The organism is Pantoea sp. Tr-811, from assembly GCF_011752535.1.
Lineage (GTDB): Bacteria > Pseudomonadota > Gammaproteobacteria > Pseudomonadales > Pseudomonadaceae > Aquipseudomonas.
Genome location: NZ_VWXJ01000020.1, coordinates 1 through 57449, shown reverse-complemented (window position 1 = coordinate 57449; position 57449 = coordinate 1). Strand labels below are relative to the sequence as shown.

The 57449-nt window shown below is 62.7% G+C and carries 49 protein-coding genes (1 of these 49 running past the window's edge); 35 read left to right on the top strand and 14 right to left on the bottom strand.

Going from position 1 to position 57449, the window contains the following annotated elements:
- Positions 1-161, bottom strand: the 5' portion of a protein-coding gene (locus tag F3J44_RS24405; protein WP_205300164.1) for a hypothetical protein. Its footprint begins 1393 nt before the window's first position; the window shows 161 of its 1554 coding nt (coding positions 1-161); it begins with the start codon at positions 159-161; the stop codon falls past the left edge of the window.
- A 209-nt stretch (positions 162-370) separates the two neighbouring features.
- Here F3J44_RS24405 and F3J44_RS24400 point away from each other — a divergent pair, with 209 nt between their 5' ends.
- The 3 genes from F3J44_RS24400 (at position 371) to F3J44_RS24390 (ending at position 3421) form a co-directional block, all read left to right on the top strand.
- Complete coding sequence (locus F3J44_RS24400) at positions 371-1231, top strand: glycine betaine ABC transporter substrate-binding protein (RefSeq protein WP_167276836.1); 861 nt, start codon at positions 371-373, stop codon at positions 1229-1231.
- A gap of 217 nt (positions 1232-1448) precedes the next feature.
- On the top strand, positions 1449-1760 hold the full coding sequence (locus tag F3J44_RS24395) for a DUF485 domain-containing protein (protein ID WP_167067923.1): 312 nt from the start codon (positions 1449-1451) through the stop codon (positions 1758-1760).
- Positions 1757-3421, top strand: a complete 1665-nt coding sequence (locus F3J44_RS24390) for a cation acetate symporter (RefSeq protein WP_167276832.1) — start codon at positions 1757-1759, stop codon at positions 3419-3421. The genes F3J44_RS24395 and F3J44_RS24390 overlap by 4 nt, the downstream gene beginning before the upstream one ends.
- Before the next feature lie 54 nt (positions 3422-3475).
- Here the strand turns inward: F3J44_RS24390 and F3J44_RS24385 are convergent, their stop codons facing one another.
- Positions 3476-3628 (bottom strand): DUF3309 family protein, encoded by a 153-nt coding sequence (locus F3J44_RS24385; RefSeq protein ID WP_012271016.1) that lies wholly within the window; start codon positions 3626-3628, stop codon positions 3476-3478.
- A gap of 212 nt (positions 3629-3840) precedes the next feature.
- Here F3J44_RS24385 and F3J44_RS24380 point away from each other — a divergent pair, with 212 nt between their 5' ends.
- Both F3J44_RS24380 and csrA read left to right on the top strand, forming a co-directional pair.
- Complete coding sequence (locus F3J44_RS24380) at positions 3841-4650, top strand: SDR family oxidoreductase (RefSeq protein ID WP_167276829.1); 810 nt, start codon at positions 3841-3843, stop codon at positions 4648-4650.
- Positions 4651-4777: 127 nt separating this feature from the next.
- Positions 4778-4966: a carbon storage regulator CsrA gene (gene csrA / locus F3J44_RS24375; protein WP_167067913.1), complete on the top strand. Its 189-nt coding sequence runs from the start codon at positions 4778-4780 to the stop codon at positions 4964-4966.
- Positions 4967-4979: 13 nt separating this feature from the next.
- On the opposite strand, the gene F3J44_RS24370 is transcribed toward csrA, so the two are convergent.
- The 5 genes from F3J44_RS24370 to mnmC all read right to left on the bottom strand — a co-directional run bounded on the left by F3J44_RS24370 (position 4980) and on the right by mnmC (position 12343).
- Positions 4980-5207, bottom strand: coding sequence for a YheU family protein (locus F3J44_RS24370; protein WP_167067910.1), 228 nt, complete (start codon positions 5205-5207; stop codon positions 4980-4982).
- Between the two features lie 55 nt (positions 5208-5262).
- The gene (locus F3J44_RS24365) at positions 5263-6447 is read right to left on the bottom strand and encodes an osmoprotectant NAGGN system M42 family peptidase (protein ID WP_167067907.1); all 1185 of its coding nucleotides are present in this window, start codon (positions 6445-6447) and stop codon (positions 5263-5265) included.
- A gap of 110 nt (positions 6448-6557) precedes the next feature.
- Positions 6558-8303, bottom strand: coding sequence for an N-acetylglutaminylglutamine synthetase (gene ngg, locus F3J44_RS24360; RefSeq protein ID WP_167276825.1), 1746 nt, complete (start codon positions 8301-8303; stop codon positions 6558-6560).
- A gap of 3 nt (positions 8304-8306) precedes the next feature.
- Positions 8307-10094 carry an N-acetylglutaminylglutamine amidotransferase gene (locus F3J44_RS24355; RefSeq protein WP_167276822.1) on the bottom strand — a complete coding sequence of 596 codons (1788 nt, stop codon included), beginning with the start codon at positions 10092-10094 and terminating at the stop codon, positions 8307-8309.
- A gap of 281 nt (positions 10095-10375) precedes the next feature.
- A complete protein-coding gene (mnmC, locus tag F3J44_RS24350) occupies positions 10376-12343 on the bottom strand; it encodes a bifunctional tRNA (5-methylaminomethyl-2-thiouridine)(34)-methyltransferase MnmD/FAD-dependent 5-carboxymethylaminomethyl-2-thiouridine(34) oxidoreductase MnmC (RefSeq protein WP_167276819.1) in 1968 nt (655 codons plus the stop codon).
- Positions 12344-12508: 165 nt separating this feature from the next.
- On the opposite strand from mnmC, the gene pap reads away from it, so the two are divergent.
- Positions 12509-14002, top strand: coding sequence for a polyphosphate:AMP phosphotransferase (gene pap / locus F3J44_RS24345; protein WP_167067894.1), 1494 nt, complete (start codon positions 12509-12511; stop codon positions 14000-14002).
- 151 nt (positions 14003-14153) lie between these two features.
- On the opposite strand, the gene F3J44_RS24340 is transcribed toward pap, so the two are convergent.
- Entirely contained in the window at positions 14154-15548 is a 1395-nt protein-coding gene (locus tag F3J44_RS24340; RefSeq protein WP_167067891.1) for a class II fumarate hydratase, read from the bottom strand.
- Positions 15549-15703: 155 nt separating this feature from the next.
- Here F3J44_RS24340 and F3J44_RS24335 point away from each other — a divergent pair, with 155 nt between their 5' ends.
- The 7 genes from F3J44_RS24335 (at position 15704) to F3J44_RS24305 (ending at position 23608) form a co-directional block, all read left to right on the top strand.
- The gene (locus F3J44_RS24335; protein ID WP_167067888.1) at positions 15704-16228 is read left to right on the top strand and encodes a DUF2059 domain-containing protein; all 525 of its coding nucleotides are present in this window, start codon (positions 15704-15706) and stop codon (positions 16226-16228) included.
- A gap of 10 nt (positions 16229-16238) precedes the next feature.
- Entirely contained in the window at positions 16239-16535 is a 297-nt protein-coding gene (locus F3J44_RS24330) for a BolA family transcriptional regulator (RefSeq protein ID WP_167276816.1), read from the top strand.
- A gap of 220 nt (positions 16536-16755) precedes the next feature.
- Complete coding sequence (locus tag F3J44_RS24325; RefSeq protein ID WP_167067882.1) at positions 16756-17688, top strand: rhodanese-related sulfurtransferase; 933 nt, start codon at positions 16756-16758, stop codon at positions 17686-17688.
- A gap of 3 nt (positions 17689-17691) precedes the next feature.
- Positions 17692-18324 (top strand): DsbA family protein, encoded by a 633-nt coding sequence (locus tag F3J44_RS24320; RefSeq protein ID WP_167067879.1) that lies wholly within the window; start codon positions 17692-17694, stop codon positions 18322-18324.
- Positions 18317-20149, top strand: coding sequence for an ABC transporter ATP-binding protein (locus F3J44_RS24315; protein WP_167067876.1), 1833 nt, complete (start codon positions 18317-18319; stop codon positions 20147-20149). The genes F3J44_RS24320 and F3J44_RS24315 overlap by 8 nt, the downstream gene beginning before the upstream one ends.
- 178 nt (positions 20150-20327) lie before the next feature.
- Positions 20328-22784 (top strand): EAL domain-containing protein, encoded by a 2457-nt coding sequence (locus tag F3J44_RS24310; RefSeq protein WP_167276813.1) that lies wholly within the window; start codon positions 20328-20330, stop codon positions 22782-22784.
- Between the two features lie 38 nt (positions 22785-22822).
- Positions 22823-23608 (top strand): iron-containing redox enzyme family protein, encoded by a 786-nt coding sequence (locus tag F3J44_RS24305; protein ID WP_167276810.1) that lies wholly within the window; start codon positions 22823-22825, stop codon positions 23606-23608.
- A gap of 115 nt (positions 23609-23723) precedes the next feature.
- Here the strand turns inward: F3J44_RS24305 and F3J44_RS24300 are convergent, their stop codons facing one another.
- The 3 genes from F3J44_RS24300 to ubiG all read right to left on the bottom strand — a co-directional run bounded on the left by F3J44_RS24300 (position 23724) and on the right by ubiG (position 25980).
- Positions 23724-24464, bottom strand: a complete 741-nt coding sequence (locus F3J44_RS24300; RefSeq protein ID WP_167058671.1) for a YciK family oxidoreductase — start codon at positions 24462-24464, stop codon at positions 23724-23726.
- A gap of 143 nt (positions 24465-24607) precedes the next feature.
- Positions 24608-25279 (bottom strand): N-acetylmuramic acid 6-phosphate phosphatase MupP, encoded by a 672-nt coding sequence (gene mupP / locus F3J44_RS24295; RefSeq protein WP_167058668.1) that lies wholly within the window; start codon positions 25277-25279, stop codon positions 24608-24610.
- A gap of 2 nt (positions 25280-25281) precedes the next feature.
- Positions 25282-25980 carry a bifunctional 2-polyprenyl-6-hydroxyphenol methylase/3-demethylubiquinol 3-O-methyltransferase UbiG gene (gene ubiG / locus F3J44_RS24290; RefSeq protein ID WP_167058665.1) on the bottom strand — a complete coding sequence of 233 codons (699 nt, stop codon included), beginning with the start codon at positions 25978-25980 and terminating at the stop codon, positions 25282-25284.
- A gap of 112 nt (positions 25981-26092) precedes the next feature.
- Here ubiG and mtnA point away from each other — a divergent pair, with 112 nt between their 5' ends.
- From mtnA to rpsA, 7 genes are all read left to right on the top strand, one after another.
- Positions 26093-27169, top strand: coding sequence for an S-methyl-5-thioribose-1-phosphate isomerase (gene mtnA / locus F3J44_RS24285; RefSeq protein ID WP_167276807.1), 1077 nt, complete (start codon positions 26093-26095; stop codon positions 27167-27169).
- A gap of 311 nt (positions 27170-27480) precedes the next feature.
- Positions 27481-30243 carry a DNA gyrase subunit A gene (gene gyrA / locus F3J44_RS24280; RefSeq protein WP_167276804.1) on the top strand — a complete coding sequence of 921 codons (2763 nt, stop codon included), beginning with the start codon at positions 27481-27483 and terminating at the stop codon, positions 30241-30243.
- A gap of 223 nt (positions 30244-30466) precedes the next feature.
- Positions 30467-31552 (top strand): 3-phosphoserine/phosphohydroxythreonine transaminase, encoded by a 1086-nt coding sequence (gene serC / locus F3J44_RS24275; RefSeq protein ID WP_167276801.1) that lies wholly within the window; start codon positions 30467-30469, stop codon positions 31550-31552.
- Entirely contained in the window at positions 31552-32646 is a 1095-nt protein-coding gene (gene pheA / locus F3J44_RS24270; RefSeq protein ID WP_167058653.1) for a prephenate dehydratase, read from the top strand. Before serC ends, pheA begins: the two co-directional genes overlap by 1 nt.
- Positions 32647-32755: 109 nt before the next feature.
- Entirely contained in the window at positions 32756-34996 is a 2241-nt protein-coding gene (locus F3J44_RS24265; protein WP_167276798.1) for a bifunctional prephenate dehydrogenase/3-phosphoshikimate 1-carboxyvinyltransferase, read from the top strand.
- Positions 34993-35679, top strand: a complete 687-nt coding sequence (gene cmk, locus F3J44_RS24260; RefSeq protein ID WP_167058647.1) for a (d)CMP kinase — start codon at positions 34993-34995, stop codon at positions 35677-35679. Before F3J44_RS24265 ends, cmk begins: the two co-directional genes overlap by 4 nt.
- Positions 35680-35803: 124 nt before the next feature.
- Positions 35804-37480 carry a 30S ribosomal protein S1 gene (gene rpsA, locus F3J44_RS24255; RefSeq protein WP_167058644.1) on the top strand — a complete coding sequence of 559 codons (1677 nt, stop codon included), beginning with the start codon at positions 35804-35806 and terminating at the stop codon, positions 37478-37480.
- A gap of 113 nt (positions 37481-37593) precedes the next feature.
- On the opposite strand, the gene F3J44_RS24250 is transcribed toward rpsA, so the two are convergent.
- Complete coding sequence (locus tag F3J44_RS24250; protein ID WP_167276795.1) at positions 37594-38049, bottom strand: transposase; 456 nt, start codon at positions 38047-38049, stop codon at positions 37594-37596.
- Between the two features lie 370 nt (positions 38050-38419).
- On the opposite strand from F3J44_RS24250, the gene ihfB reads away from it, so the two are divergent.
- From ihfB to F3J44_RS24175, 15 genes are all read left to right on the top strand, one after another.
- Complete coding sequence (ihfB, locus tag F3J44_RS24245) at positions 38420-38716, top strand: integration host factor subunit beta (protein ID WP_167058638.1); 297 nt, start codon at positions 38420-38422, stop codon at positions 38714-38716.
- 19 nt (positions 38717-38735) lie between these two features.
- Positions 38736-38999 (top strand): lipopolysaccharide assembly protein LapA domain-containing protein, encoded by a 264-nt coding sequence (locus tag F3J44_RS24240; protein WP_167276792.1) that lies wholly within the window; start codon positions 38736-38738, stop codon positions 38997-38999.
- Between the two features lie 101 nt (positions 39000-39100).
- Positions 39101-40549, top strand: coding sequence for an MBL fold metallo-hydrolase RNA specificity domain-containing protein (locus tag F3J44_RS24235; RefSeq protein WP_167276789.1), 1449 nt, complete (start codon positions 39101-39103; stop codon positions 40547-40549).
- A gap of 325 nt (positions 40550-40874) precedes the next feature.
- Positions 40875-42317: a mannose-1-phosphate guanylyltransferase/mannose-6-phosphate isomerase gene (locus tag F3J44_RS24230; RefSeq protein WP_167058631.1), complete on the top strand. Its 1443-nt coding sequence runs from the start codon at positions 40875-40877 to the stop codon at positions 42315-42317.
- Positions 42318-42447: 130 nt separating this feature from the next.
- On the top strand, positions 42448-43809 hold the full coding sequence (locus tag F3J44_RS24225; RefSeq protein ID WP_167276786.1) for a phosphomannomutase: 1362 nt from the start codon (positions 42448-42450) through the stop codon (positions 43807-43809).
- Between the two features lie 2 nt (positions 43810-43811).
- Positions 43812-44606 carry an ABC transporter permease gene (locus tag F3J44_RS24220; RefSeq protein ID WP_167058625.1) on the top strand — a complete coding sequence of 265 codons (795 nt, stop codon included), beginning with the start codon at positions 43812-43814 and terminating at the stop codon, positions 44604-44606.
- A complete protein-coding gene (locus tag F3J44_RS24215) occupies positions 44603-45817 on the top strand; it encodes an ABC transporter ATP-binding protein (protein ID WP_167276783.1) in 1215 nt (404 codons plus the stop codon). The genes F3J44_RS24220 and F3J44_RS24215 overlap by 4 nt, the downstream gene beginning before the upstream one ends.
- Positions 45817-47172 carry a bifunctional 2-polyprenyl-6-hydroxyphenol methylase/3-demethylubiquinol 3-O-methyltransferase UbiG gene (locus F3J44_RS24210; RefSeq protein ID WP_167276781.1) on the top strand — a complete coding sequence of 452 codons (1356 nt, stop codon included), beginning with the start codon at positions 45817-45819 and terminating at the stop codon, positions 47170-47172. Before F3J44_RS24215 ends, F3J44_RS24210 begins: the two co-directional genes overlap by 1 nt.
- On the top strand, positions 47172-49697 hold the full coding sequence (locus F3J44_RS24205; protein ID WP_167276778.1) for a glycosyltransferase family 1 protein: 2526 nt from the start codon (positions 47172-47174) through the stop codon (positions 49695-49697). The genes F3J44_RS24210 and F3J44_RS24205 overlap by 1 nt, the downstream gene beginning before the upstream one ends.
- An 82-nt stretch (positions 49698-49779) precedes the next feature.
- Positions 49780-51372: a DUF6311 domain-containing protein gene (locus tag F3J44_RS24200; RefSeq protein ID WP_205300159.1), complete on the top strand. Its 1593-nt coding sequence runs from the start codon at positions 49780-49782 to the stop codon at positions 51370-51372.
- The gene (locus tag F3J44_RS24195) at positions 51369-52319 is read left to right on the top strand and encodes a glycosyltransferase family 2 protein (protein ID WP_167276771.1); all 951 of its coding nucleotides are present in this window, start codon (positions 51369-51371) and stop codon (positions 52317-52319) included. Before F3J44_RS24200 ends, F3J44_RS24195 begins: the two co-directional genes overlap by 4 nt.
- Positions 52316-52705: a GtrA family protein gene (locus tag F3J44_RS24190; RefSeq protein ID WP_167276768.1), complete on the top strand. Its 390-nt coding sequence runs from the start codon at positions 52316-52318 to the stop codon at positions 52703-52705. Before F3J44_RS24195 ends, F3J44_RS24190 begins: the two co-directional genes overlap by 4 nt.
- A 79-nt stretch (positions 52706-52784) precedes the next feature.
- On the top strand, positions 52785-53828 hold the full coding sequence (locus F3J44_RS24185) for a glycosyltransferase (protein ID WP_167276765.1): 1044 nt from the start codon (positions 52785-52787) through the stop codon (positions 53826-53828).
- Positions 53825-54163 carry an EamA family transporter gene (locus tag F3J44_RS24180; protein ID WP_167276763.1) on the top strand — a complete coding sequence of 113 codons (339 nt, stop codon included), beginning with the start codon at positions 53825-53827 and terminating at the stop codon, positions 54161-54163. Before F3J44_RS24185 ends, F3J44_RS24180 begins: the two co-directional genes overlap by 4 nt.
- A 6-nt stretch (positions 54164-54169) precedes the next feature.
- On the top strand, positions 54170-56281 hold the full coding sequence (locus F3J44_RS24175; protein ID WP_205300157.1) for a glycosyltransferase family 39 protein: 2112 nt from the start codon (positions 54170-54172) through the stop codon (positions 56279-56281).
- 207 nt (positions 56282-56488) lie between these two features.
- On the opposite strand, the gene F3J44_RS24170 is transcribed toward F3J44_RS24175, so the two are convergent.
- Both F3J44_RS24170 and F3J44_RS24165 read right to left on the bottom strand, forming a co-directional pair.
- Positions 56489-56752, bottom strand: coding sequence for a DUF3077 domain-containing protein (locus F3J44_RS24170; RefSeq protein ID WP_167276760.1), 264 nt, complete (start codon positions 56750-56752; stop codon positions 56489-56491).
- 117 nt (positions 56753-56869) lie between these two features.
- Positions 56870-57112, bottom strand: coding sequence for a hypothetical protein (locus tag F3J44_RS24165; protein WP_167276757.1), 243 nt, complete (start codon positions 57110-57112; stop codon positions 56870-56872).
- Between the last annotated feature and the right edge of the window lie 337 nt (positions 57113-57449).

Genomic DNA, 57449 nt, shown 5'->3' with positions numbered 1-57449 from the left:
AAGGGCGTGTAGGACGCGCACTGCAACTTGTGCGTGGGGCTGGCCGCATCCGGCAGGGTCACCGGCTTGCCAAGCCCGTACCAGAGCGCCCCCAGCCCCAGCAGGGCCAGCAGGCAGGCGAGCAGGTACAACGGCAACAGCAAGCGGGTGGCTTCGGGCATCGGGCGGTCCATCGTCAGGCACAAAGCGTTAGATAGTAGCCCGGCGCCAAACCTTTGGCATGCAAGGATCGCGCAGGCCCGCATGGGCCGATGCCGCTAATGGCACAGTGCTGTCGCATATGGCGCGGGTATAGGTCGCAGCTGGAGCAGGTCGGGGTTTGTTGCAGGAAGATGATGCAATCTCCTAGACCTGACGAGGGGATGCTTTGATGGCTACTTTTACAAGAATGCGCCGTTTCCTGGGGGTGGGCACCGCCCTGGTACTGGCCATGGGCGCTGCACAGGCCATGGCCAAGGAAGTCAGCATCGGTTACGTGGACGGTTGGGCCGACAGCGTGGCCACCTCCAACGTCGCCGCCGAGGTTATCAAGCAGAAACTCGGCTATGACGTGAAGCTGCAGGCCGTTGCCGCAGGCATCATGTGGCAGGGCGTGGCCACCGGCAAGCTCGATGCGATTCTCTCGGCGTGGCTGCCCGTCACCCACGGCGAATACTGGGCCAAGAACAAGGACAAAGTGGTCGACTACGGGCCTAACTTCAAGGACGCGAAAATCGGCCTGATCGTGCCAGACTACGTGAAGACCCAAAGCATCGCCGACCTCAAGACCGACAATGGCTACAAGCAGCAGATCGTTGGCATCGACGCAGGCTCCGGGGTAATGATAAAGACCGACCAGGCGATCAAGGACTACGACCTGACCGGCTACAAACTGCGCGCCAGCTCCGGCGCCGGGATGACCACCGAGCTGGGCAAGGCCTACGCCAAGCAGGAGCCGATTGTGGTGACCGGCTGGGTGCCGCACTGGATGTTCGCCAAGTGGAAACTGAAATTCCTCGATGACCCGAAAGGGGTGTATGGCGCGGCGGAAACCGTCAACAACATCGGCAGCAAGGAACTGGCGACCAAAGCGCCGGAAGTCGTGGAATTCCTCAAGAAGTTCCAGTGGCAGTCCAAGGACGAGATCGGCGAGGTGATGCTGGCGATCCAGAATGGGGCCAAGCCTGAAGTGGCGGCCAAGGATTGGGTGAGCAAGCACCCGGACCGTGTCAGCGAGTGGACAGGCAAGTGATCGGTCGTTAGGGCCAGTTTTGCGGCTTCGCGGGGCAAGCCCGCTCCTACACGCGGCTCCTTGTAGGAGCGGGCTTGCCCCGCGAAAGGGCCCCCTTTGTTACACAATCGGTAAAGCACCGATGCATCTAAGACTAAGGTCGTCTGGTTGGCGTCCAGCGGCAGCATAAAGTAAGGGTGTGGGTACATCCCCTACCTGTGCTGCTAGGACAAAAACAATGAACGACAGCATTTACCTCTCGATACAAAACAGCCCGCGCTTCAAGGAGCTGGTCAGCAAACGTGAACGTTTCGCCTGGATCCTCTCGGCGATCATGCTCGGCCTCTACTGCGCCTTCATCCTCCTCATTGCCTACGGTCCCCAAGTGCTTGGCGCCAAGCTCAGCCCTGGGTCGTCGATTACCTGGGGCATTCCCCTGGGCGTCGGCCTGATCGTCTCGGCCTTTGTGCTCACCGCCATCTACGTTCGCCGCGCCAATGGCGAATTCGATGAGCTGAACAAGGCCATCCTGAAGGAGGCGCAACAATGATCCGTCACGCCAAAACCTTGGCCGTACTGGCCTGCGGAGCCTTCGCACCCGCCGTGTGGGCCGCCGATGCCCTGACCGGCGAGGTGCAGAAGCAACCGCTCAACGTTTCCGCCATCGCCATGTTCGTGGCCTTCGTCGCCTTTACCCTGGGCATCACCTATTGGGCGTCCAAGCGCAACAAGTCGGCCTCCGACTACTACGCCGCCGGCGGCAAGATCACCGGCTTTCAGAACGGCCTGGCGATTGCCGGCGACTACATGTCTGCCGCCTCGTTCCTGGGCATTTCCGCGCTGGTGTTCACCTCCGGCTACGACGGCCTGATCTACTCCATCGGCTTCCTGGTCGGCTGGCCGATCATCCTCTTCCTGATCGCCGAGCGCCTGCGCAACCTGGGCAAGTACACCTTTGCCGACGTTGCCTCGTACCGCCTGGGGCAGAAGGAAATTCGCACCCTGTCGGCCTCCGGTTCGCTGGTGGTGGTGGCGTTCTACCTGATTGCGCAGATGGTCGGCGCCGGCAAGCTGATCGAGCTGCTGTTCGGCCTGGACTACCACGTGGCGGTCATCCTGGTGGGCATCCTGATGTGCTTGTACGTGCTGTTCGGCGGCATGCTGGCCACCACCTGGGTGCAGATCATCAAGGCCGTGCTGCTGCTGTCCGGTGCCAGCTTCATGGCGCTGATGGTGATGAAACACGTGGGCTTCGACTTCAACACCCTGTTCTCCGAGGCGATCAAGGTACACGCCAAGGGCGAGGCGATCATGAGCCCCGGCGGCCTGGTCAAGGACCCGATCTCGGCGTTCTCCCTGGGCCTGGCGCTGATGTTCGGCACCGCTGGCCTGCCGCACATCCTGATGCGCTTCTTCACCGTCAGCGACGCCAAGGAAGCGCGCAAGAGCGTGCTGTATGCCACCGGCTTCATCGGCTACTTCTACATCCTGACCTTCATCATCGGCTTCGGCGCCATTCTGCTGGTCAGCACCAACCCCGAATTCAAGGACGCCACCGGCGCCCTGCTCGGCGGCAACAACATGGCGGCGGTGCACCTGGCCAATGCCGTGGGCGGTAGCGTGTTCCTCGGCTTCATCTCGGCGGTGGCCTTCGCCACCATCCTGGCGGTGGTGGCGGGCCTGACCCTGGCCGGTGCCTCGGCGGTGTCCCACGACCTGTACGCCAGCGTATGGCGCAAGGGCAAGGCCAACGACAAGGACGAGATCCGCGTGTCGAAGATCACCACCGTCGCCCTGGGCGTACTGGCGATCGGCCTGGGTATCCTGTTCGAGAAGCAGAACATCGCCTTCATGGTGGGCCTGGCGTTCTCCATTGCTGCCAGCTGCAACTTCCCGGTGCTGCTGCTTTCGATGTACTGGAAGAAGCTGACCACCCGCGGCGCGATGATCGGCGGTTGGCTGGGCCTGATCAGTGCGGTGACGCTGATGATCCTCGGCCCGACCATCTGGGTGCAGATCCTTGGCCACGAGAAAGCGATCTACCCGTACGAGTACCCGGCGCTGTTCTCGATGATCATTGCCTTCGTGGGTATCTGGTTCTTCTCGGTCACCGACAAGTCCAAGGCGGCCGACGACGAGCGTGCCAAGTTCTTCCCGCAGTTCGTGCGTTCGCAAACCGGCCTGGGGGCTTCCGGCGCGGTATCGCACTGATCCCTGCAGCCAAGAAAAAACCGCGCCTCGGCGCGGTTTTTTCGTTCCAGGGCGCTAGATCATGCCCAGTAACAACAGCACCAGCAGAATGACCAGCACCACGCCGACGATGCCGGACGGGCCATAGCCCCAACTGCGTGAATGCGGGAAGACCGGTAAGCCACCAATCAGCAGAAGGATCAGGATGATGATGAGAATCGTGGTCATGAGGGAATCCTTGCGTGGTTGAAGGTCAAGGGCCTCGTAATGCTGGCCTCTTGATAATTCCGACTCTTGCCGCTTGGGAAAGATTCCATTTGTGTGCTGCCGGGACAGACTATGCAGTCATGCCCGGCCATTCACTATCCTGATGAATCCTGCCTCTGGCCAAGGCCTTGATTAGACTCCTCGCACAACCTGTCAGAACAAGGCGAGCCACCATGCAAAACCGCATCATGATCACCGGCGCCGGTTCCGGCCTCGGCCGCGAGATCGCCCTGCGCTGGGCACGCGACGGCTGGCGCCTGGCGCTTGCCGATGTCAACGAGGCAGGCCTGCGCGACACCCTGGAGCAGGTGCGCGCCGCAGGCGGCGAGGGCTTCATCCAGCGCTGCGACGTGCGCGACTACAGCCAGCTCACCGCCCTGGCCCAGGCCTGCGAAGACAAGTTCGGCGGTATCGACGTGGTCGTCAACAACGCCGGCGTCGCCTCGGGCGGCTTTTTCGCCGAGCTGTCGCTGGAAGACTGGGACTGGCAGATCGCAATCAACCTGATGGGCGTGGTCAAGGGCTGCAAGGCCTTCCTGCCGCTGCTCGAACGCAGCAAGGGGCGCATCATCAACGTCGCGTCCATGGCCGCCCTGATGCAGGGCCCGGGCATGAGCAACTACAACGTGGCCAAGGCCGGCGTGCTGGCGTTGTCGGAAAGCCTGCTGGTGGAGCTGCGCCAGCTTGAGGTGGCGGTGCACTGTGTGTGCCCCTCGTTCTTCCAGACCAACCTGCTGGACTCGTTCCGCGGGCCCAACCCGGCCATGAAGGCCCAGGTTGGCAAGCTGCTGGAGGGCTCGCCGATCAGTGCCGCCGACATTGCCGAGCACATTCACCAGCAGGTTGCGGCCGGCCAGTTCCTGATCCTGCCCCACGAGGCCGGGCAGCAGGCCTGGGCACTCAAGCGCCAGGCGCCGGAAAAGCTGTATGACGAAATGGCGGAGATGGCGGTGAAGATGCGGGCAAAGGCCCATTCACGCTGAATGTGGGATCTGTCTGTAGGAAGTTTTACCACCCCTTGTAGGGTGATTCTGAATTTCCGGCGAACCGTTGTGTAGCTGAATATCCGCATGCAGGCTGGGGTTTTCCCACAGGTAGGAGAACCCCAGCATGTTGGTAATCGGACGTGAAGTCGGTGAAGTCATCATCATTGGCGACAACATTCACATCAAGGTCGTGGAAACCCGCGACAACCAGGTGCGCTTCGGCGTAACCGCGCCGCGCGAGGTGGCGGTGCACCGGGCCGAAGTGTATCGGCGGATCAAGGAAGGGGAGGTGCGCAAGGCCAAACGGTGTTGAATGGCCTTGCTGGTCACTCCAGCAACTCGCGCGGCACATCATGCCGCGCCAGCAACTGGCACTGTTGGCTTTCCAGGTCGAACAGGATGAACGCCTGCCCCTTGGCCAATGCCTGACGCACCCGCAGCACGCGGGTTTCCAGCGGCGTGTCATCGCCGTTGTCGGTGCCGTCACGGGTCACGAAGTCCTCGATCAGGCGGGTCAGGGTTTCAGCTTGCAGTTGGTCGTAAGGGATCAGCATGGGCAGGGCACGGTTCTGTTGACGAATACCTGCATGCTACGCGAATCCGCCTCCGTCAGCTTTTGTTTCCTACCAGGCTGTCCACCGCCGGCACCCGGGTATCGCTCTCCATTTGCGCATCGTGCTCCAACTGGTGGCTGAAGCGCTCCAGTGAAGCGTTGGCCGGTTGCGAGTCGCTGGCGAACACCGGCGGGCTCAACAGGTAGGCCGACAGCAGGCGGCTGAGCGCGGCCAGGCTGTCGATATGGGTGCGCTCGTAGCCATGGGTGGCGTCGCAGCCGAAGGCCACCAACGCGGTGCGAATGTCGTGGCCTGCCGTTACCGCCGAATGGGCGTCGCTGAAGTAGTAGCGGAACAGGTCGCGGCGCACCGGCAGGTCGTGATCGCCGGCAAGCTTCAGCAAGTGGCGCGACAAGTGGTAGTCATAGGGCCCGGAGGAATCCTGCATGGCCACGCTTACCGCGTGTTCGCTGGAGGCCTGGCCGGGCGCCACCGGTGCGATGTCGATGCCGACGAACTCGCTGACGTCCCAGGGCAGGGCGGCAGCGGCGCCGGAGCCGGTTTCCTCGGTGATGGTGAACAGCGGGTGGCAGTCGATCAACGGCTGGCGGCCGCTTTCCACCACGGCCTTGAGCGCCGCCAGCAATGCCGCCACCCCAGCCTTGTCGTCCAGGTGGCGGGCGCTGATATGGCCGCTTTCGGTGAACTCTGGCAACGGGTCGAAGGCCACGAAGTCACCGATGGCGATGCCCAGCGCCTCGCAATCGGCGCGGGTGGTGCAGTAGGCGTCCAGGCGCACTTCCACGTGCTCCCAGCTGATCGGCATCTGGTCGATGGCGGTATTGAAGGCGTGCCCGCTGGCCATCAGCGGCAGCACGCTGCCACGGAACACGCCGGTGTCGGTGAACACGCTGACCCGGCTGCCTTCGGCGAAGCGGCTCGACCAGCAGCCCACCGGCGCCAGCGCCAGGCGGCCGTTGTCCTGCAATTGGCGCACGCTGGCGCCGATGGTGTCCAGGTGGGCCGAGACGGCGCGGTCGGGGGAGCTTTGCCGGCCCTTGAGGGTGGCACGGATGGTGCCGCGGCGGGTCAGTTCGAAGGGGATGCCCAGCTCGTCCAGGCGTTCGGCCACATAGCGCACGATGGTGTCGGTGAAACCGGTGGGGCTGGGGATGGCAAGCATTTCCAGCAGCACGCGCTTGAGGTAGTCGAGGTCGGGTTCGGGGTGTCGTTCGGTCATGGGGGTTCCTCTTTTTTTGTGCCGGCCTCTTCGCGGGGCAAGCCCGCTCCTACAGGTACCGCGCATCCCCTGTAGGAGCGGGCTTGCCCCGCGAAGAGGCCATCACTGTGTTACGCCAACGCTCGGCTATGCGGAAACAGCAGGTCGACAAAGCGCTCGGCCGTGGGCTGTGGCTCATGATTGGCCAGCCCGGCACGCTCGTTGGCTTCGATGATCACGTACTCCGGGCATTCGGCATCGCGCACCATGAAGTCCAGGCCCACCACCGGAATTTCCAGCGCCCGCGCCGCGCGCACGGCGGCATCGGCCAGCACCGGGTGCAGGCGCTGGGTCACGTCCTCCAGGGTGCCGCCGGTGTGCAGGTTGGCTGTACGGCGCACGGCCAGGCGCTGGCCGGCCGGCAGCACGTCGTCGTAGCCCAGCCCCGCGCCGTGCAGGGTGCGCTCGGTTTCGTCATCCAGCGGAATACGGCTTTCGCCGCCGGTGGCTGCCTGGCGCCGACGGCTCTGCGCCTCGATCAACTGGCGAATGCTGTGCTTGCCATCGCCAATCACCTGGGCCGGGTGGCGAATGGCCGCGGCCACCACCTCGAAGCCGATCACCAGGATGCGCAGGTCGCTGCCAGGGTGGAAGCTTTCCAGCAGCACCCGGCTGTCGAACTGGCGGGCGTTCTCCACGGCGCGGGTCACGTCGTCAACAGTGTTCAGGTTCACCGCCACGCCCTGGCCTTGCTCGCCATCCACCGGCTTGACCACCACCGCGCCGTGTTCGTCGAGAAACGCCAGGTTATCGTCGGCATTGCCCGCCAGCTGCTGCGCCGGCACCTGCAACCCCGCGTTGTGCAGGGCCTGGCGGGTCAGGCGCTTGTCCTGGCACAGGGTCATGGTCACGGCGCTGGTAAGGTCGCTCAGCGACTCGCGGCAGCGAACGCGGCGCCCGCCCAGGCTGAGCGTGAACAGGCCAGCGGCGGCGTCGTCCACCTGCACCTCGATGCCCCGGCGCAGGGCCTCGTCGACGATGATGCGGGCATAGGGGTTCAAGTTGGCTGCCGGGCCGGGGCCCAGGAACAGCTGCTGGTTGATGCCATTACGGCGCTTCACCGCAAAGGTCGGCAGGTTACGAAAACCGAGCTTTTCATACAGCCGCTTGGCCTGGCGGTTGTCGTGCAGCACCGACAGGTCGAGGTAGGTCAGGCCACGGCTCATGAAGTGCTCGATCAGGTGGCGCACCAGCACCTCGCCCACGCCCGGGCGGGTGCACTGCGGGTCCACCGCCAGGCACCACAGGCTGCTGCCGTGCTCGGGGTCGTCGAAGGCCTTGCTGTGGTTCAGGCCCATGACGCTGCCGATCACCGCGCCGCTGTCTTCGTCCTCGGCCAGCCAGTACACCGGGCCGCCGAGGTGGCGCGGGGTGACTCGGTCGGGGTCCACCGGCAGCATGCCACGCGCCTGGTAGAGGGTATTGATGGCGTGCCAGTCCGCCTCGTTCTGCGCCCGGCGCACGCGAAAGCCGCGGAACACCCGCTGCGCCGGGCGGTAGTCGGTGAACCACAGGCGCAGGGTGTCGGAGGGGTCGAGGAACAGCTGTTGCGGGGCCTGGGCCAGCAACTGCTGGGGCGCGGCCACGTACAGGGCGATGTCGCGCTCGCCTGGGCGCTCCTCCTGCAGCGCCTGGGCCAGGCTGGCTGGGTCGGGGTAGGTGTGGCCGATCAGCAGCCGGCCCCAGCCGCAGTGCAGGGCGCGGGGCTGGTCGTGGGGGTCGCTGCCATCGCCGGCCAGGCGCGCCTGCAGGCGCTCGTAGGACGGCGCCTGGCCGCGCAGCAGGCGCTGACCGTAGGCGATCTCGTGGGCTTTCATCGGTCAGATTCCTTGTTCGCTGAGCCACAGGTTCAGGGCCGCCAGCTGCCAAAGCTTGGAGCCGCGCAGTGGGGTGAGCTGGCCGTGTGGGTTGCTCAGCAGGCGGTCGAGCATGGCCGGGTTGAACAGGCCTCGGTCCTGGCTCGGGTCGGTCAGCAGGTCGCGCACCCAGCCCAGGGTGGCGCCTTCCAGATGCTTGAGGCCCGGGACCGGGAAGTAGCCCTTCTTGCGGTCGATCACCTCGTGGGGGATCACCCGCCGCGCTGCTTGCTTGAGCACCTGCTTGCCGCCGTCCGGCAGCTTGAAGCGCGCCGGAATGCGCGCCGACAGCTCGACCAGGCGGTAGTCCAGGAATGGCGTGCGCGCCTCCAGGCCCCAGGCCATGGTCATGTTGTCCACCCGTTTGACCGGGTCGTCGACCAGCATCACCGTGCTGTCCAGGCGCAGGGCCTTGTCTACCGCATCGGCCGCGCCGGGGCGGGCGAAGTGCTCGCGCACGAAATCGCCGGCAGCGTCGGTTTCCAGCAGCCAGGGCGCTTGCACCGTGTCGCGGTACTCCTCGTGGCTGCGGTCGAAGAAGGCCTCGCGGTAGGCGCCGAAGGCATCGGCGGCGCCGTCCACTTTCGGGTACCAGTGGTAGCCGGCGAACAGCTCATCGGCGCCCTGGCCGCTTTGCACGCCCTTGCAGTGCTTGGCCACTTCCCGCGACAGCAGGTAGAAGGCGATGCAGTCGTGGCTGACCATCGGTTCGCTCATGGCGCGGAAGGCGGCCGGCAGTTGCTCGATGATCTCGTGCTCGGCAATGCGCAGTTGATGGTGACGGGTGCCGTAGTGCCTGGCGATCAGGTCGGAGTACTGGAATTCGTCGCCGCGTTCGCCGCCGGCGTCTTCGAAACCGATGGAGAAGGTCGACAGGTCGTCCACACCCACTTCACGCAGCAGGCCGACCAACAGGCTTGAGTCGACGCCGCCGGACAGCAGCACGCCAACGTCCACCGCCGCCCGTTGGCGGATGGCCACGGCGTCGCGGGTGGCGTCGAGCACGCGGGTGGTCCAGCCTTCCAGGTCCAGGTCACGTTCGTCGGGGTTGGGGCCGTAGTGCAGCTGCCACCAGGTCTGGCGTTCCACCTCGCCGTGGCGGTTGATGCGCATCCAGGTGCCGGGCTCAAGCTTCTGCACATTGGCCAGCAGGGTACGTGGGGCCGGCACCACGGCGTGGAAGTTGAGGTAGTGGTTGAGCGCCACCGGGTCGATCATCGGGTCGATGTCACCGCCCTTGAGCAACGCTGGCAGGGTGGAGGCGAAACGCAGGCGCTCGCCGTTGCGCGACAGGTACAGCGGCTTGACCCCGAGGCGGTCGCGGGCCAGGAACAGGCGCTGGTTGTCGCGCTCCCAGATGGCCAGGGCGAACATGCCGTTGAGCTTGGGCAGCAACGCCGCGCCCCAGGCGTGGTAGCCCTTGAGCAACACCTCGGTGTCGCCGTCGGACCAGAAGGTATAGCCCAGGTCTTGCAGTTCCTGGCGCAGTTCGGGGAAGTTGTAGATGGCGCCGTTGAACGCCAGCGACAGGCCCAGGGTGTTGTCGACCATTGGCTGCGCCGAGCCGTCGGACAAGTCCATGATCTTCAGCCGGCGGTGGCCGAGGGCAATCGGGCCCTGGCTATGGAAGCCCCACGCATCCGGGCCGCGAGGCGCCAGGTGATGGGTGATGCGCTCTACCGCAGCCAGGTCGGCTGGGCGAGGGGCTTGGTCGATGGGGGTGAAACGCAACTCTCCTGCTAATCCGCACATAAGTCCTTACCGGTTTTTCCGTTGGGGAATGAGTGCCCCGGATTAGGGCACCCTGTAAGGAACTGACCTGTGTGGTTTGTGGGAGTTTTAGATCGATCTGTTATAAGGCTGAAGGCATATCTTGTTCCTGGCGTAGGAGCGAGCGCAGCTCGCGATGCGCCGCCTGCGGCGCTCCATGGCACAGGCAACACTGTAGATAGCCATTAGCTGGGGAACCGCGCGCCGCAGGCGGCGCATCGCGAGCTACGCTCGCTCCTACCGAACGCGGAAGCAGTGAGCTGTTATTTGCCGCGAATCAACTTGCGCAACGCAAACCGGTTCGGGTGGCAGGCCTCGGCCACCGCCCTGGGCAATGGCAGCGGCTCCCCGCATACCCAAGCCGCAATCAACTCGCCACTGAGCGGCGCGGTGATCAACCCCCGCGACCCATGCCCGCTGTTCACATACAGCCCATCCAGCCACGGGCACGCCACCTCCGGCACTTGCCGTGCATCCTTGCCCAGCACCGCAAAGGCCTCGGCGAACGCCGCAGGCTCGGCCAGCGGCCCAACAATCGGCAAGTAGTCCGGGCTGGTGCAGCGAAACGCCGCGCGCCCCTGCAATTGCCCGGCATCCAGCGCCGCTGCGCCCAGGCGCTGGGCCAGGTCGGGGGATATTTCATCGAGCAGCGCCAGGTTGCCCTGATGCTCGGCCACCGTCGGGGCAAGGTCGTCGCTGTGGAAGTCGAAGCTGGCGCCCAGGGTGTGCTCACCGTCGCGCGGTGGCGCCACGTAACCCTCGGCGCACACCACCGTGCGCAGTGCACGGCTGGCCTCGGTGGCCGGCAGGCGGGTGATCTGCCCGCGAATGCGCTTGAGCGGCAATGCCGCGCACGGCGCGAAACGGCGCACGTCGGCGGCCCCGGCCAGCACCGCCACGGGCGCGCTGGCCAACAGCTGTTCGCCGCTCCAGGCTTGCCAGAGGCCATCGGCCTGGCGCAGTTCCACCACGTCCTGATGCACCAGCACGCGGATGTTGGAATGCTGCAGTTGCAGGCGGCACAGAGCCGGCGGGTGAACCCAGCCGCCTTCAGGGTAGAACAGGCCACCGGATGGCAGCGCCACCCCGGCAAGCGCCTGGGCCTCGGTTTGCGCCAGCGTGCGCAGCAGGCCGCTGTCGAAGGCCTGGGCGAGCTTGGCCTGGCGCTCGCCTTCCTTGCTGTCGAAGGCCAGTTGCAGCACGCCGCAGGCATCCCAGTCCTGGCCTTTCTGCAGGCGTTCAAGCTGGCGCCGGGTGTAGCCGAACCCGCAAAGAATCATCTGCGACAGCGCCGTGCCGTGGGCGGAAAGCTTCAGATACAGCACCCCTTGCGGGTTGCCCGAGGCTTCCTGGGCAGGGGCCTCGTGGCGCTCCAGCACCGTCACCTGCCAACCACGCCGGGCAAGGCTGGCCGCCGTGGCGCTGCCGGCCAGCCCCGCGCCGACCACCAGTGCCTGGCGTGGGCCGTCGCCCAGGGCCGGTCGGGCATACCAGGGCGCTGGCCCGCTGGCATTGGCCGCGCCGATGTAGTGGCCGCTCATCACTTCCCATTTTTTGCCGATGCCTGGGATTTTCTTCATGCGAAAACCCGCGTCGATCAAGCCACGGCGTACCCAGCCGGTGGTGGTGAAGGTGCCCAGGGTGGTGTCGGCGTGGGCCAGCCGCGCCAGTTGCGCGAACAGCTCGGGTGTCCACATGTCGGGGTTCTTCGCCGGGGCGAAACCGTCGAGGAACCACACGTCGATGCGGGCGTCGAGCTGTGGCAGCTGTTCCAGCACATCGCCCACCAGCAAGGTCAGGGTGACCCGGCCGTTGTCGAAGCTGAACTGCTGGAAGCCCGGGTGCACGGCCACGTACTGCTGCAGGAACGGCTCGGTGAAGGCCGCCAGTTCCGGCCACAGGCGCATGGCGCGGGCCATGTCGTCGTAACTGAGGGGAAACTTCTCGACGCTGACGAAGTGCAGGCGCGCCTGGGCATGGGCCAGTTCGGCGAACAGCTGCCAGGCGCAGAAGAAATTCATGCCGGTGCCAAAGCCGGTTTCGCCGATCACCAGGCAGGCATCGGGCGCCAGCGCGGCGAAGCGCTCGCGCAGGCGGGTTTGTTCCAGGAAGACGTAGCGGGTTTCGTCGGTGCCTTCGTTTTTCGAGAAGTACACGTCGTCGTATTGCCGCGAGTGGGGGCGGCCCTGGTCGTCCCAGTCGATCTGGGCGTGCTGGAGGAGGGTGGACATGGTTGGCTCGGTTGCAGCGGATAGCGGATTTTATGTTATCCGGGCGCATTTGCGCAGGCCGTACTGGGTGCTGCACCTGTAGGAGCGGGCTTGCCCCGCGAAGAGCCCCGCACAGACCCCGCACAATTCCGCTAGTCTTGCTAATCCAGACCAAGGAGCCAGTGCATGTTCGAATCTGCGGAAATCGGTCACAGCATCGACAAGGACACCTACGAGGCCGAAGTGCCTGCCCTGCGCGAGGCGTTGCTCGACGCCCAGTTCGACCTCAAGCAGCAGGGGCGTTTCCCGGTGATCGTGCTGATCAACGGCGTGGAAGGCGCGGGCAAGGGCGAGACGGTCAAGCTGCTGAACGAGTGGATGGACCCGCGCATGATCGACGTGCTCACCTTCGACCAGCAAACCGACGAGGAACTGGCCCGGCCACCCGCCTGGCGCTACTGGCGGGCCCTGCCGCCGAAGGGGCGCATGGGGGTGTTCTTCGGCAACTGGTACAGCCAGATGCTGCAGGCCCGGGTGCATGGGGTTATCAAGGACGCCGTGCTCGACCAGGCCATCACCGGCGCCGAGCGCCTGGAACAGATGCTGTGCGACGAAGGCGCGCTGGTGATCAAGTTCTGGTTCCACCTGTCCAAGAAACAGATGAAAACCCGCCTCAAAGCGCTCAAGGACGACCCGCTGCACAGCTGGAAGATCAGCCCGCTAGACTGGCAGCAGTCGCAAACCTACGACCGTTTCGTGCGCTTCGGCGAGCGCGTGCTGCGCCGCACCAGCCGCGACTACGCGCCCTGGCATGTGGTGGAGGGCGTCGACCCGCATTACCGCAGCCTGGCGGTTGGGCGCATTCTGCTGGAAAGCCTGCAGGCGGCCCTGGCCAACAACCCCAAGGGCAAGCACCAGGGCAACATCGCGCCGCTGGGCCGTAGCATCGACCAGCGCAGCCTGCTGGGCGCCCTGGACCTGAGCCTGCGCCTGGACAAACAGGATTATCAGGAGCAGTTGGTGACCGAACAGGCGCGCCTGGCCGGCCTGCTGCGCCACAAGCACATGCGCCGGCATTCGCTGGTGGCGGTGTTCGAGGGCAATGACGCGGCGGGCAAGGGCGGTGCGATCCGCCGTGTGGCGGCGGCGCTGGACCCGCGCCAGTACCGCATCGTGCCGATTGCCGCGCCCACCGAAGAGGAGCGCGCGCAACCGTACCTGTGGCGCTTCTGGCGGCACATTCCGGCGCGCGGCAAGTTCACCATCTTCGACCGCTCCTGGTATGGCCGGGTGCTGGTGGAGCGGGTGGAGGGCTTCTGCACGCCGAGCGACTGGATGCGCGCCTATGGCGAGATCAACGACTTCGAGGAGCAACTGGTCAACGCCGGGGTGGTGGTGGTCAAGTTCTGGCTGGCGATCGACCAGCAAACCCAGTTGGAACGCTTCGAGGAGCGCGAGCAGATTCCGTTCAAGCGCTACAAGATCACCGAGGACGATTGGCGTAATCGCGACAAGTGGGACCTGTATGCCGAGGCGGTGGGCGACATGGTCGACCGCACCAGCAGCGAGATCGCGCCTTGGACCCTGGTGGAGGCCAATGACAAGCGCTGGGCGCGGGTGAAGGTGCTGCGCACCATCAACGAGGCCCTGGAAGCGGCGTTCGCCAAGGATAAGAAATAGCAGCCAACGCGGGCCCGCCTGCGCCCGCCTGGCCCGCCTGGTAGGAGCGAGCATAGCTCGCGATGGGGCCTCAAAATCGAGCGCCGCTGCGCGCCGCATCGCGAGCTGCGCTCGCTCCTACCGGGGACTCGATCCAACCGGGACGTTGCCATCAGCCCTTGCCACCGGGCGCGAGCATGTTTTCCGGCCTTACCCACTGGTCGAACTGCTCGTTGGTCAGGTACTTCAATTCCAACGCCGCCTCGCGCAGGGTCTTGCCCTCGCCATAGGCCTTCTTGGCAATCTCCGCCGCCTTGTCATAGCCAATGTGCGGGTTCAGCGCCGTTACCAGCATCAGCCCGCGCTCCAGGTGCGCCGCCATCTGCGCGGCATCCGGCTCGATACCGGCCACGCAGTGCTGCTGGAAGTTGCGGCAGCCGTCGGCCAACAAGGTAATCGACTGCAACAGGTTATGGATGATCACCGGCTTGAACACGTTCAGCTGCAAGTGCCCTTGGCTGGCGGCAAAACCAATCGCCGCGTCGTTGCCCAGCACCTGGCAGGCCAGCATCGACAGCGCCTCGCACTGGGTGGGGTTGACCTTGCCGGGCATGATCGAGCTGCCCGGCTCGTTGGCCGGCAAACGCACCTCGGCCAGCCCCGCACGCGGGCCGGAGCCCAGCAGGCGCAGGTCGTTGGCGATTTTCATCAAGGCCACCGCCAGGGTCTTCAAGGCCCCGGCCAGGCTGGTCAGCGGCTCATGGCCGGCGAGGGCGGCGAACTTGTTCGGTGCGGTGACGAAGGGCAGGCCGGACAACGCCGCCAGCTCGGCGGCAATGGCTTCGGCAAAGCCGTGCGGGGCATTCAACCCCGTGCCCACGGCGGTGCCGCCCTGGGCCAGCTCGCATACCGCAGGCAGGGTTGCGCGAATGGCGCGCTGGGCATAGTCGAGCTGGGCAACGAACGCCGAAACCTCCTGGCCGAAGGTGATCGGCGTGGCGTCCATCATGTGCGTGCGGCCGGTTTTCACCAGGTGCTGGTGGCGTGCCGACAGCTCGGCCAGCCCCGCCGACAGCTCGGCGATGGCCGGCAGCAACTGGCTGTGCACGGCCTGGGCGGCGGCGATGTGCATGGCGGTGGGGAAGCAGTCGTTGGAGCTCTGCGAGCGGTTCACGTGGTCGTTGGGGTGCACCGGCACCTTGCCGCCGCGGCCCTTGCCGGCCAGCTCGTTGGCGCGCCCGGCAATCACCTCGTTGACGTTCATGTTGCTTTGGGTGCCGCTGCCGGTTTGCCACACCACCAGCGGGAACTGGCCATCGTGCTCGCCACCCAGCACCTCGTCGGCGGCCTGTTCGATCAGCCGGGCGATGTCGGCGGGCAGGTCGCCGTTGCGGTCGTTGACCCGCGCCGCGGCCTTCTTGATCAGTGCCAGGGCGTGCAGCACCGCGAGCGGCATGCGTTCCTTGCCAATGGCAAAGTTGATCAGCGAGCGCTGGGTCTGGGCGCCCCAATAGGCGTCCTCAGGAACTTCGACCGGGCCCAGGCTGTCTGTCTCGATACGGCTCATGCTGCGTTCACTCCTTTGTCAGTCAGAATCAGCAGTTTAGGCCCTCATGCGATGCGGCGGTTCATTCGCTCGTCGTGCCACTTGAGTGCTGCCCCATTGCGGGCGCAGAATGCTCTACCCTGAGGTACCGCCTCCCCCTTCCTGAAGGAATTGCAATGACCCGTCTTCGTGTCCTCTTTGCCGCCGTCGCCCTGGTGTGTGCCAGCGGCCAGGTACTCGCCGCCACGGCCAGCCACAACGCTGCCGCCGAGAAATTCCTGGAGTTGGCCCACGCCGACAAGCTGGGCACCCCGGTGTACATGCAGGTCCAGCAGATGTTCGCCCAGCGTTTCGCCCAAACCAAGGCGCCGGACGCCAAGAAAGGGGTACTCGACAGCTACCAGGCCAAGGCCAACGCCGCCCTGGACAACGCCATCGGCTGGAAGAAACTCAAGCCGAAGATGGTCGACCTGTACACCGCCACCTTCACCGAGCAGGAACTCAAGGACCTGGTCAAGTTCTACGAGTCGCCGCTGGGCATGAAAGTGCTGCGTGAAATGCCCAAGGTCACCCAGCAATCGGCCCAGCTGACCCAGAACAGCCTGGAACCGGCCGTGCCGGTGGTCAACAAGCTGCTCGACGACATGACCAAGGAACTGGACCCGAACGCCGGCAAGGCCGCCGCACCGGCCAAGAAGTGAGTAACGCCCGATGAGCATGCAGCAACGCATCGAGCAGCAGCTGGCCACGCTGGCGCCGCAGCACCTTGAAGTGCACAACGAAAGCCACATGCACAGCCGTGGCCAGGAAACCCACTACAAGGCGGTGATCGTCAGCGAGCAGTTCGCCGGGCTGAACAGCGTCAAGCGTCACCAGAAGGTGTACGCCACCATGGGCGAGCTGATGGGCGAAATCCACGCCCTGGCGATCCACACCTACACCGCCGAAGAATGGGCCAAGGTAGGCGTGGCGCCGGCTTCGCCGGTCTGTGCTGGCGGCGGGCACTGAATCCTTTCCGTCCTTCTGGTACAATCTGCAGTATCCCAAGGGGGCCGCTACGCGGCCCATCGCAGGCAAGCCAGCTCCTACAGGTACAACGCATCCATCAGCGGTTGCGCCGCACCTGTAGGAGCTGGCTTGCCTGCGATGGGCTGCGCAGCAGCCCCCTGTTTCATGTCAAACCCCGGTTCGCCCCTTACGAGGGCACCCACCTGGAGATTCACCGCAAATGTCCCAACCGATCGTCGTGGCGGCGCTGTACAAGTTCGTCACCCTGCAAGACTACGTCGAACTGCGTGAGCCGCTGCTCAAGGCCATGCTCGACAACGGCGTCAAAGGCACCCTGCTGCTGGCCCAGGAAGGCATCAACGGCACCGTCTCGGCCACCCGCGAAGGCATCGACGGCCTGCTGGCCTGGCTGCGCAACGACCCGCGCCTGGTGGATGTCGACCACAAGGAATCGTACTGCGACGAGCAGCCGTTCTACCGCACCAAGGTCAAGCTCAAGAAAGAGATCGTCACCCTCGGCGTGCCAGGGGTAGACCCGAACCAGGCGGTCGGCACCTATGTCGACCCCAAGGACTGGAACGCCCTGATCAGCGACCCGGAAGTGCTGCTGATCGACACCCGCAACGACTACGAAGTGGCCATCGGCACCTTCAAGGGCGCCATCGACCCGAAGACCGAAACCTTCCGCGAGTTCCCCGAGTACATCAAGGCCAACTTCGACCCCAGCAAGCACAAGAAGGTCGCCATGTTCTGCACCGGCGGCATCCGTTGCGAAAAAGCCTCCAGCTACATGCTCGGTGAAGGCTTCGAGGCGGTCTATCATCTTAAGGGGGGCATCCTGAAGTACTTCGAGGAAGTGCCTCAGGAGCAAAGCCTGTGGGACGGTGACTGCTTCGTCTTCGACAACCGCGTGACGGTGCGCCACGACCTGAGCGAAGGCGAATACGACCAGTGCCATGCCTGCCGCCACCCCGTCGATGCGAAGGACCGCGAGTCCGAGCACTATTCGCCAGGCGTGAGCTGCCCGCATTGCTGGGACACCCTGAGCGAGAAAACCCGGCGCAGCGCCATCGACCGGCAGAAGCAGATCGAACTGGCCAAGGCGCGCAACCAGCCACACCCGATCGGTTACAACTACAAAGCCGAGGCTTGATCCATGACTGCCCGCCTGCTCTACGTGATGGACCCGATGTGCTCCTGGTGCTGGGGGTTCGCGCCCGTGGCCCAAGCCCTGATCGCCCAGGCCGCTGAAGCCGGCGTGCCGACGCGCCTGGTGCCGGGCGGCTTGCGCAGCGGCGGTAGTGCGCTGGACGCTTCCACCCGCAAGTACATCCTTGAGCACTGGCAGGCCGTGCATGACGCCACCGGGCAGGCGTTTCGCTTCGAAGGCGCGATGCCCGATGGCTTCGTCTACGACACCGAGCCTGCCTGCCGCGCCCTGGTTACCGCCCGGGCCCTGGACGGCGAGCGCGTGTGGGCCTTGCTGGCGCTGATCCAGCAAGCATTCTACGAGCAGGGCGTGGACGTTACCCGCGCACCGCAGCTGGTCGAACTGGCCGTGCAGGCCGGTTATGCCCGTGAGCCGTTCGCCCAGCACTTCGGCCAGCACGACATGCGCGCCGCCACGGCGGCCGACTTCAGCTGGGTGCAAGACCTGGGCATCGCCGGGTTCCCGACGCTGCTGGCCGAACGCAATGGCCAACTGGCGCTGCTGACCAACGGCTACCAGCCGCTGGACAGCCTGCAACCGCTGCTGGGCCGCTGGCTGCAGCAGGCCGTCTGTGCTTGACCTGCCAGGGTCGCCAGACCCTGTGCCAGGGAAGCCTGCCGCTGCGCCCGATCGCCTGAGCTGGGCGGAAATCCGCCGCCTGGCCCTGCACCACAAGAAAAGCCTCTGGACCGCCAACCTGGTCGCCGTGCTGGCGGCCTGTTGCAGCGTGCCGATTCCATTGCTGCTGCCGTTGCTGGTGGACGAAGTGCTGCTCGGCCATGGCGATGCCGCGCTCAAATGGATGAACCACCTGCTGCCCAGCGGCTGGCAGGTGGCCGCCGGTTACATCGGCCTGATGCTGGCGGCCACGCTGTGCCTGCGCCTGGCCGCGCTGGCCTGCAATGTGGTGCAGGCCAAGCTGTTCGCCGGGCTGGCCAAGGACATCGTCTACCGCTTGCGCATTCGCCTGATCGAACGCCTCAAGCGCATTTCGCTCAAGGAATACGAAAGCCTGGGCAGTGGCACGGTGACCACCCACCTGGTCACCGACCTGGACACCCTGGACAAATTCGTCGGCGAAACCCTCAGCCGCTTCCTGGTGGCCATGCTGACCCTGACCGGCACCGCGGCAATCCTGATCTTCATGCACTGGAAGCTGGCGCTGCTGATCCTGCTGTTCAACCCGCTGGTGATCTACTTCACCGTGCAACTGGGCAAGCGCGTCAAGCACCTGAAGAAGCTGGAGAACGACAGCACCGCGCGGTTCACCCAGGCGCTGTCGGAAACCCTCGACGCTATCCAGGAAATCCGTGCCGGCAACCGCCAGGGCTATTTCCTCGGCCGCCTTGGCCTGCGCGCGCGGGAAGTGCGCGACTACGCCGTGGATTCGCAGTGGAAAAGCGATGCCAGTGGCCGCGCCAGTGGCCTGTTGTTCCAGTTCGGCATCGATATCTTCCGCGCTGCGGCCATGCTGACCGTGCTGTTCTCCGACCTGTCGATCGGCCAGATGCTGGCGGTGTTCAGCTACCTGTGGTTCATGATCGGCCCGGTGGAACAGCTGCTTAACCTGCAGTACGCCTACTATGCCGCCGGCGGCGCCCTGAGCCGGCTCAACGAACTGCTCTCGAGGGCTGACGAGCCCCAGTACCCGGCTGCCAGCGACCCGTTCGCCGGCCGCCAGACGGTGGGCATCGAGGTGCGCGACCTGCGCTTTGCCTATGCCGACGAGCCGGTACTCGACCAACTGAACCTGGCCATCGCCCCGGGCGAGAAGGTGGCCATCGTCGGCGCCAGTGGCGGTGGCAAGAGCACCTTGGTGCAGTTGCTGCTGGGGTTGTACAGCGCCCAGGCTGGGACCATCCGCTTTGGGGGTGCGAGCCTGCAGGAAATCGGCCTGGAAACCCTGCGCGAAAACGTTGCGGTGGTGCTGCAGCACCCCTCGCTGTTCAACGACAGCGTGCGCGCCAACCTGACCATGGGCCGTGAGTGCAGCGACGACGCCTGCTGGCAGGCGCTGCGCATCGCCCAGCTCGATGCCACCATCGCCGCCTTGCCCCAGGGGCTGGACAGCGTGGTCGGGCGTTCCGGCGTGCGCCTGTCTGGCGGCCAGCGCCAGCGCCTGGCCATTGCCCGCATGGTGCTGGCCGAGCCCAAGGTGGTGATTCTCGACGAGGCCACCTCGGCGCTGGACGCCGCCACCGAGTACAACCTGCACCAGGCCCTGGCGCGCTTTCTCAGTGGCCGCACCACCCTCATCATCGCCCACCGCCTGTCGGCGGTGAAGCAGGCCGACCGGGTGCTGGTGTTCGACGGCGGGCACGTCGCCGAGGATGGCGACCACCAGCAGCTGATTGCCGAAGGTGGGTTGTATGCCAAGCTCTACGGGCATCTGCAACAGACCTGAAGGCCTCATCGCGGCCTACCTGCGCAACACAATGTAGGAGCGAGCGCAGCTCGCGATGGCGTCGCAAACGCGACGCCCAATCGCGCCCATAAAATTCCCCTCCACATAGATGGCAAATGGCCTACGCTGTGCTTGTCTGGGTTGATCCGAGCCTTATCTGCTCTGTGACAGGGACTACATGAAGGGACATCGCACGCTAGAGGCGCCAAGGCTGCTGGGGATTATCTGGCCTTTCGTCGCCGTCGTAGTCTTCCAGGTCTTGCTGGGTAGCCTCAGCCTGTATGCGCTGTCGGCCGTGCGTGCCTACGTGGCCGGCGAAAGCCTGTGGTCCAAGGCCCAGAAAGACGCCATCTACTACCTCAACCTCTACGCCGACGACCACGACGAGCGCACGCTGCGCCGTTACCACCAGGTCATGGCCATTCCCCAGGGCGACCAAAAGCTGCGCGAACTGCTCGACCAGCCCAGCCCCGACCTGGAAGGCGCGCGCCTGGCCGTGCTGCAGGGCGGCAACCACCCGGACGATGTCGACCGGATCATCTGGTTCTACCGCAACTTCCACCAGGTCAGCTACATGCAGGCCGCCATCGACTACTGGAACGTCGGCGATGCCTACCTGGCCAAGCTCGATGTGCTGGCCGGCGAAATGCGTGACGGCTTCGCCTCCGGCCAGTTCGACGAGGTGCAACTGGCTGACTGGAAGGCCCGCATCGTTGCCATCAATGAAGGGGTGACGCCTGCGGCCAAGGCCTTCAGCGATGCCCTGGGCGAAGGCTCGCGCATGCTGCTGCGGGTGCTGCTGATTACCAACCTGCTCACCGCGTTCATCCTCATTACCATTGCCTGGCGCCGGTCGAGCAAGCTGCTGGCCCAGCGCCAAGCCTTCGCCAGCGCCCTGCAGGAAGAGAAAGAGCGCGCGCAAATCACCCTGGAGTCCATTGGCGATGCGGTGATCACCGCCGATGTGGAGGGCAACATCGGCTATATGAACCCTGCCGCCGAACAGCTTACCCATTGGCAGGCCTGTGAAGCCCAGGGCTTGCCGGTGGGGGCGCTGTTCAGCCTGGTGGACGAGCAGGCCGAGCACGACAGCCGCTCGCTGGTGGAGCAAGTGCAAAGCGGCAGCCTCAAGGGCGGTGCCGAGCATGCCCGGCTGATCCAGCGCCTGGACGGCAGTACCGTGTCGATCAACCTGGTCGGTTCGACCATCGTCAACGATGGCCATCTGGCCGGCATCGTGCTGGTGCTGCACGACATGACCCAGGAGCGCCAGTACATCGCCAACCTGTCCTGGCAGGCGACCCACGACGCCTTGACGGGCCTGGCCAACCGCCGCGAGTTCGAGTACCGCCTGGAGCAGGCGCTCAATGGCCTGGTGCGCCAGCCGGGGCGCCATTCGCTGATGTTCCTTGACCTTGACCAGTTCAAGCTGGTGAACGACACCTGCGGGCATGCCGCCGGTGATGAACTGCTGCGGCACATTTGTGCGGTGCTGCAGTCGGGCTTGCGCGAAGGCGACACCCTGGCCCGGCTGGGCGGCGACGAGTTCGGCGTGCTGCTGGAAAACTGCCCGGGCGACCAGGCCGAACGCATCGCCGAAACCCTGCGCCAGGCGGTGCAAAGCCTGCACTTCGTGTGGAAGGGGCGGCCGTTCGTCACCACCGTGAGCATTGGCCTGGTGCATATCGCCCAGGCCCCGGGCACGCTGGAGGCCTCGTTGCGGGCCGCCGACATGGCCTGCTACATGGCCAAGGAAAAGGGCCGCAACCGGGTTCAGGTGTACCACGCCGACGACAGCGAGCTGTCCATGCGCTTTGGCGAAATGGCCTGGATCCAGCGCCTGCATGTGGCCCTGGAAGAAAACCGTTTCTGCCTGTATTGCCAGGAAATCGCCCCGCTCAAGGCCATCGAAGGCCCCGGCCACATCGAAATTCTGCTGCGCCTGCATGACGAAAGTGGCCGCACCATTCTGCCCGACAGTTTCATACCCGCCGCCGAGCGCTACGGCCTGATGACCGCCCTGGACCGCTGGGTGGTGCGCAATGTGTTCCAGGTGGTGCGCCAGTGCCTGGACGAGGGCAGGGAGGGGCCGCTGGCAATGTGCGCGATCAACCTGTCCGGTTCCAGCATTGGTGACGACAAGTTCCTGGAGTACCTGCAACGGCTGTTCGTCGAATTTTCCATCCCGCCACGGATGATTTGTTTTGAAATTACCGAAACCAGTGCCATCGCCAACCTCGGAAGTGCCATTCGTTTCATCAATGAATTGAAAGGGCTGGGTTGCAAGTTCTCGCTGGACGACTTCTGTGCCGGAATGTCGTCATTCGCCTATTTGAAACATTTACCCGTAGACTTCTTGAAGATCGACGGAAGTTTTGTCAAAGATATGCTCGACGACCCCATCAATCGTGCCATGGTCGAGGTAATCAACCACATCGGCCACGTCATGGGTAAGCGCACCATTGCCGAGTTCGTCGAAACACCGTTGATCGAGCAGGCCCTGCAGGAAATTGGCGTGGACTACGCCCAGGGCTACCTCATCGAGCGGCCGCAGGTGTTCACCTGCGACAGCCTGCAGCGCCAGCGAATCGCTGCGCGGCCCTTGCTGCACCGGGCGCCGGGCACCTTTCGCTGAAATACGTTCGTGAAATCACAGGGATCAAGGAGTAGAAAGTGATTGACGCATTCGTTCGTATCGGGCCTTTGATGGACCCCGCCAGTTACCCCGCCTGGGCCCAGCAATTGATCGAGGATTGCCGCGAGAGCAAGCGCCGGGTGGTGGAGCATACGTTCTACCAGCGCCTGCGCGAGGGGCAGCTGCGCCCGGCGACCATCCGCCAGTACCTGGTGGGCGGCTGGCCGGTGGTCGAGCAGTTTTCCCTGTACATGGCCCATAACCTGACCAAGACCCGTTATGGCCGCCACCCCGGTGAAGACATGGCGCGGCGCTGGCTGATGCGCAACATCCGCGTTGAGCTCAACCATGCCGACTACTGGGTGCACTGGTGCCAGGCCCATGGCGTGCACTTGCACGACCTGCAGGCCCAGGAAGTGCCACCGGAGCTCAATGGGCTCAACGACTGGTGCTGGCGGGTGTGCGCCACCGAGTCGCTGGCCATTGCCATGGCGGCGACCAACTATGCCATCGAGGGGGCGACCGGGGAGTGGTCGGCGGTGGTGTGCGCCGAGGACACCTATGCCATGGGCTTCCCCGAGGAGCAGCGCAAGCGGGCGATGAAGTGGCTGAAGATGCATGCCCAGTATGACGATGCGCACCCGTGGGAGGCGCTGGAGATCATCTGCACGCTGGCGGGCGAGAACCCTACCCAAGGGCTGCGCAACGAGCTGCGCAAGGCCATTTGCAAGAGCTACGACTGCATGTTCCTGTTCCTGGAGCGCTGCATGCAGATGGAGGTGCGCCAGCAGGGGCGGCTGCGGCCGGCGTTGGCTGCCGGCTGAATGCTGTGCTGGCCTCTTCGCGGGGCAAGCCCGCTCCTACAGGGATATCACAAAACCCGAAGGCAGTGATTTCCCTGTAGGAGCGGGCTTGCCCCGCGAAAGGGCCGAACCTGCATTACTGGGCGTTCAATGCCTGCCCATTCACATCTTTGCTATCGGGCCCCATCAGATACAGGTAAACCGGCATGATCTCTTCAGGCAGCGGGTTGTTCTGCGGGTTCTCGCTGGGATACGCCTGCGCCCGCATCGCCGTGCGCGTGGCCCCCGGGTTGATGCTGTTCGAACGCACCGGCGCCACACCTTCAAGCTCGTCGGCCAGGGTCTGCATCAGCCCTTCGGTGGCAAACTTCGACACACCATAGGCGCCCCAATAGGCGCGCCCCTTGCGCCCCACGCTGCTGGAGGTGAACACCACCGAGGCGTCCTCCGACAGCTTGAGCAGCGGCAGCAAGGTGCTGGTGAGCATGAAGGTGGCGTCGACATTGATGTGCATCACACGCATGAAGTTGTCGCCCGACAGCTGTTCCAGCGGTGTGCGCGGGCCAATGATCGAGGCATTGTTGAGCAGGCCGTCGAGGCGGCCGAACTGCTCCTCGATCATCACCGCCAGTTCGTCGTACTGGTGGGGCAGGGCGGTTTCCAGGTTGAACGGGATGACCACCGGTTGCGGGTGGCCAGCGGCTTCGATCTGGTCGTAGACCTCGTTGAGGTTGGCTTCGGTCTTGCCCAGCAGTAGCACGGTGGCGCCCAGGGCGGCATAGGCCTTGGCGGCAGCGGCGCCGATGCCACGGCCTGCGCCGGTGACCAGGATGATGCGGCCAGCGAGCAGGCCGGGGCGGGCGGTGTAGTCGAACATGGATAATTCCCTTTCTCGAAGGCTTGATACGGGCCTTGTAGGAGCGGGCTTGCCCCGCGAAGCAGGCGCCGCAGCGGCTGGCACGGGCTGCGCCCGTGTTCGCGGGGCAAGCCCGCTCCTACAGGGGCGCGCGCAGGGTCAGGTCAGCAACCGCACAGCGCGCTGTCGATGACCTTGCGCAGTTCCAGCGGGTGGTCCACCACCACATCGGCGCCCCAGTTGTTGGGGTTGTCCTCTGGATGAATATAGCCGTAGCGCACCGCCGCCGTGCGGGTGCCGGCGTCGCGGCCCGACTCGATATCGCGTAAGTCGTCGCCCACGAACAAGACGCTGGCAGGGTCCAGGTCGAGGGTTTTGCAGGCCAGGATCAGCGGCTCGGGGTCGGGCTTGCTGTTCTTCACGTGGTCCGGGCAGATCAGCAGCGCCGAGCGCTCGGCCAGGCCCAGCTGCTGCATGATCGGCTCGGCGAAGCGTACCGGCTTGTTGGTGACCACGCCCCACAGCAGGTTGCCTTTCTCGATGTCGGCCAGCAGCTCGCCCATGCCATCGAACAGCTTGCTGTGCACCGCGCAGTCGCGCTGGTAGCGCTCCAGGAACTCCAGGCGCAGGGCTTCGAAACCCTCGGCCTCCGGGTCCATGGCAAACGTGGCGGCGACCATCGCCCGGGCGCCGCCGGAAATCACGTCGCGGATCAGCTGGTCATCGACCGCCGGCAGGCCGCGCTCGGCCAGCATGGCCTGGCAGATGGCGATGAAGTCCGGCGCCGTGTCGAGCAGGGTGCCGTCCATGTCGAAGAGTACCGCTCGCAGGCGCATGCTCATTCCTCGCGCAGGGTCTGGATCATGTAGTTCACGTCCACGTCGCTGCTGAGCTTGTAGTGCTTGGTCAGCGGGTTGTAGGTCAGGCCGATGATGTCCTTGACCTCAAGGCCGGCCACGCGGGCCCAGGCGCCCAGCTCCGACGGGCGGATGAATTTCTTGAAGTCGTGGGTGCCGCGCGGCAGCATCTTGAGGATGTACTCGGCGCCGACGATGGCCAGCAGGTAGGCCTTGGGGTTGCGGTTGATGGTCGAGAAGAACACCTGGCCGCCGGGCTTGACCATGCGGAAGCAGGCGCGGATCACCGACGACGGGTCGGGTACGTGCTCGAGCATTTCCAGGCAGGTGACCACATCGAACTGCTCGGGCATCTCTTCGGCCAGGGCTTCGGCGGTAATCTGCCGGTACTGCACCTGCACGCCGGATTCCAGCTGGTGCAGCTGGGCCACGGCCAGCGGCGCCTCGCCCATGTCGATACCGGTAACGCTGGCGCCACGCAGGGCCATGGCTTCGCTGAGGATGCCGCCGCCGCAGCCCACGTCCAGCACCTTCTTGCCGGCGAGGCTGACGCGCTCGTCGATCCAGTTGACGCGCAGCGGGTTGATGTCGTGCAGCGGCTTGAACTCGCTTTCGCGGTCCCACCAGCGGTGGGCCAAGGCTTCGAACTTGGCGATTTCGGCGTGGTCGACGTTGCTCATTGAACAATCCTCTGGAACTTGCACTTCAAATGGGGCGCAGTATACCCGAGCGTCCGGCGCCGAGGGTCGCTATAATCGCCGGCTTTTGATATCCGAACGACGGGGAGAGGCGATGCGCGAGCGACTTTTGGCGGCGGAGAAGGTGACCGGGATTCGCTGGCACGACGGCGTCCTGCACCTGCTCGACCAGCGCCTGCTGCCGTCGCAAGAGCGCTGGCTGGCCTGCGACAATGTTGCACAGGTGGTTGCGGCGATCCGTGACATGGCCGTGCGCGGCGCCTCGGCCATCGGCATCGCCGCGGCCTATGGCCTGGTGCTGGCCCTGGAGGAGCGCCTGGCCGAAGGCGGCGACTGGGAAATGGACCTGGAAGAAGACTTCCTGAGCCTGGCCGAGGCGCGCCCCACTGCCGCCAACCTGTTCTGGGCCCTGAACCGCATGCGCGACCGCCTGCAGCGGGTGCGCGACGAAGAAGACGTGCTGGCGGCGCTGGAGGCCGAGGCCGTGGCCATTCACGAGAGTGACCGCGAGGCCAACCTGACCATGGCCCAGCACGGCATCGAGCTGATCCGCCGCCACCAGGGCAATGCCCAGACCTTGCTTACCTATGGCAATGCCGGTGCCCTGGCCAGCGGTGGCATCGGCACGGCGTTGGGGGTGATCCGCGCCGGTTACCTGGAAGGCATGGTCGAGCGGGTGTACGCCGGCGAAACCCGCCCCTGGCTGCAGGGTGCGCGGCTGACGGCCTGGGAGCTGGCCGGCGAAGGCATTCCGGTCACCCTGTGCGCCGATTCGGCGCTGGCCCACCTGATGAAGACCAAGGGCATCACCTGGGTGGTGGTGGGCGCCGACTGCATCGCGGCCAATGGCGACATGGCCAGCAAGATCGGCACCTACCAGCTGGCGGTCAGTGCCATGCACCACGGCGTGCGCTTCATGGTGGTGGCGCCAAGCACCAGCATCGACCTCAACCTGGCCACGGGCGAGGACATTCCGCTGGAAGAGCGTGAGGCCGATGAGCTGCTGGACTACGCCGGCACCCGTGTGGCGCCGGATGTGGAGGTGTTCAACCCGGTGTTCGACGTAACTCCGGCCGACCTGATCGACGTGATCGTCACCGAGCGCGGCATCGTCGAACGGCCCGATGCTGCCAAGCTGGCGCAGCTGATGTGCCGCAAGCGTTTGCATTGAGGCCCCCATCGCGAGCGTTGCCGGGGTTGCGCATGCCGGGTAGGAGCGAGCAGAGCTCGCGATGCGCCGCGTGAGCGGCGCTAATATCCCGCGCAACCACCCCGTACCCTATCTCCCCACCGCCCCGCCTTTGTGGTAACATCCGGCAGTTTCCAGGACCGCCCACGAAGGCGGCCTTCATTGCGCAGATCCATGCAACAACTCATTGATTTGTCGTAAGTCGTCGCACCCCTATGCGCTGCGGCGGCGAGCTTCGTTCGGCCCTTGATGGAGCTACGAAGTTTCACCCGAAAAAAGGAATCAGGCTTCTCATGGGCGAACTGGCCAAAGAAATCCTCCCGGTCAATATCGAAGACGAACTGAGACAGTCTTACCTCGACTACGCCATGAGCGTGATTGTCGGGCGAGCGCTGCCCGATGCCCGCGATGGCTTGAAGCCCGTGCATCGTCGCGTCCTCTACGCGATGAGCGAGCTGGGCAACGACTGGAACAAACCGTACAAGAAATCCGCCCGTGTGGTCGGTGACGTGATCGGTAAGTACCACCCGCACGGCGACACCGCGGTCTACGACACCATCGTGCGTATGGCCCAGCCCTTCTCGCTGCGCTACCTGCTGGTCGACGGCCAGGGCAACTTCGGTTCGGTGGACGGCGACAACGCCGCGGCCATGCGATACACCGAAGTGCGCATGACCAAGCTGGCCCACGAGCTGCTTGCCGACCTGCACAAGGAAACCGTCGACTGGGTGCCCAACTACGACGGCACCGAGCAGATCCCGGCGGTGATGCCTACCCGCATCCCCAACCTGCTGGTCAACGGCTCCAGCGGTATCGCCGTGGGCATGGCAACCAACATTCCGCCGCACAACCTCGGTGAAGTGATCGACGGTTGCCTGGCGCTGATCGACAACCCGGACGTCACCATCGATGAACTGATGCAGTTCATCCCCGGCCCCGACTTCCCGACTGCCGGTATCATCAACGGCCGCCAGGGCATCATCGAGGCCTACCGTACCGGCCGTGGCCGCATCTACATGCGTGCCCGCTCCGAGATCGAAGACATCGACAAGGTTGGTGGCCGCCAGCAGATCGTCGTCACCGAGCTGCCGTACCAGCTGAACAAGGCCCGCCTGATCGAGAAGATCGCGGAGCTGGTCAAAGAGAAGAAAATCGAAGGCATCACCGAGCTGCGCGACGAGTCCGACAAGGACGGCATGCGCATCGTCATCGAGCTGCGCCGCGGCGAGGTGCCGGAGGTGGTGCTCAACAACCTCTACCAGCAAACCCAGCTGCAGAGCGTGTTCGGTATCAACGTGGTTGCCCTGGTCGACGGTCGCCCGCGCCTGCTCAACCTCAAGGACCTGCTCGAAGCGTTCATCCGTCACCGCCGCGAAGTGGTGACCCGCCGTACCGTGTTCGAGCTGCGCAAGGCCCGCGAGCGTGGCCATATCCTTGAAGGCCAGGCGGTTGCGCTGTCCAACATCGACCCGGTGATCGCCATGATCAAGGCCTCGCCAACGCCGTCCGAAGCCAAGGAAGCGCTGGTGTCCACTGCCTGGGAATCCAGTGCCGTGCAGGTCATGGTCGAGCGCGCCGGCGCCGATTCCTGCCGCCCTGAAGACCTGCCCGAGCAGTACGGCCTGCGCGATGGCAAGTATTACCTGTCGCCGGAACAGGCCCAGGCGATTCTCGACCTGCGTCTGCACCGCCTGACCGGCCTGGAGCACGAGAAGCTGCTGGCCGAGTACCAGGAAATTCTCGAGCAAATCGGCGAGCTGATCCGCATCCTCAACAGCGCCCAGCGCCTGATGGAAGTGATTCGCGAAGAGCTCGAAGCCATTCGTGCCGAGTACGGCGATGCCCGTCGCACCGAAATCCTCGATGCCCGCCACGACCTCAACTACGGCGACATGATCCCGGAAGAAGAGCGCGTGGTGACCATCTCCCACGGCGGTTATGCCAAGACCCAGCCGCTGTCCGCCTACCAGGCCCAGCGCCGGGGTGGCAAGGGCAAGTCGGCCACCGGCGTGAAGGACGAGGACTACATCGAGCACCTGCTGGTCGCCAACAGCCACGCCACCCTGCTGCTGTTCTCCAGCAAGGGCAAGGTGTACTGGCTCAAGACCTACGACATCCCTGAAGCGTCGCGCGCTGCCCGTGGCCGCCCGTTGGTCAACCTGCTGCCGCTGGAGGAAGGTGAGCGCATCACCGCCATGCTGCAGATCGACCTGGAAGCCCTGCAGCAGAACGCCGACCCTGAAGAAGAGCTGGAAGACGGCGACGATGGCGTGATCGAAGGCGAAATCGTCGAAGCCGAGGAAATCGACGAAGAAGACGGCGATACCCCGGAGTGGGCGGCAGAGCCGACCGGCGCGTACATCTTCATGGCGACTGCCTCCGGCACCGTGAAGAAAACCCCGCTGGCGCAGTTCGCCCGCCCACGCTCCAGCGGCCTGATCGCCCTGAAGCTCAAGGAAGGCGACACCTTGATTGCCGCGGCCATCACCGACGGCGCCAAGGAAGTGATGATGTTCTCCGACGCCGGCAAGGTGATCCGCTTCGCCGAGAGCGTAGTGCGCGAAATGGGCCGTACCGCCCGTGGCGTGCGCGGCATGAAGCTGGGCAAGGGCCAGCAGATCATCTCGATGCTGATTCCTGAGTCGGGCGCGCAGATCCTCACCGCGTCGGAGCGTGGCTTCGGCAAGCGTACGCCGCTGTCGAAGTTCCCGCGTCGCGGGCGTGGCGGCCAGGGCGTGATCGCCATGGGCACCAAGGGCCGCAACGGTTTGCTGATCGGCGCCATTCAGGTGCAGGAAGGCGAGGAGATCATGCTGATCTCCGACCAGGGCACCCTGGTGCGCACACGGGTTGGCGAGGTTTCCAGCCTGGGCCGTAACACCCAGGGCGTCACCCTGATCAAGCTGGCCACCGACGAGACGCTGGTGGGCCTGGAGCGTATCCAGGAGCCGTCCGAGGACGAACTCGATGACCTGGTCGAGCCGGACGAGGAGGGCGTCGAGGCCGATGCGCCAGATGATGAAGCCGCTGGCAGCGAAGAGGCTGCACAGGAATAAGCAAGCGTAAAACCCAAGCGGGGCGACCAAGGTCGCCCCGTTTGACTGTGAAGGGTGCGCCCCACGGCCCGCCCGCACCCGGTAGGAGCGAGCGCAGCTCGCGATGCAGGCACTGCGCTAGATGGCACCGGCTTCGCCGGTGTTCGCGGGCCAAGCCCGCTCCTACAGGGGTTGCGCTGCACCAGATTGGTTAGATTTTTGTTCTATTAGAGCGAGAGTGGATGTGAGCAAACGAGCCTTTAACTTCTGCGCAGGCCCTGCCGCGCTTCCTGACGCTGTACTGCAGCGCGCCCAGGCCGAAATGCTGGACTGGAACGGCAAGGGCTTGTCGGTGATGGAAATGAGCCATCGCAGCGATGACTACGTGGCCATCGCCGAAAAGGCCGAGCAGGACCTGCGTGACCTGCTGTCCGTCCCCTCCAACTACAAGGTGCTGTTCCTGCAGGGTGGCGCCAGCCAGCAGTTCGCCGAGATTCCGCTGAACCTGCTGCCGGAAAACGCCACCGCCGACTACGTGGAAACCGGCATCTGGTCGAAGAAGGCCATCGAGGAAGCGCGCCGCTTCGGCAGCGTCAACGTCGCCGCCAGCGCCAAGCCCTACGACTACCTGGCCATTCCTGGCCAGAACGAGTGGAAGCTGACCAAGAACGCCGCCTACGTCCATTATGCGTCCAACGAAACCATCGGTGGCCTGCAGTTCGACTGGGTGCCGGAAACCGGTGACGTGCCGCTGGTGGTCGACATGTCCTCCGACATCCTCTCGCGCCCGATCGACGTGTCGCAATACGGCCTGATCTACGCAGGCGCGCAGAAGAACATCGGCCCGAGCGGCCTGGTGGTGGTGATCGTGCGTGAAGACCTGCTGGGCCGTGCCCGCAGCAGCTGCCCGACCATGCTCGACTACAAGGTGTCGGCCGACAACGGTTCGATGTACAACACCCCGGCCACCTATTCCTGGTACCTCTCGGGCCTGGTGTTCGAGTGGCTGAAGGAGCAGGGCGGCGTCGACGCCATGGAACAGCGCAACCGCGCCAAGAAAGACCGCCTGTACGGTTTCATCGACGCCAGCGAGTTCTACACCAACCCGATCAGCCACAACGCCCGTTCGTGGATGAACGTCCCATTCCGCCTGGCCGACGAGCGCCTGGACAAAGCCTTCCTGGCCGGCGCCGATGCCCGTGGCCTGCTCAACCTCAAGGGTCACCGTTCGGTCGGCGGCATGCGCGCCTCGATCTACAACGCCTTGGGCCTGGACGCGGTGGAAGCCCTGGTGGCCTACATGGCCGAATTCGAGAAGGAGCACGGCTGATGTCCGAACAGGAACTCAAGGCCCTGCGCGTGCGCATCGACAGCCTCGACGAGAAAATCCTCGAGCTGATCAGCGACCGCGCCCGCTGCGCCGAAGAAGTGGCGCGGGTCAAAACCGCTTCGCTGGCCGAAGGCGAAAAGCCGGTGTTCTACCGCCCCGAGCGTGAGGCCGCCGTGCTCAAGCGCGTGATGGAGCGCAACAAGGGCCCACTGGGCAACGAAGAGATGGCGCGGCTGTTCCGCGAAATCATGTCGTCGTGCCTGGCCCTGGAAGAACCACTCAAGGTCGCCTACCTCGGCCCAGAGGGCACCTTCACCCAGGCCGCGGCCATGAAGCACTTCGGCCACGCCGTGGTCAGCCGGCCGATGGCGGCCATCGACGAAGTGTTCCGCGAAGTGGCGGCCGGCGCCGTCAACTTCGGTGTGGTGCCGGTGGAAAACTCCACCGAGGGTGCGGTCAGCCACACCCTCGACAGCTTCCTTGAGCACGACATGGTGATTTGCGGCGAAGTGGAGCTGCGCATTCACCACCACCTGCTGGTGGGCGAGAGCACCAAGACCAACAGCATCACCCGTATCTACTCCCACGCCCAGTCCCTGGCCCAGTGCCGCAAGTGGCTGGATGCGCACTACCCGAACGTGGAGCGCGTGGCGGTTTCCAGCAACGCCGAAGCGGCCAAGCGGGTCAAGGGCGAGTGGAACTCGGCGGCCATCGCCGGTGACATGGCGGCCAACCTGTACGGCCTGACTCGCCTGGCCGAGAAGATCGAAGACCGCCCGGACAACTCCACGCGGTTCCTGATGATCGGCAACCAGGAAGTGCCGCCGACCGGTGACGACAAAACCTCGATCATCGTGTCGATGAGCAACAAGCCAGGTGCGTTGCACGAGCTGCTGGTGCCATTCCACGAGAACGGCATCGACCTGACCCGCATCGAAACCCGCCCGTCGCGCAGTGGCAAGTGGACCTACGTGTTCTTCATCGACTTCGTCGGCCACCACCGCGACCCGCTGATCAAGGCGGTGCTGGAGAAGATCAGCCAGGATGCCGTGGCGCTGAAGGTGCTGGGTTCCTATCCCAAGGCAGTGCTTTGATTCAAGGCCTCGGGGCGCATGTAGGAGCGACTGTTAAGTCGCGATGGGCGGCAAAGCCGCCCCAATCGGCCTCACAAACTGCCCAGATTTCTGAACAGGGTTCGCACCAGTGGTAAATGCAGCAAACACCAAACCCGCACCAATCATCGACCGCCTGGTCGTCGTCGGCCTCGGCCTGATCGGCGGTTCCTTCGCCAAGGGCCTGCGCGAAAGCGGCCTGTGCCGGGAAGTGGTCGGTGTCGACCTCGATGCCCCGTCGCGCAAGCTGGCCGTGGACCTGGGCGTGGTCGACCGCTGCGAAGCCGACCTCGCCGCCGCCTGCGTCGGTGCCGATGTAATCCAGCTCGCGGTGCCGATCCTGGCCATGGAAAAGGTCTTGGCGCACCTGGCCAAGCTTGACCTGGGCCATGCCGTGATCACCGATGTGGGCAGTGCCAAGGGCAATGTCGTGCGTGAGGCGCGCGCCGTGTTCGGCCAGCGCCTGCCGCGCTTCGTGCCCGGCCACCCGATCGCCGGTTCCGAGCAGAGCGGGGTCGAGGCTGCCAACGCCACCTTGTTCCGCCGGCACAAGGTAATCCTGACCCCGCTGGAGGAAACCGACCCGGCCGCCCTGGCCCTGGTCGACCGCCTGTGGCGTGCGCTGGATGCCGACGTCGAGCACATGCCCGTCGAGCGCCATGACGAAGTGCTGGCCGCCACCAGCCACTTGCCGCACCTGCTGGCCTTCGGCCTGGTCGATTCACTGGCCAAGCGCAATGAAAACCTCGACATCTTCCGGTACGCTGCGGGAGGGTTCCGCGATTTCACCCGAATCGCCGGCAGCGATCCGACCATGTGGCACGACATCTTCCTCGCCAACCGCGAGGCGGTCCTGCGTACCCTCGATACATTTCGCAGCGACCTCGACGCCTTGCGCGACGCGGTCGATGCTGGGGACGGGCATCAGTTGCTGGGAGTATTCACCCGCGCACGTGTTGCCCGCGAGCATTTCAGTAAAATCCTGGCCCGCCGGGCCTATGTGGACGCTATGAACGCCAACGATCTGATTTTCCTGGCCCAACCGGGTGGCCGCCTGACCGGGCGAATCCGCGTACCGGGCGACAAGTCGATTTCCCACCGTTCGATCATGCTCGGCTCGCTGGCCGAAGGCACGACCGAAGTCGAAGGCTTCCTCGAAGGCGAGGACGCCCTGGCGACCCTGCAGGCCTTCCGTGACATGGGTGTGGTCATCGAAGGCCCGAACCATGGCCGCGTGACCATCCACGGCGTTGGCCTGCACGGCCTCAAGCCGCCGCCTGGCCCGCTGTATGTCGGCAACTCCGGCACCTCGATGCGCCTGCTCTCGGGCCTGCTGGCCGGCCAGCCGTTCGACGTCACTATGACCGGCGACGCCTCGCTGTCCAAGCGCCCGATGAACCGCGTGGCCAACCCGCTGCGGGAAATGGGCGCGGTGGTGGAAACCGGCCCCGAAGGCCGCCCGCCGCTGACCATTCGTGGTGGCAGCAAGCTCAAGGCGCTGACCTACACGCTGCCGATGGCCAGCGCTCAGGTCAAATCCTGCCTGCTGCTGGCCGGCCTGTACGCCGAAGGCAAAACCACCGTCACCGAGCCTGCGCCAACCCGTGACCACACCGAGCGCATGCTGCGCGGCTTCGGTTACGCCGTTGAAACCAACGGGCCGGTGGCCTCGCTGGAAGCTGGCGGCAAACTGACCGCCACCCGCATCGAAGTGCCCGCGGATATTTCCTCCGCCGCGTTCTTCTTGGTGGCCGCCTCGATTGCCGAAGGCTCGGAGCTGGTGCTCGAACACGTCGGCATCAACCCGACCCGCACCGGCGTCATCGACATCCTGCGCCTGATGGGCGGCGACATCACCCTGGAGAACCAGCGTGAAGTCGGCGGCGAGCCGGTGGCGGACCTGCGCGTGCGCGGTGCCCGCCTCAAGGGTATCGACATCCCAGAGGAGCTGGTACCGCTGGCCATCGACGAGTTCCCGGTGCTGTTCGTTGCCGCTGCCTGCGCTGAAGGGCGCACCGTGCTGCGTGGCGCCGAAGAGCTGCGGGTGAAGGAATCGGACCGCATCCAGGTGATGGCCGATGGCCTGGTCACCCTGGGCGTGAAGTGCGAGCCAACCCCGGACGGCATCATCATCGACGGCGGCCAGATCGGCGGCGGTGAAGTGCACGGCCACGGCGACCACCGTATCGCCATGGCCTTCAGCGTTGCCTCGCTGCGCGCCAATGCGCCGATCCGCATCCATGACTGCGCCAACGTCGCCACCTCGTTCCCGAACTTCCTGAAACTGTGTGCCGACGTGGGTATCCGCGTGGCCGAAGAGGGCAAGTCGTGAATTCGCAAGCACCGGTCATCACCATCGATGGCCCAAGCGGCTCGGGCAAGGGCACGGTCGCCGGCCTGCTGGCCCGCGAGCTCGGCTGGAAGCTGCTGGACTCCGGCGCGCTGTACCGGTTGCTGGCGTTCAACGCCAGCAACCACGGCGTCGACCTGACCAACGAAGAACTGCTCAAGGCCCTGGCCGCCCATCTGGATGTGCAGTTCATCGCGGCCGAGCCGGGTAAGCTGCAGCAGATCATTCTTGAGGGTGAGGATGTCAGCAACGTCATCCGTACCGAAACCGTCGGTGCCGGTGCATCGATGGTCGCCTCGCTGCCGGCGGTGCGTGAAGCGCTGCTGCAGCGCCAGCGCGCCTTCCGTGAAGCGCCCGGGCTGATTGCCGATGGCCGCGACATGGGCACCGTGGTGTTCCCCGATGCGCCGCTGAAGGTGTTCCTGACCGCCAGCGCCGAGGAGCGTGCCCGTCGCCGCTACCTGCAGTTGAAGGGCAAGGGTGAAGATGTTAGTCTGTCGAGTCTGCTAGATGAGATTCGTGCGCGTGATGAGCGCGACACCCAGCGCGCAGTGGCCCCGCTGAAACCAGCGGCCGACGCCATTCAGCTGGACTCTACCGAGTTGTCCATCGAGCAGGTGCTGCAACGTATCAGAAGCGAGCTCGCCCAGCGCGACTTGCTGTGATAGCCAGGAAAGCAGGCAGGGGCACCAGTCAACGTCCTGCCGGCTTTCCTTTACTTAAAACAAACCCACATTGTCTGGAATGTGGCGAGGGGCGTTTGTTTCGCCCGAATCTACAGGAATTAAAATGAGCGAAAGCTTTGCAGAACTCTTTGAAGAAAGCCTGAAAACCCTCAATCTTCAGCCGGGTGCCATCATCTCCGGTATCGTTGTCGACATCGACGGCGACTGGGTTACCGTACACGCTGGCCTGAAGTCCGAGGGCGTCATCCCGCTCGAGCAGTTCTACAACGAAGCTGGCGAGCTGACCATCAAGGTCGGTGACGAAGTTCACGTTGCGCTGGACGCGGTCGAAGACGGCTTTGGCGAAACCAAGCTGTCCCGTGAAAAAGCCAAGCGCGCCGAGTGCTGGATTGTTCTGGAAGCAGCTTTCGCCGCCGAAGAAGTGGTCAAGGGCGTTATCAACGGTAAGGTTAAGGGCGGCTTCACTGTCGACGTTAACGGCATCCGTGCGTTCCTGCCGGGCTCCCTGGTTGATGTCCGCCCAGTGCGCGACACCACCCACCTGGAAGGCAAAGAGCTGGAATTCAAGGTCATCAAGCTGGACCAGAAGCGCAACAACGTTGTCGTTTCCCGTCGCAGCGTGCTGGAAGCCGAGAACTCCGCCGAGCGCGAAGCCCTGCTGGAAACCCTGCAGGAAGGCCAGCAAGTCAAAGGTATCGTCAAGAACCTCACCGACTACGGCGCATTCGTGGACCTGGGCGGTATCGACGGCCTGCTGCACATCACCGACATGGCTTGGAAGCGCATCAAGCACCCATCGGAAATCGTTAACGTTGGCGACGAAGTCGACGTACGCGTTCTGAAGTTCGACCGTGAGCGCAACCGCGTTTCGCTGGGTCTGAAGCAGATGGGCGAAGATCCGTGGGTTGCTATCACTTCGCGCTACCCAGAAGGTACTCGCGTACAGGCTCGCGTTACCAACCTGACCGACTACGGCTGCTTCGCTGAGCTGGAAGAAGGCGTTGAAGGTCTGGTACACGTTTCCGAAATGGACTGGACCAACAAAAACATCCACCCGTCGAAAGTCGTTCAGGTTGGCGACGAAGTGGAAGTTATGGTTCTGGACATCGACGAAGAGCGTCGTCGTATCTCCCTGGGCATCAAGCAGTGCAAGTCCAACCCATGGGAAGACTTCTCCGGCCAGTTCAACAAGGGTGACAAGATCACCGGTACCATCAAGTCGATCACCGACTTCGGTATCTTCATCGGCCTGGACGGCGGCATCGACGGCCTGGTTCACCTGTCCGACATCTCCTGGAACGAAACCGGCGAAGAAGCCGTACGTCGTTTCAAGAAGGGCGACGAGCTGGAAACCGTCATCCTGTCGGTTGACCCAGAGCGCGAGCGCATCTCCCTGGGCATCAAGCAGCTGGAAGACGATCCGTTCTCCAACTTCGTTGCTGTCAACGACAAGGGCGCTATCGTCAAGGGCATCGTGAAAGAAGTTGACGCCAAAGGCGCCATCATCACCCTGGCCGACGACATCGAAGCCACTCTGAAAGCTTCCGAAATCAGCCGTGACCGCGTTGAAGACGCGCGTAACGTTCTGAAGGAAGGCGAAGAGATCGAAGCCAAGATCATCAGCGTTGACCGCAAGTCGCGCGTGATCAGCCTGTCGATCAAGTCGAAAGACGACGCTGAAGAGCGTGAAGCCATCCAGAGCCTGAAAAACGCTCCGGAAGCGGCTGCCGACACCACCATGGCCGCGCTGCTGCGCGAAGCTATGGCCAAGCAGAACTAAGTTCTGTTTGATCGGTAAAAAAGGGTGGCCTTCGGGCCACCCTTTTTTTATGCCTACGCAAACCCGGTAGGAGCGAGCGCAGCTCGCGAAGCGCCGCAAAGCGGCGCCCCATCTCAAACCCACACCGCATCCCAATGCGGATAATCCCCCGCCTTAGTCACCAACCCCGCCCTGATTGGATTGGCGGTGATGTACCTGGCCATCTTCACGACGTCCTCATCCCGCCGGAGCGCATGGTCGTAATAACCGGCCTGCCAGATGGGTGATGCACCAACACCGGCCTTGCGCAATGCATGGCTGGACTGGCACTTGAAGCGTTGCATCAACGTTCCAAGTGTCGTGTCTTTCAATTCAAGCAGCCAGTGAACATGATCTGGCATGACCACCCAGGCGAGCGATCGGCAGTGCTGTCTTTGCTCTGCCTCGCGAAGGTGATGGATGACCAGCCTTGCATGGCGGAAGTTGCGCAGCAGCGGCCGACGCTGGTGGGTAACGGTCGTTAGCATGTAGAGCCTGCCTGGTACCGAGCAGCGGGCGTGGCGAAGGCGGTTGCCATGGGCTTTGATCATTGCATTCATCCTTGAATGGAGACGTCCTGGCACAGCGTAGTCGGGGTGTTCGAGTGGCAGCGGTAATCAGGTTTTCAGGATGTGAATGGCGCCTATGAGATCGAGCGCCGTTCGCACGGCGCATCGCGAGCTGCGCTCGCTCCTACATTTACCCTTATCGGCGTTACCGGCCAAAACAAACGTAGGAGCGAGCGCAGCTCGCGATGCGCCGCGCAGGCGGCGCTCGATCTCAGCCCAAACACCACATATTTCCTTTCATTCCAATCTTGAATTTTTTTATTAAGTCAAGAACCGCCCTGTTCAAATCCCTCCGGGCGTGCTACAAACTGATTAAGCAATGATCTAGCTGCTTGATAACGAAGGGAAAAATATGACGAAGTCGGAGCTGATCGAACGTATTGTCACCCATCAGGGGCTGCTCTCGTCCAAGGACGTGGAGTTGGCCATCAAGACCATGCTTGAACAGATGTCCCAATGCCTGGCCACAGGTGATCGCATCGAGATCCGTGGTTTTGGCAGTTTTTCCCTGCACTATCGGGCACCACGGGTTGGGCGCAATCCCAAGACCGGCCAGTCGGTGGAGCTGGAAGGCAAGTTCGTGCCACACTTCAAACCCGGCAAAGAACTGCGTGACCGGGTGAACGAAGAAGAACACGAACACCTTTAAGCCGTGAAGGAGCAATCTGATGCGTAACCTCAAGCGCGCCTTGGCGGCGTTGTTCGTGCTGCTGTTGGCGGCTGTGGTGCTGTTCTTCGTGCTGGAAAACCAGCAACCGGTGGCACTGATGCTGTTCGGCTGGTCGGCCCCGGAACTGCCGGCGGCAGTGCCTGTGCTTTGCGCCTTGGTGTTGGGCCTTGCCGTTGGCCCACTGCTTGGCGCCTACGGTGTGCAGCGCAGCAAGCGCAAGATCCGCGCTTCTGCACGCCAGGCAGTCTTGAGCGGGAATTGATGAAAATTCCTACAGCACAGTAGGAAAGCATCACCTGTGCACAGCTCGGCCAAAGTGGGCTAATAGCAGCTCCACTTCCGGCCCTGGCGAGCGTGCACCCAATGAGTTTCCCCAGCCTTTCCCACCATGGTGGCACCCGCGGCGTCACCGGTTCGTGCCACCAATTGCACCTCGACGCGGCCACCAGTCTATTGATCGATTGCGGCCTTGAACAAGGCGATGATGCCACGCCAGGCAGCGAATCTGCGCCCATCGGCTTTGATATTGCTGGCATCCAGGCACTCGTTGTCACTCATGTTCACCTCGACCACGTAGGCCGCATTCCGGCCTTGCTGGCTGCTGGTTTTCGCGGCCCCATCCTGTGCAGCGAGCCCTCTGCAAGGCTGTTGCCCCTGGTGCTGGAGGATGCCTACAAGCTGGGTATCAGCGCCGACCCGGTACAGGTCGACCGCTACCTTGCGCTGCTGCAGCGGCTGATCGTGGCGGTGCCATTCGATCAGTGGCACCCTGTGGTCGAAGGGGCGGGTGTCAGTTGCACCGTGCGCTTGCAGCGCGCCGGCCATCTGCTCGGTTCAGCCTATGTGGAATGCGATGTGGGTTACCCAGGCGCCGCCAGCAGCACCCGGGTGGTGTTCTCGGGCGACCTGGGGGCACCCTGCAACCCGTTGTTGCGGGCGCCGCAGTCGCCGGAGCGCGCCGATATCCTGGTACTGGAAAGCACCTACGGTGACCGCCTGCACGCCGGGCGCAGCGATCGCCTGGCACGCCTGGAAGCCGCCATCGATCGCGCCCTGGCCGACAGCGGCACCTTGCTGATTCCAGCGTTCAGCCTGGGGCGTACCCAAGAGCTGCTGTACGAGCTTGAAGACATCCTGCACCGCAAGCAGCTGGCCCAAGGGAAAGCGCTCGATCCCCTGGCAGACCCGCTGAAGTTCACGGACTGGTCCCGCTTGCCGATCATCCTCGATTCGCCACTGGCGCAGCGCATCACCCAGGTTTACGGCGAGCTGCATGCCTTCTGGAATGACGATGCCCAGCAGCGCCTGGGCGAGGGCAGGGCGCCGCTCGGCTTTGCCCAGTTGCTGAGCGTCGATACCCATGCCCGGCACCAGCAGGTGGTCAACTACCTGAAAAGCACCGGCAGGCCGGCGATCGTCATTGCTGGCAACGGCATGTGCTCCGGTGGGCGCATCGTCAACTACCTCAAGGCCATGCTGGGTGACCCGCGCCATGAAGTGATGTTCGTCGGCTACCAGGCCAAGGGCACGCCCGGCGCCGTGATTCAGGCCAGTGAAGGTGCCGAAGGCTTCGTGCACATCGACCTGGATGGGCAGTTGCAAGAGATCCGCGCAAAAGTGATCTCAATGGGTGGTTATTCGGGGCATGCCGATCAAGTGGGCTTGGTAACGTTCGTTGAAGGTATATCCCATGGCCCAGAGAAGATCGTTCTCGTGCATGGGGCGCCCAAGGCGAAAGTAGCCTTGAAGCAGGCGTTGGCGCTTCGGCTGGGGCAACTGAATCGACCGGCGGACATTTTAATTGCCCAATAGGTAGGCCTTTCACTGAACATTGACAAACACTGCTGTCTTATACCCGCCACGAAGTGTTTCGTGGCGGTTACAAGTGCTGGCAATTTGCCTTTCTTTACACGGCGAAGCCGCGATTGGCGCATCTTCCGCCACCAAGCTACAGGGAAAAATCTCTGGTATTCTACTGGCCGAAGCTTGCGTCTTGAGCCTATGGATGGCCAGGGAATTCACACGCTGGGCGCGTAAATTTAAGCGCTGTTGCGGCTGTCGCGGCAGCGGTCAGATATAAGACACATGCAGGTTCCCTGAAGGTTGAAAACTTCAAGTGGCCGTTAAGGACTCGATTATGGAATTGATCCCGGTAATTCTTTCTGGTGGCGTTGGTAGCCGTTTGTGGCCAGTGTCCCGTGAGGCTCACCCAAAGCCGTTCATGACCCTGCCGGACGGGCAAAACCTCATCCAGAAGACCTTCCAGCGCGCCGCACGCCTGGACGGTGTGGTTGAGGTGCTGACCGTTACCAACCGTGAGCTTCTGTTCAAGACCGAAGACGAGTACCGCACCATCAATACCCAGGGCCACGCCCAGGGCTACATCCTTGAGCCGTTCGGCCGCAACACCGCTGCCGCCGTAGCCGCCGCCGCACTGCAACTGCAGCAGACCCACGGCGCGCAGGCCTACATGCTGGTACTGGCCGCCGACCACTTGATCCAGGACGAAACCGCTTTCGCCGATGCCGTGGCCAAGGCCGTGAACCTGGCCGGGCAGGGCTGGCTGGTAACCTTCGGTATCAAGCCGCAGTACCCGGAAACCGGTTTCGGCTACATCGAGGCAGCCGCTGCCGGCAAGCTCGAAGGTGGCCTCAAGGTTGAGCGCTTCGTCGAAAAACCTGACCAGAAAACCGCCGAATCCTACGTGGCGGCCGGCAACTACTTCTGGAACGCCGGCATGTTCTGCTTCCAGGTCGGCGCCGTGCTCGAAGAGTTCAAGGCCCACGCCCCGGATGTGCTCGAAGCCGTCGAGCACACCCTGCAAAGCTCGCGCCGCGCCACCTCCAAAGGCTACAGCTGCCTGTCGCTGGATGCCGACAGCTTCGCCCAGGTGCCGGACATCTCCATCGACTACGCGCTGATGGAGCGCTCGCGCAAGGTCGCGACCATTCCGTGCGACATCGGCTGGAGCGACATCGGCTCGTGGAACGCCGTCAGCGAACTGACCCCGCCCGACGAGCACGGCAACCGCTTTGAAGGCGAAGTGATGGCCTACGGCGCCAGCAACAACTATGTCAGCACCGAAGACCGCCTGGCGGCCCTGGTCGGCGTGCAGGACCTGCTGGTGGTCGACACCCCGGACGCCCTGCTGATCGCCCACAAGGACCACGCCCAAGACGTCAAGCACATCGTCAAGCGCCTGAAAACCGACGGCCACGCAGCCCACATGCTGCACCAGACGGTGCACCGCCCATGGGGCACCTACACCACCCTGGAAGACGGCGAGCGCTTCAAGATCAAGCGCATCGTGGTCAAGCCCAAGGCGTCGCTGTCGCTGCAGATGCATCACCACCGCAGCGAGCACTGGATTGTGGTCAGCGGCATGGCCGTGGTGGTCAATGACGACCAGGAGCTGATGCTCAACACCAACGAATCCACCTTCATTCGTGCCGGCCACAAGCACCGTTTGCAAAATCCAGGTGTCATAGACCTGGTCCTGATCGAAGTGCAGAGCGGCGACTACCTCGGCGAAGACGACATCGTCCGCTTCGAGGACAAATACGGTCGTTGCGACGCCTGACCCCAGGCCTTTCCTGTCGGCCCCTGTGCGCCTCACCGAGGCGCCGGGCCGATGCTCATGCGGCAATCCATTCGCCGGCCATCCCCTTCCCGTCGGTGTACGCGCAGGCGTCACCCACCGAGAGAGATGTATGTACGCACCTATTCAAACCCGCTGCTTCAAAGCCTATGACATTCGCGGCCAAGTGCCGACCGACCTCAACGACGACATCGCCTACCGCATCGGCCGTGCCCTGGTGGCCCAACTGGGCGGGCGCAGCTACGTCGTTGGCCGCGACATGCGCCTGGAAAGCCCCGGCCTGTCCCGCGCCTTGATGAAAGGCCTGACCGAAGGCGGCGCCGATGTGATCGACATTGGCCTGTGCGGCACCGAAGAAGTGTATTTCGCCACCAGCCACTACCAGGCCGATGGCGGCATCATGGTCACCGCCAGCCATAACCCCAAGGGTTACAACGGCATGAAGCTGGTGCGCGAGCAGTCCCGGCCGATCAGCGGCGATACTGGCCTCAACGATATTCGCCAACGTGTCGAAGCCGGCGAGCTCGGCGCCCAGGCCGCCACCCCAGGCAGCATCCGCGAAGCGTTCGACAAAACTGCCTACATCGACCACCTGCTGACCTACATCGACCTGGCCGCGCTCAAGCCGCTGAAGGTGCTGGCCGACCCCGGCAACGGCGCCGTCGGCCCGGTACTGGAACTGCTCAAGGCGCGCCTGCCGCTGGCCATCACCATCATCAATGGCGAGCCCGACGGCAACTTCCCCAACGGCATCCCCAACCCGCTGCTGCCGGAAAACCGCGAGCTCACCCGCCAGGCCGTGCTCGACACCGGTGCCGACATGGGCATCGCCTTCGACGGCGACTTCGACCGCTGCTTCTTCTTCGACAACCAGGGCCGCTTCATCGAGGGTTACTACGTGGTCGGCCTGCTGGCCGAAATGCTGCTGGCCCAGCACCCGGGCAGCAAGATCATCCACGACCCGCGCCTGACCTGGAACACCATCGAGCAGGTCAGTGCTGCCGGCGGCCAGGCCATCCAGAGCAAAACCGGCCACGCCTTCATCAAGGAGCGCATGCGCGCCGAAGACGCCGTGTACGGCGGCGAGATGAGCGCCCACCATTACTTCCGCGACTTCGCCTACTGCGACAGCGGCAACATCCCCTGGCTGCTGGTGGCCGCGCTGATGAGCGCAACCGGCAAGAGCCTGGCCCAGCTGGTGGACGAGCGTATTGCAGCGTTCCCGTGCAGCGGCGAGATCAACTACGAAGTGGCCGATGTGAAAGGCACCCTCGAGAAGATCCTGGCCTTCTACCTGCCGCACAACCCAAGCGTCGACCGCACCGACGGCATCAGCGTCGAGTTCGCCGACTGGCGCTTCAGCCTGCGCGGGTCGAATACCGAGCCGCTGCTGCGCCTGAACGTCGAAAGCCGTGGCGATGAAGCGCTGGTGGCGCAACGCGTGGCTGAAATTGCCCGTCTGATCCAAGGATAATTATGTTTGGCATGCTCCGGGGCATCTGGGATTACAGAGGCTTCATTCTCACGTCGATCAAGAACGAGTTCATTTCACGCTTCGCTCGCAGCAAGCTGGGCGGGCTGTGGATGATCATCCATCCGCTGGCACAGGTGGCGATCTACGCGTTGATCCTGTCCAACGTCCTCGGGGCGCGCCTCCCAGGTATCGACAACAAGTACGCCTACGCGCTGTACCTGATTGCCGGCATCCTGGCGTGGAACCTGTTCGCCGAAATTGTCGGGCGCTGCCTGACGGTGTTCATCGACCAGGGAAACCTGATGAAGAAAATGCGCTTTCCGCGCATCGCCCTGCCAGTGATCGTGGTCGGCTCGTGCCTGCTGAACAACTTGTTGCTGTTCGCTGCGGTCATGGTCATTTTCGCCGTGCTGGGCCATGCGCCCAACCTGCAGATGTTCTGGTTGTTGCCGCTGACCCTGGTGGTGGTGGCCTTCGCCGTAGGCCTGGGGCTGGTACTGGGCGTGATGAACGTATTCTTGCGTGACATCGGCCAGGTGATCCCGATTGTGCTGCAGGTGTGGTTCTGGTTCACGCCAATCGTCTATTCGGTAAACATCGTGCCGGATTATCTCAAGGGCACCTTGGATATCAACCCGATGTTCGCCATCGTCTCCGCTTACCACAATGTGCTGGTGTACAAGCTTGCGCCAGACCTCGCCGCACTCGCCATTCCGGTTGGCATTGCACTGTGCCTGATGGTGCTGGGCATGTTTCTGTTCCGTCGGGCCTCTGCGGAAATGGTGGACTCCCTATGACGCTTCTGTCCGTCAACAACGTTGGCAAGGCCTACCGCAGCTACCGCTCCGAATGGCAACGCATCGCCCGCTGGTTCTACCTGCCGGTGAAGGCCAGCAGTGAGCACTGGGTACTCAAGCACATCAGCTTCAACATTGCCGCCGGCGAGGCCATCGGCCTGGTTGGGCAGAATGGTGCCGGCAAGTCGACCCTGCTGAAGATGATTACCGGCACCTTGCAGCCGACCGAGGGCAAGGTCCAGGTTCATGGCCGCATTGCTGCCATCCTTGAGTTGGGCATGGGCTTCAACGCTGAGCTTACCGGGCGCCAAAACGCCTACCACGCTGCGGGGTTGATGGGCTTCACTACCCAGCAGATCGACGGCGTGATCGCCGATATCGAAGACTTCGCCGAAATCGGCGAATACTTCGACCAGGCCGTGCGCACCTATTCCAGCGGCATGCAGATGCGCGTGGCGTTTTCGGTGGCAACCGCCTTCCGCCCGGAAATTCTCATCATCGACGAAGCGTTGTCGGTAGGTGACAGCTATTTCCAGCACAAGAGCTTCGGCCGTATCAAGGAGTTCCAGAAAGCCGGCACCACGCTGCTGATCGTCTCCCACGACCGCGGCGCCATCCAGGCCCTGTGCAACCGGGCGATCCTGATCGATGGCGGTACCGTGATCAAGGACGGCCCGCCCGAGGAGGTGATGGACTACTACAACGCCATCATCGCCCAGAAGGAAAACGCCACCGTCGAAGTGCAAACCCTGGCCGATGGCACCGTGCAAACGCGCTCGGGCAACGGCAAGGCCACCATCGACAGTGTGGCGCTGTACAACGCCGAAGGGGCGCCGATCGAGTACGTGTCGGTGGGTGAGGACGTGTGCCTCGACCTCAAGGTGAGGGTTAACGCCCCGCTGCCGGAACTGGTGGTTGGCTACGTGATTAAGGACCGCCTCGGTCAGGATGTGTTTGGTACCAATACCCACCATTTGAACTGCGTGCGCAGGGACCTCACCGAAGGCACCCTGCTTTCTTATCAGTTCCGTTTCCCAGCCAACCTTGGCGTGGGCTCCTATTCGGTGGCGGTCGCTTTGCACGCCTCCGACGCACACGTCGTCGATAACTACGAGTGGCGGGACCTCGCGTTGGTGTTCAACGTTGTGAATGTGTCGGAAAGTACATTCGTGGGCCTTGCCTGGATACCTCCGGCCGTGGAGTGCAAGTGATGGACAACCGTTTTTACCGCGCTTTCGAGGACCGTCACCGTGGCTCTCGCGAACTGATCACAGGGCGCCTTGAAGTGTATTTACCCTTCCTGGCTCCCCTCAAAGCGCTCTATCCGGATGCTGCAGTGTTGGACATCGGCTGCGGCCGTGGCGAGTGGATCGAACTGTTGAGCCGCGAAGGCTATGCGGCCGCCGGGGTTGACCTTGACGAGGGCATGCTCGAAGCCTGCCGCGCCTTGGGTCTGCCCGTGCGAAACGACGATGCACTCAACGCCCTGCGCCAATGCGCCGACCAGAGCCTGATCGCCGTCAGCGGTTTCCACATTGCCGAGCATGTGCCTTTCGAGGTACTCGAAAGCATGGTTACCGAAGCTGCGCGCGTGCTGCGCCCCGGCGGTTTGCTGATTCTGGAGACCCCGAATGCTGAGAACCTGGTAGTCGGAACCAATAATTTCTTCGTAGACCCGACGCACGAGCGGCCCATTCCTAGCTTGTTGCTGTCGTTTCTAACCGACTTCAAGGGGTTTGCCCGCTCCAAGGTGCTGCGCCTTCAGGAAGCACCGGATTTGCACGACCCTCAGCGGAAGCTGGGTGTCATGGATGTGCTTGCAGGTACCAGCCCCGATTACGCCGTAATCGCACAGAAACAGTCGAACGCCGAAGTGCTCGGTGCACTCGATGCACTGTTCGACCGGGATTATGGCGTGTCGTTGGATCAGCTTGCCTCGCGCTATGACCAGGCCTTGGAAGGCCGACTAAGCAAGATCGAGAACCAGATGGCCAGCGACGTCCGGGATATATTGACCAACCTGCAAGCTGAGCAAGCTCAACGCGTGCAACTGATCGAAGCCACTTTCGAACGTGAGCGTGCCTTGCTCCAAAAAAGCCTTGAGCAAATGCAGCAACATGCCGAGCGATTGCAGGCCGAGATGAACCAGTCGCTCAGCAACGCACACCATTGGTACGAGCGCGCGATCTCGTTCGAGCAACAACTCGACATACTGCGCCGTAGTACCGCCTGGCGCATCACCGCGCCCTTGCGCGGCGCGGCGCACATGGTTCTGCACCCTACGCAAGCCAAGGCCGTGCTCAGGCAAAGCCTGCGCAGGGTAGTGCCCCATGCAAGGCTCTGGCTTGCCCGGCGTCCCGCTATTGAACGTAAGGTGCTTGCCACCCTAAGCCGCAGCCCGTGGCTGGTCGCCAAGCTGCGGGCATTGCTCAAACCCGATCCGGCAGAAGCCGCCGCCGACGCCAGCGACTTGCCGCATGGCGTCATCGACCACGCTCCACTAACACCGCGCGGCCGCGACATCGAAAGTGCTCTGCGCCAAGCCATGACGAAGGGCAACAATTGATGCGTATTGTAATTGACATGCAGGGCGCGCAGACCGAAAGCCGCTTTCGTGGAATTGGCCGCTACAGCCTGGCCCTCGCTCAAGGCATCGTACGCAACCGTGGCGAGCATGAGGTCTACCTGGTGCTCAACGGCATGCTGAATGACAGCATCGAGGGCATCCGCAGCGCGTTTGCCGGCTTGTTGCCACAAAGCCATATCCGTGTGTGGTACGCCCAAGGGCCTGTTGCCGACCATGATCCGGCCAACAGTGCCCGGCGTCAGGTGGCCGAACTTGTGCGCCAGGCTTGCATAGATGCCCTGGAGCCGGATGTGGTGCACGTCACCAGTGCGGTGGAAGGCTACATCGACGATGCCGTCATCGGCAGCCCAGCGCTACACGGCGGCGCCTTGGTCAGCGCCACGCTCTACGACCTGATTCCGCTGGTCAGCCCTGAGCAGTACCTGGAAGGTAACCCCGTGTACAAGGCGCACTACCTCGGTAAGGTCGAAGCCTTCAAACACTATGGCCTGTTGCTGTCGATCTCGGCGTTCGCTCGCGAAGAAGCGCTGTCGCTGCTGCCGCTGGAAGGCGACAAGGTGGTGAATGTATCGACGGCGGCAGATGACGTTTTCCATCCTGTCGACCTGGACGTCGAACAGCGTGAGGTGCTTCGGGCCAAGTTCGGCCTGCGCGAAACGTTCGTGCTGTATTCAGGTGGTGCTGACGAGCGTAAGAACCTGCCGCGGCTGATCGAGGCATTCGCCAGCATCAAGGCAGAAGTGGGTGATACCCAGTTGGTGTTCGCTGGCAAAATGCCGCAATACCACGTCGACAAATACCGTGAACATGCGTTGGCTCAAGGGCTCAGCGGCGACGACCTGGCCTTTACCGGGTTCGTGACCGATGCCGAGTTGCGCGGTTTGTACAACATTTGCCAGCTGTATGTGTTCCCTTCGTGGCACGAAGGTTTCGGCCTGCCACCGCTGGAGGCAATGAAGTGCGGTGCAGCCGTGATCGGCGCCGACACCTCCAGCGTGCCAGAGGTGATCGGCTGGGATGACGCGATGTTCAACCCACGCAGCACCGAAGCGATAGCCGCGAAACTGCGCAAGGCGCTGTTAGACGAGGCATTCCGTGCAGCGTTGGCCGCCCATGGCCTGCAGCGGGCTGAACGGTTCTCCTGGGACCATACTGGGCGAGCGGCGGTAGTGGCGTTCGAAAAAGCACTGGAAGGTGGTGGCCGAGTAGCGGGTACAGTGGCAACTGTGCACGATAACCTGCAGGCCTTGATCGACACCTTGGGCAGCGGCGGCTACCTGCGCAGCGACAATATGCATGTCGAGCGGTTGGCTAAAGCCATCGATTATTCCGTGCAGGGGCCAGCCGGTACGCCTCACTTGTTCGTGGATATCTCCGAGCTGAGCAAGCATGACGGCAAAAGCGGTATTCAGCGCGTAGTGCGCAGCATACTGTTCGAATGGTTGACCAATCCGCCACCGGGTTACCAGGTCAAGCCTGTCTACACCCTGGCCGGTGAGCCGTTCTATAGGCATGCCAATCAGTTCACCGCCAAGTTCCTTGGTCGTGAGCCGCAGGTTACCTTGGCCGACGAAGCTATCAGCTATCGTGCCGGCGATGTTTACCTGGGGCTGGATCTACTGATGGACGTACTTCCGCACAAAACCGCTTACTTTGATGCCATGCGCAACCATGGAGTCAGTATTCTCTTTGTGGTCTACGACCTGCTGATCTTGCAGCTACCTCACTGTTTCGTCGATAGCCTGCAGGCGCACTATCAGAAGTGGATCGACTGCGTGACGAGATACGACGGTGCCATTTGTATCTCCCAGGCGGTGGCGGATGAACTGCAGGCCTGGGTGACCACACACGCGCCGCCCCGGAACAGGCCGTTGAGCATCGGTGCATTCCACCTCGGGGCCGACATTGATCAGTCGATGCCTTCCAAAGGCGTTCCGGAGGACCCATCGATGCGTCTTGAAGCATTGGCCGCTAATCCGACGTTCCTGATGGTAGGTACGCTGGAGCCGCGTAAAGGCCATGCCCAGACACTGGAGGCCTTCGAACTTATGTGGGCGAGGGGCATGCAGGTTAATCTGGTCATTGTTGGCAAGCACGGCTGGTTAGTGGACGAGCTGGCCGACAAACTTGGCAACCATCCAGAGCGCGGTAAGCGGCTACTCTGGCTCGCAGGCGCCAGTGACGAGTATCTGGAGCATCTTTACAAGGCTTCGGACTGCTTGATCGCCGCCTCTTATGGCGAAGGGTTCGGCCTGCCCTTGATCGAGGCGGCGCAACATGAGCTGCCCATCATCGCCAGAGACTTGCCGGTATTCCGCGAGGTAGCAGGTGAGCATGCCTGGTTCTTCGAGGGGCATGTAACTAGTGAGATCGCGGACCGAATCACGGCGTGGCTTGCGCTGTTCGAACAGGGCGAACATCCACAATCCAAGCATATGCCTTGGCTGACGTGGAAGGGCAGTGCGCAGCAACTGACTGCAGCAATCGATAAGTGCGCGTTCTAACGCGCCGTCAACCGAGTATTTGGGGCATCTGTCAATGGGTTCAAAGCTTAGTTCAACGGGGAGTGCAGGCCTTGCGTTAGCGTTGGCCATCGCGCTTTGGTTTATCTGGCATCACTTCCCGGCTGGGTTCGTCGCGGGTACTTCATCGTACTGGCAGTCTGACGTTGAGGATGTCACGCAGTATTTGGCGGGGTTTCACGCTTTCTTCAGCGCGCCTTTCCAATACCCGCTGCTGGCTTTCGACAGCATCAACTATCCGCAGGGCACCCGTGCCACGTTCATGGACACGATTCCCCTGTATGCCCTACTGCTGAAAGTGCTGGTGCCTGGCAGCCAAGCACCGTTTAATCCATACGGCGTCTGGGTAGCGCTGGCCTTCATTGGGCAGGCAGTGTGCGGCTGGTGGCTCTTGCGCGAACTGCAAGTCAAGTCCTGGCTTGGCTTGGGGGCGCTTGTCGTCTGCCTGTTGGTGTTTCCGGCTTTCACCGCCAGGGTCACACATATCTCGTTAATGACCCACTGGATGCTGCTTGGCTCACTGGCCCTCTATTTTCGGGGCAAGCGTGTTGGCCAATTGCCGCTGGCGAGTTGGACCGTACTGCTAGTTGCTGGCTTCTACATCAACGTCTACCTGTACGTGATGGCGAGCGCCATCTACGTAGCCAGTTGGCTGAGCAAACCCGGTAAGTACACCCTTAAAGACCTGCCGCGCGCATTGCTGCCATTCCTGCTCGTTGCCACCAGCCTGTTCGTGACCGTGTTCCCAATGGACTCGGGCAACGTAGCCAAGGAGAGCGGTTTCGGCACCTTCTCGATGAACCTGCTAGCACCTTTTTCCGGTGGCACGTTCCTCCCGATCGCCAATGCTGAAATGCCTGGCCAGTATGAAGGGTTCAACTACCTGGGGCTGGGAGTGCTGCTCGCATTGCTGGCTGCGGTGTTGCTAGGCGGGCGGACGCTGTTGCAGTGGGCGAAGGAAAACTGGGCGCTGAACCTAGTCATGCTGGGTTTCAGCATCTATGCGCTGTCCGATACCCTGTACCTGGGAACGCACCAAGTTCTGGCGTTTCATTACCCTGCATTCCTGGAACCCATTACCAGCCAATTCCGCGCCTCGGGCCGCTTCTTCTGGCCAGTGGGGTATGCGCTGACGCTGTTGGCGCTGGTGGTGTTGTACCGCAAGCTAAATGGCAAGCTGTTTGCTGTTGCCATGGTGGCACTGATCGGCGTGCAGGTTGCTGATATGTCGATCCAGCGCCATCGTCTGATTGATATTGCCAAGCGCACGGCGACCCCGGTACTTGACCAGGCAGCTTGGGCGCGGCAAACAGCAGGCGGCATCAACTACCTGTACTTCTTCCCCAAATTCCGCTGTGGCCGCTCGGACCTCATTCTGAGCACATTGATGCCGACCATGCGCTATGCAGTGGACCACGGGCTCAAAATCAACACCGGCTACGTGGCACGTGCGAATTCAGACTGCGCTCTGCAGAGCACTGCTGCCGAAATCGCATCGTCGCGATTCGATCAGTCGGTCTACGTGTTTGTAAAAGGCGACTTCCCACAAGTGGAACAGGCGAAAGCCTTGTTCCCTGCCGATCATCAACCGGTTTGCACCGAGGTCGACTTCGCCCATGTCTGCCGCTTCGGCCAGTTGGAGAACAGCGGGTTATGAATACTCAAAGGCGCAAGGTGTCGCTGATATCGCCGTTCTATAACGAAGGGAAAGGCGTGCAGGCGTTCTTCGAGCGCGTGGGCGAACTGGCCGCCCAGCTACAGCCTCGCTATGATTTCGAGGTGATCGCCATCAACGATGGCAGCCGCGACGATACCTATGCGCAACTGGTTCAAGCGCAAAGGGTTCATCCTTATCTGACGATCATCGACCTGTCGCGCAACTTTGGGAAAGAGGCCGCCATTTCGGCAGGGCTGGACTATGCGACGGGCGACGCCGTCGTGCCCATTGACGCTGACTTGCAGCACCCGCCAGAAGTGGTAGCGCAGTTGATCGAGAAATGGGAGGAGGGCGCTGAAGTCGTACTGGCCAAACGCATTGACCGTGAAACCGACCGGCCGATCCAGAAGTTCACGGCCAACGGTTTTTACCGCTTGCACAACGCAATTTCAGACATCCGTATACCACCGGACGTCGGCGATTTTCGGCTGATGGACCGCAAGGTGGTGCAGGCATTGAAAACCTTGCCAGAAAGCCGGCGGTTCATGAAAGGCCTGTTCGCTTGGGTGGGCTTCCATTCAGTGACCGTGGAGTATCAGGTAGCACCGAGGGAGCATGGCACCACCAGCTTCAATACCTGGAAGCTTTGGAATTTCGCCATCGAGGGTATCACCAGCTACAGTTCGGCACCGTTGCGCGTCTGGACCTACCTAGGCTGTGCGGTGTCGTCCATAGCATTTATCTACGCGGTCTACCTGCTGATCAAAACCCTGTGCTTCGGCGCCGACACTCCTGGTTACGCCTCGCTGATGATCACCATCCTTTTTGCAAGTGGCGTGCAACTGATTGGCATTGGTGTGCTGGGCGAGTACGTCGGCAGGATTTTCGCCGAATCGAAACGCCGGCCGGTGTACATTGTGCGCGACGTGGTCACGCCTGACCCATGAGGCTAATCAGAAAATATCAACAATTTCTGTGTTTTGCTGTGGTGGGCGTAGCCAATACTACCGTGCACGCAGGCATCGTCGTTTTGCTGATGGAAACCCTGGCTCCGCCAGCGGCCATCGCCAACGGCGCTGCATTCGTTTTTGCCAATTTAATGTCCTACACCCTCAACAGCCGCTTCACCTTCAGGTCGCCAATGAGTTTTTTTGGCTATCGGCGCTTCCTGCTGGTGTCACTGGTGTCGCTTGCACTCACGCTGCTGATCACTTCAGCGGTTGAGTACGCTGGTTTGCATTATGTCGTCGGCTTGTTAATGGTGATTTTCATCGTTCCAGTGTTGAATTTCCTGGTGATGAAAATATGGGCTTTCGCCCCGTCGAGGGACTGATGGCGGGGGGCGCTGTGTTTCGTGTGGTGAAACACGGCACATCAACAATCAAGTCTTGAAGAAACAGGTACTAGTGAACATGACCGGCCAGCAACAGCAAAACCTGCCGAGCGCAAGCAGTCAGAATGCGGCGGAAGGCCAAAGCAGGATCGCCGTGGTAATCCCTTCGTACAAAGTGATCGCGCACATCCTGGGTGTGATCGCCGAAATCGGACCTGAAGTGGAGCGCATTTACGTCGTCGACGACTGCTGCCCTGAGGGATCAGGCAGTTATGTGGAGCAAAACTGCACTGACCCGCGTGTGGTCGTGCTACGCAACCCTGAAAACCAAGGGGTTGGCGGTGCGGTGATGACTGGATACCAGGCGGCAGTGAGTGAGGGCATCGACGTCATCGTTAAGATAGATGGCGACGGGCAAATGGACCCAGGCCTACTGATGAACTTCGTCACCCCGATTCTTGAGGGCGCGGCCGACTACACCAAAGGGAACCGTTTCTACGATCTTGAGGAAATTCGCGCCATGCCGCGGATTCGGTTATTCGGCAACGCCGTGCTGTCGTTCATGACCAAGTTTTCTTCAGGTTATTGGGATTTGTTCGACCCTACCAACGGTTACACCGCCATCCACCGTGATGTTGCTCGCCATTTGCCATTTGGCAAAATCAGCCGCCGCTACTTCTTTGAAACCGACATCCTGTTCCGCCTGAATACGCTGCGTGCGGTGGTGGTTGACGTGCCCATGGACGCCAAGTACGGGGACGAAGTCAGCAACCTGAAGATTTCGAAGATCGTCGGTGAGTTCCTTGCCAAGCACGTGCGCAACTTCGGGAAGCGGGTTTTCTACAATTACTACCTGCGTGACATGTCGCTGGCTTCGCTGGAATTGCCTGTCGGTGTGCTGATGTTGATCTGGGGTGTACTGTTCGGCGCCTCGCACTGGGCGTCGTCCATCTACACCGGCGTGGCGAATTCGGCGGGCACAGTCATGCTGTCGGCCTTACCCATTTTCCTGGGTATCCAATTTATTCTGGCGTTCCTTGGACAGGACATTGCTTCCGTGCCTAGACGTCCGTTCCACCTTTCACGCTTGAAATCCAAAACTAAGCCAGGTGCCGGCCGATGATGTACGCCATTGCCATTCTGTGCGTTCTAGGCATCGCCTCGGGTCAGATCATGTTCAAGTTGAGCGCCAGCGCAATGCAGCGTGCTGGCACTATCTTCGACCTCAAGACATTGATGATTCTTGGCTCGGCTTTCGCTCTCTATGGCATCACCACCATTGCTTGGGTGTGGGTGCTGCAGAAAATCGAGTTGGGAAAAGCTTACCCACTGATGGCCTTGGCCTTCGTGCTGGTGCCGATCGGCAGCCACTTCATCTTGGGGGAGCGTTTTCAGGTTCAGTATTTCATCGGCGTGGCGTTCATCATGTTTGGCATTGTGCTGGCCGTGAAATCCTGAAGGCCCATGCCCCGTTTCACCGGTGCTGCCGTTTTGCATAGAAGGGAAGAAGATATGCTGTCAACAAACGGGTCGCGCTTCGGCGCATCCGCGGCCGTCATAGGCATCATGGCGCTGACGTTGGTGCTGCTGTTGTTGCGCAACAGCGGTGTTTACCCCACCGTGTTCGGTGACGAATACAGTTACAGTTCGATGTCGCGCTTGATGCCATTGTCGGCAGCGTCGATTCCTAATTATCTGTACCTGTCGATCTATCGCGCCACACTGATGTGCGGTGACGGCTTCATGAACTGCACGAAGCTGCTCAATGTGCTGTTCTTCGTTGCTTCTGCGCCGTTCATCTACCTCACAGCCCGCCGTTACTGCAGCAAAACGGTAGCGGTGGTGATCGTAGGTTTGGGCATGCTGGGGCCGATCAACGGGTATACCGCGTACTTCATGCCTGAAGCGTTGTTCTTCCTGACGTTCTGGATCAGCGTTTGCTACTTCCTGAGTTTGGATGCCCGCGCATCACTCCAGCAATGGGCCTTGTTCGGCTTCATCATGGGCTGTGCGTCGTTGGTCAAGCCCCATGCGATGTTCGTGATTCCCGCGTTTTGCCTGTGCATCATGTTCTTCGCCTACAAGAGCGTTGACAACTGGTTCACCACGGGCGCGAAGAGCGCCGTGGTATTCGTCCTGACCATGATGCTCACCAAGTGGGGGTTCAGCTTTGCGGTGGCCGGTAAGGCAGGCCTCACGCTGTTTGGTAATTTCTACGCCTCGACGCTCGAATCCAATGCCTCCAGCTTGCAGCGGTATCTGGATATCTTGCTGGCGGCACCTCACATTGCCTCGGGGCATCTGCTGGGCAATACAGTGATGTTCGGCTGCGCTCTGGCGGTACTGCTGTGCGCAGGTTTCAGGTCGCTGGTAAGCAAAGGCCTGACGAACGAAGACAAGCTTGCCTTCTGCGCATTGTTCCTGCTGTTGAACCTGGTGGCCGTGGTGGCCTTGTTCTCGGCTTCCGTGGCCGGCTCTAACGCCATCGAAACCGCGCTGCGCTTGCACATGCGCTACTACGATTTCATTTTCCCTCTATTGTTCATCGCCGCTGGCGCACAGTTGAACTCAGTGCAGTCGCTGCACCGCCACCTTAAACTGGCCGTCGTGCTGGCCGTGGCAGCAGCGATCATCTATGCCGGCATTACCCGGATGCACCCTTTCACCCTGAGCTTCATCGATAACCCGGAGCTACGCGGGTACACTTTGAACAAGAAAGTGTTTGTACCACTGGCGCTGCTTTCGCTGGCCTGCGTGGTGCTCTGGTACCGACAGCCACGCCGGGGCATCAGTTTGTTCTTGTTTGTTTACCTGCCGCTGTCGGTACTGGTGACGGCGGTTACCACCAATGCCTCGGTTCGCGATCGACTAGAGCCTGATACCTACGACAAAGCCGGCCAGTTTGCCCGCCAGTACCTACCATTGGCCGAGCGTTCCCAGTTGTTGGTTGTAGGTGATAATCCAGCATCGATACTGCGCGCGCTTTTCTGGGTGGAAGACCTTAACGCCGGCCCAGACCTCAGCTACAAGCCTGGGGTTGTGTACACTGCCGCGCAGACCCCCGCCGATAAGAAGTGGATTTTGGTGGTGGGCGATGTGCAATTTGCCAAGGGCGACTTCAAGGTACTCAAGCTCAACGGTTTCTCGCTGGCGAGAAAGGTACCCAATCAGTACCCGATCGTGCTTGATTTTCGCAGCAGTATGTTGCCAGAGTCGATAGATAACCTTGCCGGTATGTCCCATGCGGAAAGCTGGGGTGCTTGGTCGGACGCCGAAGAAGTAGTGGTCGAGTTTGCGCGGCCGTTGCCCAAGGTATTCGACTTGAGCTTGAATGCAAAGGCCTATGGCCCTAACACTGGCAAGGCTTTTGCGATCAAGGTCGATGGCCAGGTTTACCCGCTGACCCTCAATGGTGAAATGGCGCCTTATACCATTCGCATCAACAACCCTGATGAGGAAAGCAAGCTGGTGATCAAGGTGCCTGCAGCAGTATCGCCACAACAGCTGGGCGTGAGCACCGACTCGCGGCTGCTAGGCATGGGTGTTGACCAATTCACGATCACCCCGGTGCAATAAGCAATTAGCCAGCTGGCGCGAAGTACGCGCCGGCTGGCCGAGCACATTCGCTAAGACCCCACCCGAGGCTGGCATTCTTTCAGCCAACACCCAGTCAGTGGGTTGGCTAAATTTCTTGGGGGCCGAGTAACGGGCAGCCCTTCTTATCCCGCCGTAGTGCGCCCCTTGTATCGAAGGCAGGGCGGTGGCCACCCTGCCTGTTTGGGCTTAGTGCTTCATCCCGGCCTCGGCATCATCCATCAGCGCCTTGGCCAGCGCACCGAGGTAGTAGGCGGCCCACACTAGCTTGGGGTTTTCATCCATCAGGCCGCTGACGGTGAGTTCCTGCGCATAGCCCATCAGCTCGGACGCCTGTTCACGGGCGTGCTGGCAGGGGATGCCGGGTTCGATGCGGAACAATGGGTGGGTTTGGTTTTCGCCCTGATAGAACTTGGTTTTGCCAACGGTGCATGGCGTGTTATCTGTGGTCATCATTGAATCTCCCTGAAATTTCACGTGCCCGCGATGGCCCTTTGCACTACAGGCCAACCCTGTAGGAGCGGGCTTGCCCCGCGAAAGGGCCATCCCAAGCAACCCATCACTAAACCGTTACTGCAGGTTTCGAGGCCCCACGGGCATCTGCACCTGAATCAAGGCCTGCTCCAGCAGCGCCCGCAACGCCTCCATTTCATGCATGGAAGCCATCATCAGAATCGAAGCCGGTGACTTGGGTTGTAACAGCAGGGCCTGATGCACGACGGTGGCTGCGCACAGGGCGTAGTCCGTGGCTTGGATCAGGGTGTCTTCGAGGGAGTGAAGATCGTGGGGTGGATCGGGGACAATCTTTAGCATTGCGTACGTCCTTTTATCGAAGCCTTCACCTGCCTGCTGTCAAACAGAAGGGTGGCAGCTGTACGTGGGTTGACAGACCGGCGGACATAGCAAGTTCCGGCGCACGCAAGCGTGCCCGCACGTACAGCCGCCATGAAGGCGACTGCCACTATGTACCGTTACAGCCTGTCAAAGCTGTGTCGCTGAATCTCAACGACACCCCGAGACTAGGGTAAGCGCTCCATGAACCCCACATTCAAAGCGCTCAACTGATCCCGGATGCTGTGCTCCCGATTTCTTTCCGGAGCCCGCCGACCATGATGCGACCCGACGCCAAAGTCGAAACAGTCTACCTCTA

Excerpts from the sequence above, each read along its gene's own strand:
- F3J44_RS24385 (WP_012271016.1), bottom strand. The coding sequence starts at position 3,628 with ATGACCACGATTCTCATCATCATCCTGATCCTTCTGCTGATTGGTGGC.
- F3J44_RS24240 (WP_167276792.1), top strand. The coding sequence starts at position 38,736 with ATGCGTAACCTCAAGCGCGCCTTGGCGGCGTTGTTCGTGCTGCTGTTG.
- ngg (WP_167276825.1), bottom strand. The coding sequence starts at position 8,303 with ATGAAAGCCCACGAGATCGCCTACGGTCAGCGCCTGCTGCGCGGCCAG.
- F3J44_RS24170 (WP_167276760.1), bottom strand. The coding sequence starts at position 56,752 with ATGACCACAGATAACACGCCATGCACCGTTGGCAAAACCAAGTTCTAT.
- F3J44_RS24210 (WP_167276781.1), top strand. The coding sequence starts at position 45,817 with ATGGACAACCGTTTTTACCGCGCTTTCGAGGACCGTCACCGTGGCTCT.
- F3J44_RS24395 (WP_167067923.1), top strand. The coding sequence starts at position 1,449 with ATGAACGACAGCATTTACCTCTCGATACAAAACAGCCCGCGCTTCAAG.
- pap (WP_167067894.1), top strand. The coding sequence starts at position 12,509 with ATGTTCGAATCTGCGGAAATCGGTCACAGCATCGACAAGGACACCTAC.
- ubiG (WP_167058665.1), bottom strand. The coding sequence starts at position 25,980 with ATGAGCAACGTCGACCACGCCGAAATCGCCAAGTTCGAAGCCTTGGCC.
- F3J44_RS24175 (WP_205300157.1), top strand. The coding sequence starts at position 54,170 with ATGCCCCGTTTCACCGGTGCTGCCGTTTTGCATAGAAGGGAAGAAGAT.
- pheA (WP_167058653.1), top strand. The coding sequence starts at position 31,552 with ATGTCCGAACAGGAACTCAAGGCCCTGCGCGTGCGCATCGACAGCCTC.
- F3J44_RS24380 (WP_167276829.1), top strand. The coding sequence starts at position 3,841 with ATGCAAAACCGCATCATGATCACCGGCGCCGGTTCCGGCCTCGGCCGC.
- F3J44_RS24320 (WP_167067879.1), top strand. The coding sequence starts at position 17,692 with ATGACTGCCCGCCTGCTCTACGTGATGGACCCGATGTGCTCCTGGTGC.
- F3J44_RS24390 (WP_167276832.1), top strand. The coding sequence starts at position 1,757 with ATGATCCGTCACGCCAAAACCTTGGCCGTACTGGCCTGCGGAGCCTTC.
- F3J44_RS24400 (WP_167276836.1), top strand. The coding sequence starts at position 371 with ATGGCTACTTTTACAAGAATGCGCCGTTTCCTGGGGGTGGGCACCGCC.
- F3J44_RS24365 (WP_167067907.1), bottom strand. The coding sequence starts at position 6,447 with ATGACCGAACGACACCCCGAACCCGACCTCGACTACCTCAAGCGCGTG.
- F3J44_RS24195 (WP_167276771.1), top strand. The coding sequence starts at position 51,369 with ATGAATACTCAAAGGCGCAAGGTGTCGCTGATATCGCCGTTCTATAAC.
- F3J44_RS24215 (WP_167276783.1), top strand. The coding sequence starts at position 44,603 with ATGACGCTTCTGTCCGTCAACAACGTTGGCAAGGCCTACCGCAGCTAC.
- F3J44_RS24335 (WP_167067888.1), top strand. The coding sequence starts at position 15,704 with ATGACCCGTCTTCGTGTCCTCTTTGCCGCCGTCGCCCTGGTGTGTGCC.
- mupP (WP_167058668.1), bottom strand. The coding sequence starts at position 25,279 with ATGCGCCTGCGAGCGGTACTCTTCGACATGGACGGCACCCTGCTCGAC.
- F3J44_RS24225 (WP_167276786.1), top strand. The coding sequence starts at position 42,448 with ATGTACGCACCTATTCAAACCCGCTGCTTCAAAGCCTATGACATTCGC.
- rpsA (WP_167058644.1), top strand. The coding sequence starts at position 35,804 with ATGAGCGAAAGCTTTGCAGAACTCTTTGAAGAAAGCCTGAAAACCCTC.
- F3J44_RS24325 (WP_167067882.1), top strand. The coding sequence starts at position 16,756 with ATGTCCCAACCGATCGTCGTGGCGGCGCTGTACAAGTTCGTCACCCTG.
- F3J44_RS24250 (WP_167276795.1), bottom strand. The coding sequence starts at position 38,049 with ATGATCAAAGCCCATGGCAACCGCCTTCGCCACGCCCGCTGCTCGGTA.
- ihfB (WP_167058638.1), top strand. The coding sequence starts at position 38,420 with ATGACGAAGTCGGAGCTGATCGAACGTATTGTCACCCATCAGGGGCTG.
- F3J44_RS24355 (WP_167276822.1), bottom strand. The coding sequence starts at position 10,094 with ATGTGCGGATTAGCAGGAGAGTTGCGTTTCACCCCCATCGACCAAGCC.
- F3J44_RS24235 (WP_167276789.1), top strand. The coding sequence starts at position 39,101 with ATGAGTTTCCCCAGCCTTTCCCACCATGGTGGCACCCGCGGCGTCACC.
- F3J44_RS24330 (WP_167276816.1), top strand. The coding sequence starts at position 16,239 with ATGAGCATGCAGCAACGCATCGAGCAGCAGCTGGCCACGCTGGCGCCG.
- F3J44_RS24165 (WP_167276757.1), bottom strand. The coding sequence starts at position 57,112 with ATGCTAAAGATTGTCCCCGATCCACCCCACGATCTTCACTCCCTCGAA.
- F3J44_RS24300 (WP_167058671.1), bottom strand. The coding sequence starts at position 24,464 with ATGTTCGACTACACCGCCCGCCCCGGCCTGCTCGCTGGCCGCATCATC.
- F3J44_RS24185 (WP_167276765.1), top strand. The coding sequence starts at position 52,785 with ATGACCGGCCAGCAACAGCAAAACCTGCCGAGCGCAAGCAGTCAGAAT.
- F3J44_RS24370 (WP_167067910.1), bottom strand. The coding sequence starts at position 5,207 with ATGCTGATCCCTTACGACCAACTGCAAGCTGAAACCCTGACCCGCCTG.
- csrA (WP_167067913.1), top strand. The coding sequence starts at position 4,778 with ATGTTGGTAATCGGACGTGAAGTCGGTGAAGTCATCATCATTGGCGAC.
- mtnA (WP_167276807.1), top strand. The coding sequence starts at position 26,093 with ATGCGCGAGCGACTTTTGGCGGCGGAGAAGGTGACCGGGATTCGCTGG.
- gyrA (WP_167276804.1), top strand. The coding sequence starts at position 27,481 with ATGGGCGAACTGGCCAAAGAAATCCTCCCGGTCAATATCGAAGACGAA.
- F3J44_RS24310 (WP_167276813.1), top strand. The coding sequence starts at position 20,328 with ATGAAGGGACATCGCACGCTAGAGGCGCCAAGGCTGCTGGGGATTATC.
- F3J44_RS24220 (WP_167058625.1), top strand. The coding sequence starts at position 43,812 with ATGTTTGGCATGCTCCGGGGCATCTGGGATTACAGAGGCTTCATTCTC.
- F3J44_RS24340 (WP_167067891.1), bottom strand. The coding sequence starts at position 15,548 with ATGAGCCGTATCGAGACAGACAGCCTGGGCCCGGTCGAAGTTCCTGAG.
- F3J44_RS24190 (WP_167276768.1), top strand. The coding sequence starts at position 52,316 with ATGAGGCTAATCAGAAAATATCAACAATTTCTGTGTTTTGCTGTGGTG.
- F3J44_RS24205 (WP_167276778.1), top strand. The coding sequence starts at position 47,172 with ATGCGTATTGTAATTGACATGCAGGGCGCGCAGACCGAAAGCCGCTTT.
- F3J44_RS24180 (WP_167276763.1), top strand. The coding sequence starts at position 53,825 with ATGATGTACGCCATTGCCATTCTGTGCGTTCTAGGCATCGCCTCGGGT.
- F3J44_RS24230 (WP_167058631.1), top strand. The coding sequence starts at position 40,875 with ATGGAATTGATCCCGGTAATTCTTTCTGGTGGCGTTGGTAGCCGTTTG.
- mnmC (WP_167276819.1), bottom strand. The coding sequence starts at position 12,343 with ATGTCCACCCTCCTCCAGCACGCCCAGATCGACTGGGACGACCAGGGC.